Annotated in this window: 49 protein-coding genes and 1 pseudogene (2 of these 50 running past the window's edge); 31 read left to right on the forward strand and 19 right to left on the reverse strand. The window is 72.8% G+C overall.

Translation table 11 applies throughout. The features are described from left to right. Both FB470_RS26280 and FB470_RS26285 read left to right on the forward strand, forming a co-directional pair. Positions 1-195 carry the 3' portion of a cupin domain-containing protein gene (locus FB470_RS26280; protein ID WP_306995819.1) on the forward strand. Its footprint begins 546 nt before the window's first position, so the window shows 195 of its 741 coding nt (coding positions 547-741); the start codon falls outside the window, past its left edge; the stop codon is at positions 193-195. 17 nt (positions 196-212) lie between these two features. After that, entirely contained in the window at positions 213-998 is a 786-nt protein-coding gene (locus tag FB470_RS26285; protein ID WP_306995821.1) for an SDR family NAD(P)-dependent oxidoreductase, read from the forward strand. A gap of 41 nt (positions 999-1039) precedes the next feature. Here the strand turns inward: FB470_RS26285 and FB470_RS26290 are convergent, their stop codons facing one another. Further along, on the reverse strand, positions 1040-2116 hold the full coding sequence (locus tag FB470_RS26290; RefSeq protein ID WP_306995823.1) for an SDR family oxidoreductase: 1077 nt from the start codon (positions 2114-2116) through the stop codon (positions 1040-1042). Positions 2117-2375: 259 nt separating this feature from the next. Between FB470_RS26290 and FB470_RS26295 the strand changes: the two genes are divergently transcribed. The 8 genes from FB470_RS26295 (at position 2376) to FB470_RS26330 (ending at position 10647) form a co-directional block, all read left to right on the forward strand. Next, entirely contained in the window at positions 2376-3707 is a 1332-nt protein-coding gene (locus FB470_RS26295) for a sugar ABC transporter substrate-binding protein (RefSeq protein WP_306995826.1), read from the forward strand. 26 nt (positions 3708-3733) lie between these two features. Further along, entirely contained in the window at positions 3734-5263 is a 1530-nt protein-coding gene (locus FB470_RS26300) for a sugar ABC transporter ATP-binding protein (protein ID WP_306995828.1), read from the forward strand. A 17-nt stretch (positions 5264-5280) separates the two neighbouring features. After that, a complete protein-coding gene (locus tag FB470_RS26305; RefSeq protein WP_306995830.1) occupies positions 5281-6282 on the forward strand; it encodes an ABC transporter permease in 1002 nt (333 codons plus the stop codon). Positions 6283-6293: 11 nt separating this feature from the next. Next, positions 6294-7358 (forward strand): 2,3-butanediol dehydrogenase, encoded by a 1065-nt coding sequence (locus tag FB470_RS26310; RefSeq protein WP_306995832.1) that lies wholly within the window; start codon positions 6294-6296, stop codon positions 7356-7358. Positions 7359-7536: 178 nt separating this feature from the next. After that, positions 7537-8682, forward strand: a complete 1146-nt coding sequence (locus FB470_RS26315; protein WP_306995834.1) for an acyl-CoA dehydrogenase family protein — start codon at positions 7537-7539, stop codon at positions 8680-8682. Beyond that, positions 8679-9509 carry an enoyl-CoA hydratase family protein gene (locus FB470_RS26320; protein WP_306995835.1) on the forward strand — a complete coding sequence of 277 codons (831 nt, stop codon included), beginning with the start codon at positions 8679-8681 and terminating at the stop codon, positions 9507-9509. The genes FB470_RS26315 and FB470_RS26320 overlap by 4 nt, the downstream gene beginning before the upstream one ends. After that, the gene (locus FB470_RS26325) at positions 9506-10258 is read left to right on the forward strand and encodes an SDR family NAD(P)-dependent oxidoreductase (protein WP_306995837.1); all 753 of its coding nucleotides are present in this window, start codon (positions 9506-9508) and stop codon (positions 10256-10258) included. Before FB470_RS26320 ends, FB470_RS26325 begins: the two co-directional genes overlap by 4 nt. Continuing rightward, positions 10255-10647: a RidA family protein gene (locus FB470_RS26330; RefSeq protein WP_306995840.1), complete on the forward strand. Its 393-nt coding sequence runs from the start codon at positions 10255-10257 to the stop codon at positions 10645-10647. The genes FB470_RS26325 and FB470_RS26330 overlap by 4 nt, the downstream gene beginning before the upstream one ends. A gap of 439 nt (positions 10648-11086) precedes the next feature. Here FB470_RS26330 and FB470_RS26340 read toward each other — a convergent pair whose 3' ends face one another. After that, the gene (locus FB470_RS26340; protein ID WP_306995842.1) at positions 11087-11935 is read right to left on the reverse strand and encodes a PaaX family transcriptional regulator; all 849 of its coding nucleotides are present in this window, start codon (positions 11933-11935) and stop codon (positions 11087-11089) included. 95 nt (positions 11936-12030) lie between these two features. Here FB470_RS26340 and FB470_RS26345 point away from each other — a divergent pair, with 95 nt between their 5' ends. The 6 genes from FB470_RS26345 (at position 12031) to FB470_RS26370 (ending at position 21362) form a co-directional block, all read left to right on the forward strand. Beyond that, the gene (locus FB470_RS26345; RefSeq protein ID WP_306995844.1) at positions 12031-13662 is read left to right on the forward strand and encodes an AMP-binding protein; all 1632 of its coding nucleotides are present in this window, start codon (positions 12031-12033) and stop codon (positions 13660-13662) included. Positions 13663-13664: 2 nt separating this feature from the next. Further along, entirely contained in the window at positions 13665-16031 is a 2367-nt protein-coding gene (locus FB470_RS26350; RefSeq protein ID WP_306995847.1) for a bifunctional salicylyl-CoA 5-hydroxylase/oxidoreductase, read from the forward strand. A gap of 74 nt (positions 16032-16105) precedes the next feature. Next, a complete protein-coding gene (locus tag FB470_RS26355) occupies positions 16106-17044 on the forward strand; it encodes a LysR family transcriptional regulator (RefSeq protein ID WP_306995849.1) in 939 nt (312 codons plus the stop codon). A 72-nt stretch (positions 17045-17116) separates the two neighbouring features. Then, positions 17117-18475, forward strand: coding sequence for an MFS transporter (locus FB470_RS26360; protein WP_306995852.1), 1359 nt, complete (start codon positions 17117-17119; stop codon positions 18473-18475). A gap of 3 nt (positions 18476-18478) precedes the next feature. After that, complete coding sequence (locus tag FB470_RS26365) at positions 18479-20167, forward strand: acyl-CoA dehydrogenase family protein (protein ID WP_306995854.1); 1689 nt, start codon at positions 18479-18481, stop codon at positions 20165-20167. Continuing rightward, entirely contained in the window at positions 20160-21362 is a 1203-nt protein-coding gene (locus FB470_RS26370; RefSeq protein WP_306995856.1) for a CaiB/BaiF CoA transferase family protein, read from the forward strand. The genes FB470_RS26365 and FB470_RS26370 overlap by 8 nt, the downstream gene beginning before the upstream one ends. A gap of 156 nt (positions 21363-21518) precedes the next feature. On the opposite strand, the gene FB470_RS26375 is transcribed toward FB470_RS26370, so the two are convergent. The 3 genes from FB470_RS26375 to FB470_RS26385 all read right to left on the reverse strand — a co-directional run bounded on the left by FB470_RS26375 (position 21519) and on the right by FB470_RS26385 (position 23538). Continuing rightward, the gene (locus tag FB470_RS26375) at positions 21519-21857 is read right to left on the reverse strand and encodes a hypothetical protein (protein WP_306995858.1); all 339 of its coding nucleotides are present in this window, start codon (positions 21855-21857) and stop codon (positions 21519-21521) included. Between the two features lie 410 nt (positions 21858-22267). Then, complete coding sequence (locus FB470_RS26380) at positions 22268-23095, reverse strand: SDR family oxidoreductase (RefSeq protein WP_306995860.1); 828 nt, start codon at positions 23093-23095, stop codon at positions 22268-22270. Next, positions 23092-23538, reverse strand: coding sequence for an ester cyclase (locus FB470_RS26385; RefSeq protein ID WP_306995861.1), 447 nt, complete (start codon positions 23536-23538; stop codon positions 23092-23094). Before FB470_RS26385 ends, FB470_RS26380 begins: the two co-directional genes overlap by 4 nt. Before the next feature lie 119 nt (positions 23539-23657). On the opposite strand from FB470_RS26385, the gene FB470_RS26390 reads away from it, so the two are divergent. Beyond that, positions 23658-25979 carry an ATP-binding protein gene (locus FB470_RS26390; RefSeq protein ID WP_306995863.1) on the forward strand — a complete coding sequence of 774 codons (2322 nt, stop codon included), beginning with the start codon at positions 23658-23660 and terminating at the stop codon, positions 25977-25979. Positions 25980-26291: 312 nt separating this feature from the next. Here the strand turns inward: FB470_RS26390 and FB470_RS26395 are convergent, their stop codons facing one another. Next, complete coding sequence (locus FB470_RS26395) at positions 26292-27236, reverse strand: helix-turn-helix domain-containing protein (RefSeq protein ID WP_306995865.1); 945 nt, start codon at positions 27234-27236, stop codon at positions 26292-26294. Positions 27237-27337: 101 nt separating this feature from the next. Here FB470_RS26395 and FB470_RS26400 point away from each other — a divergent pair, with 101 nt between their 5' ends. Further along, on the forward strand, positions 27338-28396 hold the full coding sequence (locus FB470_RS26400) for a saccharopine dehydrogenase family protein (protein ID WP_306995867.1): 1059 nt from the start codon (positions 27338-27340) through the stop codon (positions 28394-28396). Here the strand turns inward: FB470_RS26400 and FB470_RS26405 are convergent. Then, positions 28372-28752, reverse strand: a complete 381-nt coding sequence (locus FB470_RS26405) for a cytochrome P450 (protein WP_306999488.1) — start codon at positions 28750-28752, stop codon at positions 28372-28374. The genes FB470_RS26400 and FB470_RS26405 overlap by 25 nt on opposite strands. Between FB470_RS26405 and FB470_RS26410 the strand changes: the two are divergent. The 3 genes and pseudogenes from FB470_RS26410 (at position 28708) to katG (ending at position 32518) form a co-directional block, all read left to right on the forward strand. Further along, positions 28708-29516, forward strand: a pseudogene (locus FB470_RS26410) (PaaX family transcriptional regulator). The gene FB470_RS26405 and the pseudogene FB470_RS26410 sit on opposite strands and share 45 nt — an antisense overlap. A gap of 275 nt (positions 29517-29791) precedes the next feature. After that, positions 29792-30241, forward strand: a complete 450-nt coding sequence (locus tag FB470_RS26415; RefSeq protein WP_306999489.1) for a Fur family transcriptional regulator — start codon at positions 29792-29794, stop codon at positions 30239-30241. Beyond that, positions 30242-32518, forward strand: coding sequence for a catalase/peroxidase HPI (gene katG, locus FB470_RS26420; RefSeq protein WP_306995869.1), 2277 nt, complete (start codon positions 30242-30244; stop codon positions 32516-32518). A 75-nt stretch (positions 32519-32593) separates the two neighbouring features. Here katG and FB470_RS26425 read toward each other — a convergent pair whose 3' ends face one another. Together FB470_RS26425 and FB470_RS26430 are read right to left on the reverse strand one after the other, a co-directional pair. Further along, positions 32594-33658: an LLM class flavin-dependent oxidoreductase gene (locus FB470_RS26425; protein WP_306995871.1), complete on the reverse strand. Its 1065-nt coding sequence runs from the start codon at positions 33656-33658 to the stop codon at positions 32594-32596. A gap of 235 nt (positions 33659-33893) precedes the next feature. Beyond that, positions 33894-34568 carry a TetR/AcrR family transcriptional regulator gene (locus FB470_RS26430; RefSeq protein ID WP_306995873.1) on the reverse strand — a complete coding sequence of 225 codons (675 nt, stop codon included), beginning with the start codon at positions 34566-34568 and terminating at the stop codon, positions 33894-33896. Between the two features lie 99 nt (positions 34569-34667). Between FB470_RS26430 and FB470_RS26435 the strand changes: the two genes are divergently transcribed. Both FB470_RS26435 and FB470_RS26440 read left to right on the forward strand, forming a co-directional pair. Then, entirely contained in the window at positions 34668-35543 is an 876-nt protein-coding gene (locus tag FB470_RS26435; protein WP_306999491.1) for a 3-hydroxybutyryl-CoA dehydrogenase, read from the forward strand. An 11-nt stretch (positions 35544-35554) separates the two neighbouring features. Next, on the forward strand, positions 35555-36709 hold the full coding sequence (locus FB470_RS26440) for an acyl-CoA dehydrogenase family protein (RefSeq protein WP_306995876.1): 1155 nt from the start codon (positions 35555-35557) through the stop codon (positions 36707-36709). 59 nt (positions 36710-36768) lie between these two features. Here the strand turns inward: FB470_RS26440 and FB470_RS26445 are convergent, their stop codons facing one another. The 3 genes from FB470_RS26445 to FB470_RS26455 all read right to left on the reverse strand — a co-directional run bounded on the left by FB470_RS26445 (position 36769) and on the right by FB470_RS26455 (position 38983). Next, positions 36769-37818 (reverse strand): threonine aldolase family protein, encoded by a 1050-nt coding sequence (locus tag FB470_RS26445; protein ID WP_306995878.1) that lies wholly within the window; start codon positions 37816-37818, stop codon positions 36769-36771. Further along, entirely contained in the window at positions 37815-38210 is a 396-nt protein-coding gene (locus tag FB470_RS26450; RefSeq protein ID WP_306995880.1) for an ectoine synthase, read from the reverse strand. The genes FB470_RS26445 and FB470_RS26450 overlap by 4 nt, the downstream gene beginning before the upstream one ends. Positions 38211-38383: 173 nt before the next feature. Next, entirely contained in the window at positions 38384-38983 is a 600-nt protein-coding gene (locus tag FB470_RS26455) for a dihydrofolate reductase family protein (protein ID WP_306995882.1), read from the reverse strand. 90 nt (positions 38984-39073) lie between these two features. Here FB470_RS26455 and FB470_RS26460 point away from each other — a divergent pair, with 90 nt between their 5' ends. After that, the gene (locus FB470_RS26460) at positions 39074-39526 is read left to right on the forward strand and encodes a winged helix-turn-helix transcriptional regulator (protein WP_306995884.1); all 453 of its coding nucleotides are present in this window, start codon (positions 39074-39076) and stop codon (positions 39524-39526) included. Between the two features lie 57 nt (positions 39527-39583). On the opposite strand, the gene FB470_RS26465 is transcribed toward FB470_RS26460, so the two are convergent. Further along, positions 39584-40744 carry a TetR/AcrR family transcriptional regulator gene (locus FB470_RS26465; RefSeq protein ID WP_306995886.1) on the reverse strand — a complete coding sequence of 387 codons (1161 nt, stop codon included), beginning with the start codon at positions 40742-40744 and terminating at the stop codon, positions 39584-39586. Between the two features lie 216 nt (positions 40745-40960). Here FB470_RS26465 and FB470_RS26470 point away from each other — a divergent pair, with 216 nt between their 5' ends. Then, positions 40961-42169, forward strand: a complete 1209-nt coding sequence (locus tag FB470_RS26470) for an oxygenase MpaB family protein (RefSeq protein WP_306995889.1) — start codon at positions 40961-40963, stop codon at positions 42167-42169. A gap of 35 nt (positions 42170-42204) precedes the next feature. On the opposite strand, the gene FB470_RS26475 is transcribed toward FB470_RS26470, so the two are convergent. The 4 genes from FB470_RS26475 to FB470_RS26490 all read right to left on the reverse strand — a co-directional run bounded on the left by FB470_RS26475 (position 42205) and on the right by FB470_RS26490 (position 46182). Then, positions 42205-43095 (reverse strand): MBL fold metallo-hydrolase, encoded by an 891-nt coding sequence (locus FB470_RS26475; protein ID WP_306995892.1) that lies wholly within the window; start codon positions 43093-43095, stop codon positions 42205-42207. A 16-nt stretch (positions 43096-43111) separates the two neighbouring features. After that, a complete protein-coding gene (locus tag FB470_RS26480; protein ID WP_306995895.1) occupies positions 43112-43993 on the reverse strand; it encodes an NmrA family NAD(P)-binding protein in 882 nt (293 codons plus the stop codon). A gap of 63 nt (positions 43994-44056) precedes the next feature. After that, on the reverse strand, positions 44057-44974 hold the full coding sequence (locus FB470_RS26485) for a helix-turn-helix domain-containing protein (RefSeq protein WP_306995897.1): 918 nt from the start codon (positions 44972-44974) through the stop codon (positions 44057-44059). 176 nt (positions 44975-45150) lie between these two features. After that, positions 45151-46182, reverse strand: a complete 1032-nt coding sequence (locus FB470_RS26490) for an alcohol dehydrogenase (RefSeq protein ID WP_306995900.1) — start codon at positions 46180-46182, stop codon at positions 45151-45153. Between the two features lie 187 nt (positions 46183-46369). Here FB470_RS26490 and FB470_RS26495 point away from each other — a divergent pair, with 187 nt between their 5' ends. Then, positions 46370-47740, forward strand: a complete 1371-nt coding sequence (locus FB470_RS26495) for an NAD-dependent succinate-semialdehyde dehydrogenase (protein ID WP_306995902.1) — start codon at positions 46370-46372, stop codon at positions 47738-47740. Between the two features lie 54 nt (positions 47741-47794). On the opposite strand, the gene FB470_RS26500 is transcribed toward FB470_RS26495, so the two are convergent. After that, entirely contained in the window at positions 47795-49546 is a 1752-nt protein-coding gene (locus FB470_RS26500) for a sigma-54-dependent Fis family transcriptional regulator (RefSeq protein ID WP_306995904.1), read from the reverse strand. Positions 49547-49739: 193 nt separating this feature from the next. Here FB470_RS26500 and FB470_RS26505 point away from each other — a divergent pair, with 193 nt between their 5' ends. Both FB470_RS26505 and FB470_RS26510 read left to right on the forward strand, forming a co-directional pair. After that, a complete protein-coding gene (locus FB470_RS26505; protein ID WP_306995908.1) occupies positions 49740-50669 on the forward strand; it encodes an alpha/beta hydrolase in 930 nt (309 codons plus the stop codon). A 40-nt stretch (positions 50670-50709) separates the two neighbouring features. Then, entirely contained in the window at positions 50710-52335 is a 1626-nt protein-coding gene (locus tag FB470_RS26510; protein ID WP_306995910.1) for a flavin-containing monooxygenase, read from the forward strand. Positions 52336-52440: 105 nt separating this feature from the next. On the opposite strand, the gene FB470_RS26515 is transcribed toward FB470_RS26510, so the two are convergent. After that, a complete protein-coding gene (locus tag FB470_RS26515; protein WP_306995912.1) occupies positions 52441-53922 on the reverse strand; it encodes a N,N-dimethylformamidase beta subunit family domain-containing protein in 1482 nt (493 codons plus the stop codon). A gap of 166 nt (positions 53923-54088) precedes the next feature. Between FB470_RS26515 and FB470_RS26520 the strand changes: the two genes are divergently transcribed. The 3 genes in view from FB470_RS26520 to FB470_RS26530 are tightly spaced (at most 1 nt apart) and all read left to right on the forward strand, a layout consistent with a single transcriptional unit that may run on beyond the window. Further along, a complete protein-coding gene (locus FB470_RS26520) occupies positions 54089-55576 on the forward strand; it encodes an FAD-linked oxidase C-terminal domain-containing protein (protein WP_306995913.1) in 1488 nt (495 codons plus the stop codon). Then, positions 55576-56805 carry an FAD-binding oxidoreductase gene (locus tag FB470_RS26525; protein WP_306995915.1) on the forward strand — a complete coding sequence of 410 codons (1230 nt, stop codon included), beginning with the start codon at positions 55576-55578 and terminating at the stop codon, positions 56803-56805. Before FB470_RS26520 ends, FB470_RS26525 begins: the two co-directional genes overlap by 1 nt. Before the next feature lies 1 nt (position 56806). Next, positions 56807-57671: the 5' portion of a (Fe-S)-binding protein gene (locus FB470_RS26530; protein ID WP_306995916.1), read on the forward strand. Its footprint extends 461 nt past the window's final position; 865 of the gene's 1326 nt are visible here — the first part of the coding sequence; it begins with the start codon at positions 56807-56809; the stop codon falls past the right edge of the window.

Below are 57671 nucleotides of genomic sequence, written 5' to 3' on the forward strand. Positions count from 1 at the left end.
CACAACCACACCGGCAAACCGGCCCGCGGGCTCTGGTACGTCGTCGGACGCCACACCCTGGACCACACCCGGGACCAGGTCGCCGCCCTGCTGAACCGGCCCGAACCGGCCGGAAGCGCGCGGCGCCCGGCCAACGTGGTGGAGGCCCTCGAACTCCTCGACCAGGTGAGGCAGGCGAACCAGGGCGACCGCTGAGCTTCGAAGGAGCAGCTTTGACGGACGCACGGACCACCAAGAACGGACTCGACGGGAAGGTCGCCTTCGTGACCGGGGGCGCACAGGGAATCGGGGCGGCCATCTCCGCAGCGCTGGCCGAGGCGGGCGCCACCGTGGTGATCGGCGACCTCGACGAGGAGCGGGCCGGCCGGACCGCCGGCGAGGTCGCGGCGGCCGCGGGCGGCAAGGCCGGCGCGGTCGCGGTCGACGTCACCGACCCCGTCTCGGTCGCGGCCGCCGCACGCGCGACGCTGGACCGCCACGGGCGGGTCGACGTCCTGGTCAACAACGCCGGCATCAGCAACGACCAGCCGACGTTCGAGCACGACGACGCCACCTGGGACCGCACGATCGCGGTCAACCTCAGCGGTGCGTTCTTCGCCGCCCGCGAGTTCGGCCGGCACATGCGCGAGCGCGGTGGCGCGATCGTGAACATCTCCTCGATCGCCGCGCTGGTGGCCGGCAGCCCGGAACGGCACGTCGCCTACGACGTCAGCAAGGCCGGGATCATCGCGCTGACCAGGACGCTCGGCGTGGAGTGGGCCCCGCTGGGCATCCGGGTCAACGCGGTGGCCCCGGGCTACACCGACACCGAGATCCTCCGCGCCGTGGGGTCGGCCAACCCGGAGGTCCTGGACACGTGGCTGTCGCAGGTGCCGCAACGCAGGCTGATCGATCCCGCGGAGATCGCGCGGGTGGTGACCTACCTCGCCTCCGACGGCGCCTCGGCGATCACCGGGCAGCTGATCGTCGCCGACGGCGGGTACTCGGCCTCGGCCTGACGCGACCGGTGGCCGCCGCGCCGTGCGGCGGCCACCGGTGCTCACGCGGGTATGATCCGCAGCTCCCGCAGCAGATCGAAGTGGCGGGAGAACGCGTCGAGGGTGCACACGTAGCCGGTGAACCCGGCCTTGCGGCTCTTGCTCAGGTCGGTCAGGCACTCCACGGGGCGGTTCAGGTCGCCGTCGGTGTGCCACCAGGACGCCAGCCGGCCGAGGTCGCGCTCGCGCAGCCCGTGCCGCGCGGCGAGTTCGGCCCAGACCGGCTCCATGCCCGCCATCTGCTGTTCCAGTGGTCGCGGCGCGGTGTCGTAGCCCGCGGGTTCCACGCCGAGGAGCCCGGCGATGCGCGGCCACATCCACCGCCAGCGGAAGACGTCGCCGTTGGCCACGTTGAACGCCTGGTCCCGGCCGGCATCCGTGGTCGCGGCCCAGATCATCTGGTCGGCGAGCAGGTCCGCGTCGGTCATGTCGGTCAGGCCGTGCCACTGGGCCTCCGATCCCGGGAACCGGAACGGCCGGCCGGTTTCCCGGCACAGCACGGCCTGGACCGCCAGCGTCGTCGCCATGTTCATCGCGTTGCCGATCGCGTGCCCGATCACCGTGTGCGCCCGGTGGACGCTCCAGGTGAAGCCGTGCCGGGCCGCCGCCGCGAACAGCTCGTCCTCCTGGGCGTAGTAGAAGTTCGGCGTGTCCAGCCTCGGTTCGTCCTCGTGGAACGGGGTGTCCGGCAGTGTGCCGCGGCCGTAGGCCTCGAACGGGCCCAGGTAGTGCTTGAGGCCGGTCATCAACGCCACGTGCCGCAGCCGGCCGCCGTCCGCCGCGGCGGCCACGACGTTGCGCACGATCCGGGCGTTGACCTCGATGTTCTCCGCCTCCGTCCGCTGCCGCGACCAGGCGGTGAGGAAGACGTGCGTCGGCGCGAGCGGCGTGATCGCGGCGGTGGCCGAGGCCTGGTCGGTGACGTCCGCCAGCACCGGCCGCACACCGGGGACGGGCGCCGGCTCACGCCGGGAGAGCCCGTCGACCGGCCACCCGAGTCCGGTCAGCCGGCGTGCCACCGCGCTTCCCGCGATACCCGTGGCGCCGACTACGAGGGCCGACGGGGTCGAAGCAGTCATGAGCTGTCCCTCCGTGCAGGTCTTTTCACTGTGGATGAACACTCGGCGTCGAAGCGAAGAGGACGGACGAGACGGGAGAACTCGTTGGCAAATCCCGGTTTATCTCCCGGACGAGGCGCGCCGGCCGGGTTGGGCGAGCTCGAGGTCATCCATTGGGGCTTGACACCGTGCGGTGCGTGTTCAATGCTAGCAGACAACTTCGCGGCGTCGCCGCGGTTCGCGCTACCTCTGTCACTGCCGACGAAGGAGCCTTCCGACCATGTCTCTGCCTGCCGGCCTGCACTCCCGCCGGGCCCTGCTGAAGTCCGCGATGAGCATCGGGGTGGCGGCCACGATGGCGCCCCTGCTCGCGGCCTGCAACAACGCCGGGGTGCAGGCGTCCGCCCCGCTGCCGACCCCGACCATCACGAACGCCAACGACCCACGGAACAAGCGGTTCCGGATGATCGACAGCTTCTACACGCTGGACAACGACTACTTCCAGGGCTGGGCGAAGGGATCGGCCGCCGCGGCGTCGATGTTCCTGCTGAGCCGCGACCAGGAGGTCGACAACTCCAACGTGGACACCCTCAAGAGCGTGTTCGAAAGCGCGCCGACGAAGGGGATCCAGGGCATCAGCACGCTCCCCAACACGGCCGCGGCCACCCCGGACATCATCGGCGGCGCCGAGCGAGCCGGGATCTACGTCTCCAGCAACTGGTCCAACGCGCCGTGGAGCACGCCCCTGGACATCGGCGACCACTACTTCTCCTACCAGGCGGCCAACGACGTCGCCGGTGCCCGCGAGGTCTGCAAGGTGCTGTTCCAGGCGATGGGCGGAACCGGGAAGTTCATCCACATCGAGGGGAACAAGGGCAACAGCGCGTCCGACAACCGCACCGCCGGCGTCGACCAGGCGCTCGCGGCGTTCCCCGGCATCAAGATGGTGGCGCGCCAGTCCGGCGGGTTCAGCCGGGGCGCCACCCAGCCGGTGATCGAGAACCTGCTCACCGCCAACCCCGATGTCACCGGGATCATGTGCCAGAACGACGATTCGGCCATCGCGGCGATCAACGCCGTGGAGGCGCGCGGCATGTCCGGAGTGAAGATCGTGGGCATCGACGCGATCGGCGAGTTCCTCGACGCGATGAAGCGCGGCTCCGCGCTCGCCACCTGGGCGCACCACGGCGCCTGGATCGGTGCGTACTCGACGGTCCGCGTGTTCGACGCGCTCGCCGGGTACCGGCCCACGCTGCCGGAGCGGATGGTCTACTTCGGAGGCTTCATCATCGACACGGCCGACGCCGCGCAGGAGTACCAGGACCTCATGTACTCCTCGAAGCCGTTGCCGTTCGACTACGAGCTCATGTCCCGGGCGCTGCACCCCGACGACTGGGACCCGCAGAACAGCCTGGTGCCGATCGACCCGGCGCAGTACTGGCCGCGCGACCCCAAGCCCGCCGGCTACGAGCTGCCCGCGCCCTACCGGCAGCCGCAGTTCGCCGCGGACCTGCGCACCGCCACCGACCGGTTCCGCGCGGCGTTCCGCAAGGACCCGTTCGCGTCGGTGCGCCGGAAGTGCCGCAACGGCGGCCAGGACGTCCTCGCCTGACCCCCGCACCCGGACGAAGGAAACCCATGTCCCCATCCGAAACCACGCCCCTGCTGGCGGTCGACGGCATCACCCGGACGTTCGGGCCGGTGCGCGCCCTGCGCGGGGTTTCGCTGGCCGTGCGCCGTGGCGAGATCGTCGGGCTGATCGGCGAGAACGGCGCCGGGAAGTCGACCCTGCTCAACATCGTCAGCGGCACCGACAGCCAGGACGACGGCACCGTGCTGGTGCGGGGCCGGGAAGTGTCCTTTCGCGACTACCGGCAGGCCACCCGGCACGGCGTGTTCCGGATCTTCCAGGAGCTCGCCCTGGTGCCGAACCTGACGGTGTGGGAGAACTTCTACCTCTCCCACGAACAGGAGTTCAGCCTCGGTGGCGTGATCCGCCGGGGCAGTGCGATCCGGCGGGCCCGCGCCCTGCTCGACCGCTTCGACCACGGCTGGATCGACCCGGCCCGTCCGGTCGGGGACTACCCGTTCGCCGTGCAGCAGGTCATCGAGATCCTCAAGGCGTTCGCGCTCGCCGAGCTGCTCGGCCATGAGGAGCCGATCATCCTGCTTGACGAGCCGACGGCCGCGCTGGCCTCCGACGAGATCGAGTTCCTGCACCGGCTGCTGGTGGAGATCAAGCGTGACAGCGCGGTCGTGCTGGTGTCGCACCGGCTCTCGGAGCTGCTGGAGTGGAGCGACCGGGTGGTCGTGTTCAAGGACGGTGCGACGGTCGCCGACGTCCCCGCCGCCGACCTGTCCGAAAGCGAGCTGCACTACCTGATGGTGGGTCGCGAACGCGACCAGCACTTCTACCGCGAGCACCGCCAGGGCGGCCCACGGGAGGAGGTCGTGCTCGAGCTCAGCGGGTTCGGCGACGGACAGCACTTCCACGACATCGACCTCACCGTGCGGGCGGGCGAGATCGTCGGCATCGCCGGCGTGCTCGGTTCCGGCAAGAGCGAACTGGGCCGGGCCGTGTTCGGCGCGGTACCGGCCCGCACCGGGCGGATGACCTACCGCGGCCGCGAGATGACCCGCGCCTCCGCCAGGGAGATGACCAAGGCCCGCGCGGGGTACCTGCCTCCCGAACGCAAGGACGACGGCCTGCTCGACACGTTCACCGTCGCGCAGAACATCTCCTTCGCCCGGGTGGCCGCCCAGCGCGGACCGCTGCTGAACCTGCGCCACGAGCAGCAGCAGGCCCGGCACTACATCGACACGCTGCGGGTGAAGACGCCCTCGCCGCGCGCGTCGATCCTCCACCTCAGCGGCGGCAACCAGCAGAAGGCGCTGCTGGCGCGCTGGCTCGCCCGCGGTGTCGACCTGCTCATCCTCGACAACCCCACCCGCGGCGTCGACGCCGGCGCCAAGGAGGAGATCTACGACATCATCCGCGACCTCACCGCAGACGGCGTCGCGGTCCTGCTGATCAGCGACGACCTGCTCGAGGTGATCGGGCTGTCCCACCGGGTCGCGGTGATGAAGGACGGCGTTCTCACCCACCAGGTGCCGGCGCCCCCGGAGGACAAACCCCACGAAGCCGACCTCGTCGCGGCGATGGTCTGACCCGAGAGAGAATCCCGATGACCGGTTCCCTGACCTCACCACCCGTGCCGCCGCCGGTGCGCGGCGAGCCGCCGCAACCCGGCTTCGCGCGCCGGCACTGGACCTCGATCGCGCCCGTGGTGGCGCTCGTCGCGCTGATCGTCGCGTTCTCCCTGATGGACAGCAGGTTCTTCCAGTACGAGAACGCCCTCAACATCCTGCGGCAGTCCTCGGTGCTGCTGGTGCTCGCGATGGCCTCCACCGTGGTGATCATGATGGGCAGCATCGATCTGTCCGTCGGGTCGATGTTGTCGTTCACCGCGTTCACCGGGGCGCTGATGGTGCAGAACACCGGCACCACCTCCCTGCTCCTGCTGCTCCCGGTGATCGGCATGGCGTGCGGCCTGCTCAACGGCGTGCTGGTCGCCTACGGCCGGCTGCCGTCGTTCCTCGTCACGCTGGGCACGATGTACGCCTTCGACGGGCTCGCCAAGTACATCGCCGGTGGCCGGCCGGTGTCGCTGCGCCCCGGCGGGGTCGGTGACCTGTTCAACACCACCGTGGGCGGTTTCCCGGTCGTCGTCCTGTGGGCGCTGCTGGTGCTGGTCGTCGCGGTGCTCGCGGCCCGCTACACCCGGCTCGGCCGGTACATGTACGCCATGGGCGGCAACGAGAAGGCCGCACGCCTGTCCGGGGTGCCGGCGGCGCGCTACAAGGTGTACGCGTTCCTCATCGCCGGTCTGCTGGCCGGGATCGCGGGTCTGCTGCAGCTCGCGCGGGCCCGCAGCGCGAGCCCGGACATGGGCGAGCCGTTCCTGCTGCCGGCCATCGCGGCCGTGGTCATGGGCGGTACACCGCTTTCCGGCGGCGTCGGCGGTCCCTTCCGGACGGTCACCGGTGTCCTGATCATCGCGATCCTCGGCAACGGCATGGTCATCGCCGCCGTGGATCCGTTCCTGCAGAACGTCATCCAGGGTCTGGTGGTCATCGCGGCGGTCGCGCTGACCATCGACCGCCGCAAGATGTCCTTGGTGAAGTAGGGAGAGCTCCGATGCGCGCCGCCGTTTTCCACGACCGACACGACATCCGCGTCGAGGACGTGCCGGAACCGGGCCCGCTCGGCCCCCGTGACGTCCGGCTCCGGCCGTCGCTGTGCGGGATCTGCGGGACCGACCTGCACGAGTACGCCGCCGGGCCGATCGTGATCCCCACCGAGCCGCACCCCCTCACCGGGGTTTCCGGTGCCCAGATCCTCGGGCACGAGTTCTCCGCCACCGTGCTGGAGACCGGAGCCGAGGTGTCGGGCGTCGCGCCCGGCGACCGGGTGTCGGTCATGCCGCTGCTGTACTGCGGCACCTGCTACTTCTGCCGCCGCGGCCTCAACCACCTGTGCCCGAAGATGGCGTGCACCGGGCTGAGCTGGCACGGCGGCGGCATCGCCGAGCAGGTGGTGGTGCCCGACTACCAGGTGCACCGGCTGCCGGACACGGTCACCGACGAGCAGGGCGCCCTGATCGAACCGACGGCGGTGGCCGCCTACGGCATCGACCGGACCGGGATGGTCCCCGGTGACACCGTGCTGATCACCGGTGCGGGACCGATCGGGGCGTTGTCCGCGCTCTACGCCCACGCTTCGGGGGCCGCGCAGGTCATCGTGTCCGAGCCGCACGAGGGGAGGCGCAAGCTGGCCGACGCGCTGGGCGTCGCCACCGTGCTGGACCCGGGGAGCACGGACATCGCCGAGGCGGTGCGCGACCTGACCGGCGGCGTGGGCGCCGACGTCGCCGCCGAGTGCTCCGGTTCCCAGGCGGGCCTGACCTCGGCACTGGCCGCGGTGCGCGCGCACGGCGCGGTCACGCAGGTCGGTCTGCACGTCCGGCCGGCCACGATCGACCCGATGGACCTGTCCAACCGGGACCTCAGCCTGATCGGCACCTGGTGCTACCCCGTCTACGACTGGCCGCGGATCACCGCGCTCGTCGGCAGCGGCCGCCTGCCGGTCGAGAAGGTCCTCAGCGACGTCATCGACGCCGGCGACGTGGTGGCCCGCGGGTTCGAGCGCCTGCTCTCCCCGGACACCGACGCGCAGAAGATCCTGGTCCGGGTCGAGGGGTAGGGTTCGCGACCCCGGGCCCCACGCGACCACGGAAGGCGACTCCGGCGCCGTCCGGCGGTCTGACCGTCCACGGTGGAGCTCCGCGCGGCGCTCCGGTCCCGCGGACTTCTTGCGCATCCTTGACGGGCGTTACGAATGCGCTATTCTCGGACGTGATCCGATCCGGGAAGGAGTCCGGGTGACCGCGTTCCGGTTGAGTGCGGAGCAGCAGGAGTACGTGCGGTGGGTGCGCGAGGTGGCCGGCGGCAAGCTCGCGGGCGGTCAGGCCGGCCGGGTGGACCGCGGCCTGGTCCGGACGCTGGGCGACCTCGGCCTGCTCCGGGGTCTGTTCGGCGGTGGCCCGGACGCGCCGCCCGCGGACGCCGCGGCCATGCAGCTGTGCCTGCTCCGCGAGACGATCGCCCAGATCAGCGCCGAGGCGGAGACCGCCCTCGCGCTGCAGGGGCTGGGCAGCTACCCGATCCTGCAGTCCGGGTCGCCCGAGCTGGTCGAGCGATGGATCCCCCGGGTGATCTCCGGCGAGGCCGTCGCCGCGTTCGCCCTGACCGAAGCGGGCGCCGGGTCCGACGCCGCCGCGCTGAGCCTGCGGGCCGAGCGTGACGGTGACGGGTGGCTGCTGACCGGGGAGAAACTGTGGATCTCCAACGCGCCGGACGCCGACATCTACACGGTGTTCGCCCGGACCACACCGGATGCCGGGGCGCGCGGGGTGACCGCGTTCGCGGTGCCGGGGGACAGCCCCGGGCTGTCCGGTGAACCGCTGGAGATGCTGTCGCCGCACCCCATCGGCCGCCTCGTGTTCGACGGCGTGCGGGTCGGCGCCGGTGCGGTGCTCGGCGAGGTCGACCGGGGGTTCGCGGTCGCCATGCGCACGCTCGACCTGTTCCGGCCGAGCGTCGGCGCGTTCGCCGTCGGCATGGCGCAGGCGGCGCTGGACGCCACGATCGCCCACGTGCGTGAGCGTCACGTCTACGGCGCGCCGCTGGCGGGTCAGCAGGCGGTGGCGCACCGGATCGCCGACCTGGCCACCGAGCTGGAGGCGGCCCGCCTGCTCGTCTACTCGGCGGCCGCGGCCTACGACGAGGGCGTCGAACCGGACCGGCAGCCCCGCCGCTCGGCGATGGCGAAGCTGTACGCCACCGAGGCCGCGCAGCGGATCGTCGACGGGTGCGTGCAGCTGCACGGCGCCGCGGCCCTGCAGCGTGGCCACCCGCTCGAGCACCTCTACCGCGACGTGCGGGCGCTGCGCATCTACGAAGGGGCGTCCGAGGTGCAGCGTTCCCTCATCGCCCGCAACCTGATCGGCAGGGAGTACACCCGATGACCTACCGCTTCCACGCCTCGCCGCGGCTGACCGAGGACTGGCGGCACTTCCGGTTCGCGAAGGCCGACGGTGTCGCGACCATGACCCTGGACCGCCCGGAAAAGCTCAACCCGCTGACCTTCGAAAGCTATGCCGACCTGCGGGATCTGCTGGGCGAGCTGCCGCACCACCAGGACGTGCGCGCGCTGGTGATCCGCGGCGAGGGCAAGGGGTTCTGCGGCGGCGGTGACGTCGAGGAGATCATCGGCGAGCTCATCAAGATGGAGCCGCGCGACCTGATGCGGTTCACGAAGATGACCGGCGCGGTGATCCGGGCGATGCGGGAGTGCCCGATCCCGATCATCACCGCGATCCACGGCATCGCGGCGGGCGCCGGTGCCGTCGTCGCGCTGGCCTCCGACTTCCGCGTGGTCAGCCACTCGGGCCGGTTCGCGTTCCTGTTCACCAAGGTCGGGTTGTCCGGCGGCGACATGGGCGCGGCCTACCTGCTGCCGCGCGTGGTCGGTCTCGGGCGGGCGACGGAGCTGCTGATGCTGGGCGACACCATCGACGCCGCCACCGCCGAGCGGTACGGCCTGGTGTCCCGGCTGGTCGCCGACGACGAACTGGACGCCACGGTGGCCGGGCTGGCGCGACGGCTCGCCGACGGCCCGACCCTCGCCCTCGCGCAGACGAAGTCGCTGCTCACCGCCGAGCTGGACATGTCGATGCCGGCGTCGATGGAGCTGGACGCGATGACCCAGGCGCTGCTCATGACCACCCGCGACCACGCGGAGTTCCACTCGGCGTTCACCGAGCGCCGCGCCCCGCGCTGGGAGGGCCGTTGACCGGGCGGGTCGCGCTGGTTACCGGGGCCGGGCGCGGGATCGGCCGGGCGATCGCCCAGCGGCTCAGCGGTGCCGGCTGCCGGGTCGCGCTGGTGGCCCGGGACCGCGACCAGCTCGAGGAGACCGCGGAGCGCTGCGCCGGGCCGACCACGGTGATCCCGGCCGACGTCACCGACCCGGACGCGGCCGAGCGCGTCCACGCCGGGATCGAACGGTCCTGGGGGCCGGTGGAGATCCTCGTCGCCAACGCCGGCGCCGGCCATTCGGCGAAGCTGGAGCGCACGACCGACGCCGACTGGCAGCGCATGCTGGACCTGAACCTGACCGCGCCGTTCCGGTTCGTGCGGCGTGCGGTGCCGGCGATGCGGGAGGCGGGGTGGGGGCGGATCGTCGTGATCGCCTCCACCGCGGCGCGCATCGGTGAGCCCTACATCGCGGCGTACACGGCGAGCAAGCACGGCGTGCTGGGGCTGGTCCGCTCCGCGGCGGCGGAACTCGCGCGCACCGGGGTCACGGTCAACGCGGTCTGCCCCGGCTACGTGGACACCCCGATGACCGGGCAGACCGTCGAGAACATCGTCGCCACCTCCGGGCGCAGCCCCGGCGACGCGCGGGCGGCGCTGGAGCGCAAGCAGCCCATCGGGCGGCTCATCACGCCGGACGAGGTGGCCGACGCGGTGTGGTTCTGCGTCGGCAGCGGCGCGGTGACCGGGCAGGCGATCAACGTGGACGGAGGCGCGGTGCAATGAGCGTGGAGCGGGTCAACCCGCCGGAACTGGCGGAGCCGCGCGGGTTCTCACACGCGGTGGTCGGCACCGGGACGACGATCTTCCTGGCCGGGCAGACCGCGCTCGACCCGGGCGGGCGGATCGTCGGGGCCGGGGTGGTCGAGCAGTTCGAACAGGCGCTGGCCAACCTGCTCACCGCGCTGCGTGCGGCCGGGGGCGAGCCGGGGCAGCTGGCGAGCCTGACGGTGTACGTGACCGATGTGGCGGACTACCGGGCCCACGCGCGCGAGATCGGCAAGGTGTGGCAGCGCCTGGCCGGGCGCGACTACCCGGCGATGGCCGCGGTCGGTGTGACCCGCCTCTGGGACGCCGAGGCGCTGGTGGAGGTGCAGGGCTTCGCGGTGATCTGAGCACCCGGGATGTGCGCTGCGGCGGGTGCTCGCCACGGTCGGCACGGCGGGCGAGATCGACTGGGCTGTCCCGGTCGATGACCCAGGTGTACTTGGCCATCAGGTTGGTGGCTGCCGAGTGCGTTGTGGTGGCGTTGACTGTTGTAGTGCTCGAGCCGGGGTGCAACGCCCCCGTCGGGCATCCGGCCGATCTTTTTCACGTCCCTGTGCACCAACTCGCCCGGTGCGTCACCCTCATACCACCCCGGTGGTCTTGCTGGCCCGGATCACTTGCCCGTGCCGCTGGCACGCCCAGCTGCGCCCCCAGCCGGTGCGGGCCACAGCGTGCCCGCTCCCGCAGGTCGACGATCCGCCGCTCGGTCTCGATGCTGGTGCGCCGCGGCGAGGAATGCGGGCGCGAAGACCGGTCGTGCAGGCCGGCCCAGCTCAGCAAGTACACCTAGGCGGCGCCGGACTCGGCGCGCAGCGACTCGACGTAGTCGTGCGCCGGCCCGGCGAGACGGCGCCGCAGCTCGAAGAACGTGTCCGCGGCGCGGATGCCGATCCAGTCGCGGGGGAGCACCTCGAGCGGCAGGCCCGGTTCCAGGTACGGCAGGCGGCGCCAGTCGGTGAGGGCGCTGACGTAGTCGGCGAACGCGCGGGCGCCGTCGAGCCGTCGCCGCCGCCGGTAGCCGGCCAGTACCGGGCCGTGCCGGTCGAGGAACGAGTCGTAGAGCTCGTGCAGGCGGTCCAGGTCCCACCACGCCCGCACCCGCTCGGCGGTCGCGCCGAAGCCCGCGTGGTCGGCGCGGAACAGGTCGACGTAGGACTGGAGGCCCTGCCGGGCGAGCACCTCGCGGGTCTCGTCGAGCAGGTGCGCGGGAGCGATCCACACCCCCGCCGACACCGTCCCGAACCCGAGCCAGGCCAGCCGGGACCGGAGCTGGTGGCGTTTGTCGCGTTCGGACTCCGGCACGCTGAACACCACCATCAGCCAGCCCTCGTCCGCACTCGCGCGGCGGCGCTCGAAGATGCGGCGGTCACCCTCGTCCAGGATCTCCCGCGCGGTGTCCGACAGCTCGTACCCGGCGACCCCGCCGACCTTCGCCGCGGTCAGCAGCCCGCGGCGCTTGAGCCGGAAGATCGACGAGCGGACCGAGGGCTCGTCGACGCCGCACTGCGCCAGCATCCGGACCAGCGAGGCGACGCTCATCCAGCCGCCGGCCTCCCGGGCGTAGAGGCCGTAGACGGTGACGATCAGCGCGCGCGGTTTCGGTGCGCGCCCGTTCTCCTCGGGATCGCTGGGCACGCGGGCCAGCTTAACGGGGCGCGGCGCCCGCATCCCGTCCACCCGCCGTTCTGACGATTGCTTGACTGTCGTCACAAAAAGAGAATACTTGCCCTATGACCACCCTGGACTCAGGGCTCAGTCCCTCCGCGCATGCCGACACCTTCTGCCGGGACAACCTCCCGCCGGCTCGGTCGTGGCCGGAGTTCCTGTGGGAACTGCCCGAACTGCACTACCCGCAACGGCTCAACTGCGGCGCCGAACTCCTCGACGCGGTGATCGACCGGTTCGGAGCGGACCGCCGGTGCCTGCTCACGCCCGACGGCCGGACGTGGACCTACGGCGAGCTCCGCGACCGCGTCGACCGCATCGCGCGGGTGCTGACCGGTCAGCTCGGGGTGGTTCCCGGCCACCGCGTCCTGTTGCGCGGCCCCAACACGCCGTGGCTCGCGGCCTGCTGGCTCGCGGTGATGAAGGCCGGCGCGGTCGCGGTCTCCACGATGCCCCTGCTGCGCGCGTCGGAGCTCACCACGATCGCCGCGATCAGCGCGGTCAACGTCGCGCTGTGCGACGCGCGGTTCATCGACGACCTGCGGGCCGCCGACCTGGGCGGCGCCGCGGTCGTCACCTACGGCTCGGCCGGTCCCGACGACCTCCTCGCCCGGATCGAGCAGGTTCCCGGGGACTTCGCGGCGGTCGACACCGCGGCCGACGACGTCGCGCTGCTGGCGTTCACCTCGGGCACCACGGGGCGGCCGAAGGCGACCATGCACTTCCACCGCGACGTCCTGGCGATCGCGGACACCTTCTCCCGGCACGTCCTCAAGCCGCGCCAGGACGACCTGTTCACCGGGACCCCGCCGCTGGCCTTCACGTTCGGGCTCGGCGGGCTGCTGGTGTTCCCGCTGCGGGCCGGCGCCGCCACCCTGCTCATCGAGAAGGCGACACCGGACGAACTCGCCGACGCGATCGAGGCGCACGAGGTGTCGATCTGCTTCACCGCCCCGACCGCCTACCGCTCGATGCTGCGGTCGGACCGCGTGCGGGCGTTGCGGCGGCTGCGGCGGGCGGTGTCGGCGGGGGAGCACCTGCCGGAGGCGACCTGGCGGGCCGTCCGCGACGCGACCGGCCTGGCGCTGATCGACGGCATCGGCTCGACCGAGATGCTGCACATCTTCGTCTCGGCAGCCGACGACGACATCCGGCCGGGCGCGACCGGCCGGGCCGTGCCCGGATACCGGGCCGCCATCCTCGACGACCACGGCGACCCGGTGCCACCGGGCACGCCCGGGCGTCTGGCGGTCAAGGGCCCGACGGGCTGCCGCTACCTCGCCGACGACCGGCAGGCGGTGTACGTGCACGACGGATGGAACATCACCGGCGACACCTTCGTCGAGGACGAGGACGGCTACTTCCACTACCTCGCGCGCAACGACGACATGATCGTCTCCTCCGGCTACAACATCGCCGGCCCCGAGGTGGAGGAAGCGCTGCTGGCGCACGAGGCCGTGCTCGAATGCGGCGTGGTCGGCGTGCCGGATCCCGAACGCGGGCAGATCGTGAAGGCGTTCGTCGTCCTCCAGCCGGGCGTCGCGGGGGACGCGGAGCTGACCGCCCGGCTCCAGCGGTTCGTCAAGCAGCGGATCGCGCCCTACAAGTACCCGCGCGCGGTCGAGTTCGTGGACAGCCTGCCGCGCAGTGCCACCGGGAAGCTCCAGCGGTTCAAGCTGCGGGCGCAGGAGGTGTGAGCGTGCGCATCGCGGTGATCGGCGGCGGTCCGGGCGGGCTGTACTTCGCCGCACTGGCCAAGCAGCTCAGCCCCGGGGACGAGATCGACGTGTGGGAGCGCAACGCCGCCGACGACACGTTCGGCTTCGGGGTGGTGTTCTCCGACGAGACGCTCGGCGGGATCGAGCACGCCGACGAGGTGATCTACCGGCGGATGGAGCGGGAGTTCGCCCGCTGGGACGACATCGACGTGCACTTCCGCGGCCAGGTGCTCACCAGCGGCGGGCACGGGTTCGCGGCGATGAGCCGGAAACGGCTGCTGCAGATCCTCCAGGAGCGGTGCGCCGCGCTGGGCGTCCGGCTGCGCTTCGGCACGACGGCGCCGGACGTCGGCCGGCTCGCGGCGGACTACGACCTCGTCGTCGCCGCGGACGGGGTGAACTCGGCGGTGCGTGCCCGGTTCGCCGACGTGTTCCGCCCGTCGCTCGACGTCCGGCGCTGCGCGTACATGTGGCTGGGCACGGACAAGGTGTTCGACGCGTTCAAGTTCTACATCCTGGAAACGCCCTACGGCGTGATGCAGATCCACGGCTACCCGTTCGACGCGCACGGCAGCACCTTCATCGTCGAGATGGCGGACGAGGTGTGGCAGCGCGCCGGGTTCAAGGCGTTCGCCGAGCGCGAGTTCGCGCCGGGCGAGTCCGACGAGAAGTCGATCGCGCTGGTGCGCGAACTGGTCGCCGACGTCCTCGACGGCGCCGAGCTGTTCGCGAACAACTCCAAGTGGATCCACTTCGCGACCGTGCGCAACGAGCGGTGGTGCCACGGCAACACCATCCTGCTCGGCGACGCCGCGCACACCGCGCACTTCTCCATCGGGTCCGGCACCAAGCTCGCCATGGAGGATGCGCTCGCGCTCGTGGCGTCCCTGCACGAGCAACCGGACGTGCCGCGCGCGCTGGCGGCCTACGAGGCCGAGCGGCGGCCGGTGGTCGAGTCGACCCAGCGCGCCGCGCAGGCCAGCCTCGAATGGTTCGAAAACCTCGGGCAGTACGTGCGCCAGGACCCGGTGCAGTTCGCCTTCAACATCATGACCCGCAGCCGGCGGGTCACCTACGACAACCTGCGGGTGCGGGATCCGGAGTTCGTCGAACGCGTCGACGAGTGGTTCGCCGGCCACGCGCGGCGGGGCGGCCACGGCGACGGCGGGGTGCGCCCGCCGATGTTCCAGCCGTTCCGGTTGCGCGGGCTGGAACTGAAGAACCGCGTCGTGGTGTCGCCGATGGACATGTACCGGGCGTGCGACGGGATGCCGAACGACTTCCACCTGGTGCACCTGGGCGGCAAGGCGCTCGGCGGGGCCGGACTGGTGATGACCGAGATGGTGTGCGTGTCGGACACCGGCCGGATCACGCCGGGCTGCACCGGGATCTACACCGGCGAGCAGGCGCGTGCGTGGCGGCGGATCACCGATTTCGTGCACACCGAGACCTCGGCGAAGATCGGGCTCCAGGTCGGCCATTCCGGCCGGAAGGGCTCGACGCGGCTGATGTGGGAGGGGATCGACCAGCCGTTGCCGGAGGGCAACTGGCCGGTGGTCGCGCCGTCGCCGCTGCCCTACCGCGCGGGCGTGAACCAGGTGCCGCGCGAACTGACCACCGACGATCTGCGGGTGATCCGGCAGCAGTTCGCGGACGCGGCGCGGCGCGGGCTGGACGCCGGGTTCGACCTGCTCGAACTGCATTGTGCGCACGGATATCTGCTGTCGTCGTTCATCTCGCCGCTGACGAACCACCGCACCGACGGCTACGGCGGCTCGCTGGAGGCGCGGTTGCGGTTCCCGCTCGAGGTGTTCACCGCGATGCGGGAGGTCTGGCCCGCCGACCGGCCGATGAGCGTGCGGATCTCGGCGACCGACTGGTGCGACGGCGGTGTCACGGGGGAGGACTCCGTGGCGATCGCGCGCGCGTTCGCCGAGGCGGGCGCGGACGTGGTCGACGTGTCCACCGGGCAGGTGCACCCGGACGAGAAACCGGCGTTCGGCCGGTCGTACCAGACGCCGTTCGCCGACCGGATCCGCAACGAGACGGGCATCGCGACGATGGCGGTCGGCGCGATCTCCTCCTACGACGACGTCAACTCGATCCTGCTGGCGGGACGGGCGGACCTGTGTCTGCTGGGCCGGGCGCACCTGTACGACCCGAACTGGACCCTGCACGCCGCCGCGGAGCAGGACTACAGCGGTCCCGGAGCCGAATGGCCACTGCCGTGGCGCGCCGGCGCGCGCCGCCCGCAGACCGGCCGCACCGAAGGCCCGAAGCCGCGCCTGGAGCTGATCCGCCAGGGTGAGCCGGGGACGGCGCACCAGCGCTGGCGGCCCCGGGGGTGAGGTTCCGCGGGGCGGCCCGCCGGCGCAGGTAGCCTGCGGCGACGGACCCCCCACGACCGACGGGACGGCGGCGCATGGAACTGCGGCACCTGGCGGCTTTCGTCGCCGTCGCGGAGGAGTTGCACTTCGGGCGGGCCGCCACGCGGCTGCACATGGCGCAGTCGCCGTTGAGCCGCCAGATCCGCCTCCTCGAACGCGACCTCGGGCTCGAGCTGTTCGACCGCACCACCCGCACCGTCACCCTGACGCCGGAGGGGCAGGCGTTCCTCGAACCGGCCCGGCGGACACTCGCCGAGGCCGATCGTGCCCGGCGGGCGGCCGCCGCGGCCCGGCACGGTGCCCTCGGCCGCGTGACCGTCGGGTTCGCGGGGGCGACCGGCAACGCGCTCGTGCCCGTCCTGACCCGGGCAGTCACCTCGTCCTTGCCGGGGGTCGAACTCGTCCTGCGCGGGCAGACCTACTCCGGCACCGCGCTGGACAAGGTGACCGACGGGACCCTGGACCTCAGTTTCGTCGCGCTGCCCGCGCCCAGCGACCTGGCCACCCGCGTCGTGCGCGACGAGCGGCTGCTCGTCGCGCTGCCCGACACCCATCCGCTGGCCGGGCTCGACGCGGTCCCCCTGGCCGATCTCGCCGCCGAACCGTTCGTGTCCTTCCCGTCGGGCGGCGGCTCCGCGGTCCGCGAGGCCGGGCTGCGGGCCTGCCGCGACGCGGGCATCGCGCCCCGCATCGTGCAGGAGGCCCCGGACGCCTACACCGTGCTGACCCTGGTGGGAGCCGAGGTCGGTGTGGCGATCATGGTCGAGTCCTCCCGGCGGATCCACACCGACCACACGGTGCTGCGGCCCATCCAGGGTGACGTCCCGGTGCTTCCCATCGCGCTGGCGTGGCGGCCGGACAACCCGTCCCGCGCCCTGCAGGCCGTTCTGGCCGTCGCGGAGAAGGCCCTGCCCACCCCGGACGATGCCGATAGGGTCTCAATAGCGGCAAGATCTGTCTTGGACAGGTCTTAGTCGCGCGTGTCAGAGTGCGGACGGTCCCGCCGTCCGGCTCCGGGCGGCCCCTGCGCGACAAGGGAGTCCGCGATGACGACAACCCCGCCCTCCGAGGAGGCACCCCCGCTCCGGGATCCCGCCCGCCGCCGCGAGGCGCGCAAGGCCGGGATCACCGCCTTCGTCGGCACGACCGTCGAATGGTTCGACTTCTACGTGTACGGCTCGGCCTCGGCCCTGGTGTTCGGCAAGATCTTCTTCCCCCACGTCTCGCCCGCCCTGGGCACCCTCGCCGCCTTCGGGACGTTCTGGGTCGGGTTCCTCGCGCGCCCGCTGGGCGGGCTGATCTTCGGCCACCTGGGCGACCGGCGGGGCCGCAAGAGCGCGCTGATCACGACGCTGGCGCTGATGGGCCTGGCGACCGCCGGGATCGGCGTGCTGCCGGGCTACGACTCGATCGGCCCGGCGGCCCCCGTGCTGCTCATCGTCCTGCGGATGATCCAGGGTGTCGCCGTCGGCGGCGAGTGGGGCGGCGCGGTGCTGATCGCGACCGAATACGCCCCGCCCGGACGCAAGGTCCTCTACGGCGCCTTCGCGCAGCAGGGGTCGCCGGTGGGCAACCTGCTGGCCACACTGGCGTTCCTGGCGATCGCGCAGCTGTCCGAGCCGGCGTTCACCGCGTGGGGCTGGCGGGTGCCGTTCCTGCTGTCGGTGGTGCTGGTCGTGGTCGGGCTGTTCATCCGCCTGCGGATGGACGAGACACCGGAGATGACGCGCCTGCTGGCACAGCGGCGGCCCAGCCGGCTCCCGATCAGGGACGTCCTGCGTGACCACAGTGGACTGGTCGCCCTCGGCGTGGGCGCGGGCGCCGCGGGCGTGGCCATCACCTACGTCAAGACGACGTTCGCGTTGTCCTGGGCCACCAGCGATCTCGGGTTCACCAAAGACGCGTTCCTCACCATCGTCACGATCTCGCTGGTGGTGCAGGTGGTGGTGCAGCCGTTCGGGGCGGTGCTGGCGAGCAGGCTGACCCTGACCAGGGCGGTGCTGTGGATGCTGCTGCCCGAACTCGTGCTGCTGCCGCTGATGTTCCTGCTCGTGCGGACCGGGTCGTTCCCGCTCGCGACGCTCGGCATGGCCGTCGCGACCTTCCCGCACGCCATGTTCTACGCGGCGCTGGCCGGGATCCTCTCCCAGGTCTTCCCGGTCGGCGTCCGCTACACCGCCACCTCGCTGGCCTACCAGTTGTGCACCACCGTGTTCGCCGGCACCGCACCGCTGGTGTCGCAGTTCCTGCTGACCAGCACCGGCTCGATCTGGCCGGTCGTCGCGCTCGGGCTGGCCTACGTCGCGATCTCCCTGGTCTGCGTGACGGCCCTGATCCGCCGCAGCTCCTGGTCGCGGTCCCCGGCCCCCGCCGCGGTCGCCCGTTCCCTGGAAGAGAAGAGGTAGGACATGAACTTCGCCGATCACGACCCCGCCCTGCGCCCGATGCTCGACCGGGTGCTGGCGCCGGCGGACCGCGCCCGGATCGAGCCGCTGCTCGCGGAGATGGGCCGGGTCGCGGCCACCGAGCTGGACGAGCTGGCCCGCACCGCCGACCGCAACCCACCGGTGCTGCGGCAGTACTCGCCGGCCGGCGACCGGATCGACGAGATCGACCACCACCCCGCCTACGACCGGATGGCCGACATCGCGTTCCGCCGCTTCGGGCTCGCCGCGATGTCGCACCGCCCCGGCGTCAACGGCTGGCCCGGCACCACGCCACACGTCGTCAAGTACGCGCTGTCCTACCTGTTCGTGCAGTCGGAGTTCGGCCTGGCGTGCCCGCTGTCCATGACCGATTCGGCGGCCCGGGTCCTGCGCCTGTTCAACCCCGGGCGCTTCGCGGAGGTGATCGACCGGCTCACCACGACCGACCCGGCGCGCGCGGCCACCGGCGCGATGTTCATGACCGAGATCGACGGCGGCACCGACCTCGCCCGCACCGCGACCGAGGCCACCGATCACGGTGACCACTGGACGCTGCGCGGGCGGAAGTGGTTCGCCTCCAACGTCTCCGCCGACTTCGTGCTGACGCTGGCGAAGGTGCCCGGTCAGGGCAGCGGGACCCGCGGTCTCGGCATGTTCCTGCTGCCGAGGCTGCGCCCGGACGGCACCCGCAACGCCATCCGCATCGACCGGCTCAAGGACAAGCTCGGCACCCGGTCGATGGCCAGTGGTGAGGTCACCCTCGACGGCGCGCTGGCCTGGCCGGTCGGCGACCTCACCCGCGGGGTGCCGCAGATGCTGGAGATGGTCAACGTCTCGCGCCTGTCGAACGCGATGCGCTCGGCCGCGCTGATGCGGCGTGCGGTGCGGGAGGCCGTCGAGCACACGCGCGCCCGCGTCGTCTTCGGCGCGGCGCTGTTCGACCAGCCCCTGATGCGCGCCACCCTGCTGCCGCTCCTGATCGACGCCGAAGCCGCGCTCGCCCTCGTGCTGGAGTCGGCGACGCAGCTCGACCGAGCCGACCGCGGCGACGCGGCGGCCCGGACGCTGGTGCGGGTGCTGACGCCGCTGGCGAAGTACGTCATCTGCAAGCGGGCCCGGCACGTGACCGCCGAGTCGATGGAGATCCGCGGCGGCAACGGCTACATCGAGGACTGGGTCAACGCACGGTTGCTGCGCGACGCCCACCTCGGGTCCATCTGGGAGGGCTCGTCGAACGTGATCGCACTCGACGTCCTGCGCTGCCTGCGCAAGGACAACGCGCACCACCACCTCGCCGGGGTCTACGGCGCCCGCGCCGGCGCCCTGCGCGACGGCGGCACCGCCGCGGCGGCCGAGGTGGTCGCCGAGCGCTGGCTCGGCCTGCGCGACGCGGGGGAACGGCTGCTGGCGGCACCCACCGGGGAGCAGGAAGCGGCCGCCGGCCGCTACGCCGAGGACCTGGCCCGGCTCGTGATGGCCACGCTGCTGCTCGAGCACGCCGGCACCGGTCATCGCGAGCTGCTCGTCGCGCACACCTACCTGCGGCTCCTCGACGACCCGCGCGCCACCCCCGCGGCCGCGCTGGCCCACCTGCCCGCACTCGCCGACGGCGGCCCGGTGCCCGCGGACGCCGCCGCGTCCGTCCTCGGTGGAGGTCTGACCCGTGTCTGACCCGTCCGCCCCGCGCAGCGCCCGCCCGCTGCACGGGATCAAGGTCGTCGACCTGTCCAAGATCCTCGCCGGCCCGTACGCGTCGATGACCTTCGCCGACCTCGGCGCCGAGGTGATCAAGGTCGAGCACCCCGACGGCGGCGACCCGACGCGGCAGTGGGGGCCGCCGTTCCAGGGGCCCGACGCCACCTACTACCTGGCCGCCAACCGCAACAAGCGGTCGGTGACCCTGGACCTGAAGTCCGCCGAGGGGCAGGCGGCCGCGCACCGGCTCATCGCCGGAGCCGACGTGGTCGTGGAGAACTTCCGCCCCGGCAGCAGCCTGCAGCGGGTCTTCGACCACGCCGCACTGACCGAGCGCTACCCGCGGCTGGTGGTGCTGCACATCTCCGCGTTCGGCGACCACGGCCCCCTGCGCGACGAACCCGGCTACGACATGGTCGCCCAGGCCATGTCCGGGCTGATGTCGCTGACCGGCGAACCGGACGGGCCACCGGTCAAGGCCGGGCTCGCCGCGGGCGACCTCGGCGCGGCGCTGTTCGGGGTGATCGGCGTGCTGTCGGCGCTCGTCGAACGCGACCGCACCGGCCTGGGCCAGAGCGTGTCGACCTCGCTCTACGAGACGCAGCTCGCCCTCCACATCAACTGGGCCACCGGCTACTTCGCCACCGGCGAGGTCCCGGCCCGGCTGGGGTCCGGGCACCCGAACCTGGTGCCCTACCAGGCCTATCCGGCCGCCGACGGGCATTTCGTCATCGCCGTCGGCAACAACGCGCTGTGGCAGCGGTTGTGCACGCTCATCGGGCGCCCCGAGCTGGCGGCCGACGAGCGGTTCGCCCGCAACCGCGACCGCGTCGCCCACCGCGCCGAGCTGAACGAGGAACTGGCACGGACGCTGCGCACGCGCCCGGTCGCCGAGTGGTGCGCGCTGCTCAAGGACGGCGGCGTGCCGGTCGCCCCGATCCAGACCCTCGACCAGGTCTACGACCACCCGCAGACGCGGGAGCTGGGCATCGTGCAGACCGTGACGCACCCGGTCGCGGGGCCGATCCGGCAGGTCGCCTTCCCGGTCAGCTACCAGGGCAGGCGGCCGCCGGTGCGCACCGCGCCGCCGCTGCTCGGCGAGCACACCTCCGCCGTGCTCGGCGAGCTCACGTCACCCACCACCGGTGAGGAGCACGGTGCCCCGGCCTGAGGGCCGTCCGCAGCCCGGCCGCCCGCGAGCACCGGGAGACGATCGGCGGCCGCATCAGGGCGGCGGGCGGGTCGAGGAACGCGCTCACCCGCATGAACTGCGCCGCCACCCGCGGGTCGCGCTCCGCGGTGCTCAGCACGCGCCCCAGGTAGCGGTTCAGCAGGCGTGCGGACAGCGCCGGATCAGCGGCAGGGCCACGTCGCTGCCCACCGAGGGTTTCCACGCCACGCCGATCGGTTTCGCGGTGATACGGAAGAACCGGCGGGCGAGGTCGCGGTCGCCGTGGCGGAGGCAGTCGCGCAGCGCGAGCGCTTCGAGGGCCGCCACCGACATGCCCTGGCCGTAGATCGGGTTGAAGCCGCGGATCGCGTCGCCGAACACGAGCAGCCCGGCCGGGAACCGGCGCAACCGGTCGTACCGGCGCCACCGGCTCGCCGGGGAAGGCGAACGTCGCCACCCCGACAGCGGACCGACCGCCCGCAGCGGCGCGATCATGTGCGGCCGGGCGCTCGCCGCGGACCCCGTGTTGTGCTGGCGACTGTCCGAACAGGACTTGGACGCGGGTACTGGAAGTGCTGGCGGGCTTCACGGACCTGAGCAGCGGGTGGCGCGCCGGGCGCTCCCGCGGAGCCCGAACTGGCCGGGCGGGCGGCCCGGCTGATGGGACTGCCGGGGCCGGACGTGGCGGTGCGGCGCCGCCACCGGCGACGTGGCCCCGCCCCCTGGGGATTCACGCACGACCGCGGGCCACCTCGAGCGGATCTACACCAAGACGGCGGCCGTCCTCCCGCGCGGCGGCTGCCCGCGGCTGCCCGACCTGGTCGAGCGCTACTTCGTCGGTCCGATCCGCTTCACCCCAAGCACCTGGACGCGTGGATCGGCGAGGAGCCGGCCACGACGTTCAGCTACTGAGCCGCGGCGCCCGCGGCGTCGAAGGTCATGTCGGTCGTGTCCATCAGCAGCGCGGCGGCCGCCTGACGGGCGAGCGCCGACTCGTGCAGCGCCGCGGTGGCGGCCAGGGCGCGCAGCACCGGGCGGGGCACGTGCCGCGGTGGCCGTCCCCCGGTGCCGAGCTCACCCTGGACCTCGGCCGCGAGTTCGTTCATCGTGCGGTTCGCCGCCCCCGCGACGTGCAGGATCCGCCCGCGCTGGGCGGGGTCGGTCGCGGCGGCCGTGACGGCCGCCGCGACGTCGGCGACGGGCACGAAGCCGACCGGGTTGTCCCCGCGGCCGAACACCACCGGCCGTCCGGACCGGCCCGCGGTCTGCCGCAGCAGGTCGAGGTACAGCTCGGTGAACGCGCAGGCCCGCACGATCGTCCAGGGGACGCCGCTGGAGAGCAGGTGCGCTTCGGCGGCGGCCTTCATCCGGAACAGCTCCACCGGGTGGCCGGGCGCCGCCCCGGCGATGGAGGTCAGGACGAACGCGGCGCCGGCCCGCCGGGCCGCCTCGATCAGGTTGACGTTGCCGTCCCGGTCGACCGAGGCCGGGGTGACCCGGCCCGGCCCGGCGAACCCGTGGACCGCGGAGACCACGACCGTCGCGCCGGCGGTGGCGGCGTCGAGCCCGCGGGGGTCGCGGACGTCGCCCCGCACCACCTCGGCCGGCAGCTCCGCCAGGTGCCCGGCCCGGGCGGGGTCGCGGGTGAGCACGCGGACCGGCCGGCCGGCCGCGGCCAGCCGGCGGACCACGAGCGTGCCGAGACGGCCGGTCCCTCCCGCGACGAGGATCATCGCCCGGCTCCCGCCGTTCCGGCCGGCGCGGGAGCCGCCCCGACGGCCAGCAGGAACTGCGAGATGTCGACGACGTCCCAGTGCTCGGCCAGACGGCCGTCGCGCAGCCGGTGGACGTCGACCCCGCGGGCGGTGACCGGCTTCCCGGTCGGCGGGAACCCGAACCACTCGCCGACGTGGGCGCCCTCGTTGCGCCACATCACCGCGACGGTGTCCCCTTCGGCCACCACGTGCTCGACGGTGAAGCGCGGGGCGAAGGCGGCGCGGATCATGCTCACCCGCTGCTTGAGCCCGTCCAGTCCCTGTGCCTGGCCCGGGAACGGGTAGTGCTCGACGTGGTCCGGGCACGTGATCTCGTCCAGCACCTCCAGCCTGCCCTCGTTGCCGGCCTCCTGGTAGAGCCGCAGCACCGTCCGCTTGTTCTGGTCCGTTGTCTCCGACATCGGGCTCACCTCCGGGATTCGAGCGGTCCCGACGAGCATCACCCCGGCGCCCGGCCTGGCACCATGAAACGAGGTCACCGTTCGGGTCACCGTTTCGGGCACAGCGGAAGGCGGCGATCGTGACCGACGACGAACTGGGCGCGGTGCTGCGAAGGCTGCGCGCGGCCTCCGGGCTGACCCAGGAGGAGCTGGCCGCGCGTGCCCGCGTCAGCGCCCGGACGGTCAGCGACATCGAACGCGGCCTGCGGACGCTGGTGCACCGCGACACCGCCCGGCGCCTGGCCTCGGCGCTCGCGCTCGGCGACCACGACCGGACCCGGTTCGAGGCGCTCGCCCGGCGAGCCGGACCGGTACCTGCGCCACCCGTGCTGCCGGCGCCCCCCACCGGGCTGGTCGGCCGGGAGCGGGAGCTGGCCGAGGTCACCAGCCGGCTGGCCGACCCGGCCGTGCGGTTGCTGACACTGACCGGGGCCGGGGGCATCGGCAAGACCCGGCTGGCGCTGGAAGCCGCCGCCCGGGTGGCCCCGCACTTCGGTGACGGCGTGTGCTTCGTCCCGCTCGGCGAGCTGACCGACGCCGCACTGGTCGCCTCGGAACTGGCCAAGACGATCGGCGTGGTCGAAACCGGCCCGGACCTGACCGGACGGCTCGTCGGCCACCTGGCCGGCCGGCGGACGCTGATCGTGCTGGACACCTTCGAGCACCTCGTCCCGGCCGTGCCGCTGGTCTACGCCCTGACGCGCGGCTGCGCGCGGACCACGTTCCTGGTCACCAGCCGCAGCGCGCTCAGGCTGCGTGGCGAGCGGGAATTCCCCGTGCCGCCCCTCGCCGTGCCGCCGGGCGGCGGCGCGGTCACCCCGGGCGAGGTCACCCGCTGGCCGGCGACGGCCCTGTTCTGGCAGCGCGCCCGCGCCGTCCGGCCCGACCTCGTGCTCGACGCCGAGACGGCCGCACTGGTGGCCGCCATCTGCCGGAAGCTGGACGGGCTCCCGCTGGCCGTCGAACTCGCCGCGGCGCGGGTCAAGCACCTGCCGCTCGCCGCGATCCCCGCGCAGCTGGAGCACCGGTTGCACCTGCTGGTGGGCGGGCCGCGCGACGTGCCGGGGCGGCAGCGGGCGATCCGCGACACGGTCGCCTGGAGCCACGACCTGCTCGCCCCGCGGGAGCGGACGCTGTTGCGGCGGGTGTCGGTGTTCGCGGGCGGGTGGGACCTCGACGCCACCGCGCCGGTGACCGGCTGCGGCCCCGCCGAGGCGCTTCCCGCCGTCAGCGCGCTGGTCGACCAGAGCCTGGTCGCACTCGTACCGGGCCGCCGCGAACCGCGGTACGACATGCTGGACGTGGTGCGCGAATACGCGGCGGACCGCCTCGCCGACGCGGGCGAGACGGCCGGGGTGCGACGGCGGCACGCGCTGCACTACCTGGCGGTGGCCGAGTCCGCGGAGCCGCACCTGGTGCGCACGGGCCACGAGGAGTGGTTCCGGCGCCTGGACACCGATCGCGGGAACCTCCGGCGCGGCATGGCGTGGGCCGTCGAGGCCGGCGAGACCGAACCGGCCCTGCGGTACACCGTGGCGCTCTGGCGTTACTGGCGGCAGCTCGGCGAGTTCGCCGAAGGGCGCCGCTGGGCGGAGGCCGCACTGGCGGTCCCCGGGCCGTCGCCGCCGTCCCTGCGCGCGAAGGCGCTGTGCGCGGCGTCGGCGCTGGCGTTCCCCCAGGGCGACCACGGCCGGATGGCCGAGCTCGCTGCGGAGGCCCTCGATCTGGCTCACCGCAGCGACGATCCGCTCGACCTCCGCAACGTGCTGACGATCAAGGGGATGGTCGCGATGTGGCGGGGCGACTACGCGCGGGCGCTTCCGCCCTACACGCGTTCGGTCGAGATCTGCCGCGGCCTCGGGACGAGCTGGCAGCTGGCCACCTCCCACCTGAACCTGGGCACGGCGCTCCTGCACACCGGCCGGATCGACGACGCCGCCCGCGCGTTCGAGGAGGCGCTGCGGGTGTACCGCGAGCTGGGCGACGACGTGTTCGCCGCCCGCGTGCTCAACCACGTGGCGCACGCGGCGCTCGCGCGTGACGACCTCGCCCGGGCGGACCGGCTGGCGCGCCAGGCGCTCGCGGGCGCCGTCGAGCAGGGCGAGCGGCAGGGGATGGCCGAGGCCCTGGAGACGCTGGCCGCGCTCGCGGCACGGCGCGACCAAGGCGAGCGAGCGGCCGAGCTCGCCGGCGCCGCGACCACGATCCGCGACGCCATCGCGGCGCGGGCCGCGCCGTTCGACAGCGCGATCACCGGTCCGATCATCGACGCCGCCCGGCGCCGGACCGACCCCGCAACGTGGTCCCGGGCCTGGACGCGCGGCCGCGATTCCGGCGACGACTTGGCGAGGGCCCGCGAGGAGGCGACGTCCCCGGCGGGACAGGTTCGACCGTCCACTTGAGCCGCACGGCCTGAGCGGAACCCGGTGCCCGGCGCGGCTTCGCCGGGTGCGATGCACCGCGGCGGCTGCGAGTGCCCCGCAGGGCGCGGCCGCCGAGGCGGCCTGGGCCGGGTGGTTTCGGGGGTGTCGCCGGGGTGGTCGGGCCGCTGGGTGCGGTGGCGGCCTGCCGCTCCACTGGGCTGCTGGGTCGGTCCTGGGTGGCTGCGGTACCAAGCGGCGGGCCGCTATGCAGGCCCCGCACGTGTGCGTCGTCGCGCGGCGGGCCTCAGCACGCGCCGGGTCCGGTCGGTCGCTCCGGTCCGCTCCCGACGGTCAGGCGTTGCGCGCGCGGAACGTGCGCCGGTAGGTGTCGGGCGGCACGCCGACCGTCCGGTTGAAGTGCCGGCGCAGCGTCGTCGCGGTGCCCATTCCGGTGGCGGCCGCGATGGCCTCGACGCTGTCGCCGGTCTTCTCCAGCAGTTCCTGGGCCCGCCGGATCCGCTGGGTCAGCAGCCACTGCAACGGCGTGGTGCCGGTCGCCGCCTTGAAGTGGCGGCCCAGGTGGCGTGAGCTGACCCGCGCCTGCCGCGCCAGGTCCTGCACGGTCAGCGGCTGGTCGAGCCGCGCGAGGATCCACGGGAACAGGTCCGCGAGCGGGTGGTCGCCGCGGGCGGGGACCGGGGTGGTGACGAACTGGGCCTGCCCGCCGTCCCGGTGCGGCGGCACCACGAGCCGGCGCGCGGCGGCGTTGGCGACCGATGAGCCGTGGTCGAGGCGGATCAGGTGCAGGCACAGGTCCAGCGCGGCGGCCTTCCCGGCGGAGGTGAGCACGCTGCCGTTGTCCACGTAGAGCACGTCCGGGTCGACCTCCACCCGCGGGTAGCGCTCGGCCAGGACGCCGGTGTGCGCCCAGTGCGTGGTCGCGCGCTTGCCGTCCAGCAGCCCGGCCGCGGCCAGCACGAACGCGCCGGTGCACAGCGACACCACCCGCGCGCCCGCGTCGTGGGCCTCCCGCACCGCGCCGACCAGGTCGGCGGGCGGGTCCCGGTCGACGTCGGCCCAGCCCGGGACGATCACCGTGCCGGCCCGCCGGAGCCGGTCGAGCCCGTCGTCGGGTTCCAGCCGGAACCGGCCGGCGCGCACGGCCTCCCGCCCGCACACGACGAGGTCGTACCACGGAACCGTCACGCCGGCCGGCGGGGACCCGAACACCTCGCAGGCCAGGGACAGCTCGAACTGCAGCATCCCGTCGGTGACGGCCAGCGCGACGGAACCCATGTCCGGAATTGTACGGGTCATGGCGTTCCGGACACTCGCGGCGCCGGTGCGCGCCCGGCCATGATGTCCGCAGTTGATCGGGTCGAGCGCAGGGAGAGCCCATGGGTACGGGGCAGACGGTGGCGGTGTTCGGGGCCTACGGGCACACCGGCCGGTTCGTGGTGGCCGAGCTGCGGGAGCGCGGGTTCGTCCCGGTCCTGTCCGGGCGGGACGCCGCCAAGCTGGACGCGCTCGCCGCGTCCCAGCCGGGGCTCGAGGCCCGGCCGGCGTCGGTCGGGGACCCGGATTCGCTCGACCGCGCACTGGCCGGTGCCGCGGCGGTGATCAACTGCGCCGGGCCGTTCGCCACGACGGCCGCCCCGGTGATCGAGGCGGCCCTGCGCGCCGGTATCCCGTACGTGGACGTGGCGGCCGAGATCGAGGCCAATGTGGACACGTTCACGCACTTCGCCGACCGCGCCCGCGCGGCGGGGGCGGTGATCGTGCCGGCGATGGCGTTCTTCGGCGGCCTCGGCGACCTGCTGGCCACCGCGGCGATGGGCGACTGGACGGCGGCCGACGAGGCGCACATCGCGTACGGGCTGAGCAGCTGGCACCCCACCGACGGGACGCGCGCCTCGGGCGCGGTCTCGGGGGAGCGGCGCGACGGCCGGCGCGTCCGCTACACCAACGGGCAGCTGGAGTACCGCAGCGACGAGGAGCCCGTCCTGGAGTGGACCTTCCCGGACCCGATGGGCACCCGGACGGTCATCGGCGAGTTCACCATGGCCGACGTCGTCACCCTCCCCAGTCATCTGGCGATTCCCGAGGTGTGCACCTACATGGCGGTCGAGGCGGCCCGGGACCTGGCCGCCCCCGGCACCCCGGCCCCCACGGCGGCCGACGAGCGCGGCCGGTCCGCGCAGACCTTCGTCGTCGACGTCGTCGTCCGCGCGGGCGGCCACGAACGGCGCGCGGTGGCCCGCGGCCGGGACATCTACGCCATCACCGCACCGCTCGCGGTGGAAGCCGTGCACCGCATCCTCACCGGCCGGACCAGGACGGCCGGCGTCGCCTCCGCCGGGGAGATCTTCGACGCGGCCGGCTTCCTCCGCGCACTGTCGGAGCACCTCTCGGTGGAGCTCCCCGTGCCGGTTCACGCGGACGGCGTCGCGTCCTGAGGCACGAACGCCAGGGGTACCGACCGGGTGCCCCACTCCGCACACCGTGCCATGAGGATCTCGCCCGCGACGGAGAAGTCCGCCGTCGCCGCGAGGAGTTCCTCGAGCGTGATCACCAGCATCAGGCGGGCCAGTGGTGCACCCGGGCACGCGTGGATCCCGGCGCCGAACGGGATGGCCTCGCGCAGGTTCTCCCGGTCCAGCACGAAGTTCTCGCCGTCGGGGAACACCGCCTCGTCGCCGTTGGCCGAGGTGTACGCGAGCGTCGGTGGCCAGGTGGGCGAGCATCGTGCCGATGAACACGCTCGGCGCTGATCTTCTGGGCCGCGCGCGGCCTGCTGACCGTGTCGCGCCAGGGCCGGACGACGGCCTACGGGATCCCGCCGCGTACGTCCGAGGTGATCGGAGAGCGCACCTACCGCATGCTGACGTTCGGCTCGACCGCGCCGAAGTGGACGGTCGTCGCCTTTTCCGTCCCCGAGCAGGACCGGACGTTGCGGAACAACCTGCGGTCGCGGCCGCTGCGGTTCGCGGCGCTGTACGACGGGGTGTGGGTGTCGCCGCACGACCTGGGGGAGGAGGCGCTGGGCGTGGTGCGGGAGCTGGGCATCACGACGGCGACCGTGCTGCGGTCGGCCGAGGTGCCCGGCACGCCGGCCGCGGGCACGCCGGCGGCGGCGTTCGACCTGGAGCCGCTGGCGGAGGAGTACCGCGAGTTCGCCGACCGGTACGAGCCGTTGCTGCAGAGTCTCGACGACGGGCTCATCGGGCCGAAGCAGGCCCTGCGGACGCGGACCGAGCTGCGGGTGGACTGGCGGCACTTCCCGGAGACCGACCCGGACCTGCCGGCCGAGCTGCTGCCGCGCGGCTGGGACCGGGCGCGGGCGCAGCGGGTGTTCGTGCAGATCTACGACCGGCTGGGCCCGCTCGCCGAGATCCGGTTCCGGCAGATCCTGGGTCGGTGTCGCCGGAGCTGGCCGAGCACGCCTCCCACCACGACTCCGCGACCGTCACGGAGCTCTTCGAGACGCTCGGAGAGCGCCGCGCCCACGGCGACACGCCCTTCGAGCAAGCCGCCGCGGCGCGGCGCATCGCGGAGGCCTCGCGCGGCCGCGGCTAGCCGTCACCCTCAGGGTGGCCCGTCCGGGTGAATCATCGCTGGACGCGCCGGAGGGCATCAGGCCCGACGGCGATCTGCGCGCCGCGGCGCCCACGTCATGATCGTCACCGCGTTGACCGGCGCGTGCGGCGCGAGGCCGTGACCAGGCTTGACGTGCGTCCCGGCACTCCCGCGGCCAGGCCCTCGCCACGACGGGCCCGCTCCGGACGGACCCCCGGGAACGAGCGTGTCGGAATTTGACCCATTCAAGACAAGCCTCTAGGGTCGTCCCCGTGATGTCGGACTTCGAGGCGCAGCTGCGGGCGGTCTCGTTGCGCGTGACACGGCCCCGGCTGGCCGTGCTCGCCGCGCTGCGCGACCATCCGCACGTCGACACCGAAACGGTGATCGCGCTCGTGCGGGCCGACCACCCGACCGTGTCCCACCAGGCGGTCTACGACGTCCTGCGGGCGCTCACCGAGGCCGGCCTGGTGCGGCGCATCCAGCCCGCCGGCGCGACCGCCCGCTACGAGTCCCGGGTGGGTGACAACCACCACCACGTCGTGTGCCGTTCGTGCGGTGCGATCGCCGATGTCGACTGCACCGTCGGGCACGCTCCCTGTCTCACCGCCTCGGATGACCACGGTTACGTGATCGACGAGGCGGAGGTCGTCTTTTGGGGCACCTGCCCCGACTGCTCGGCCGTCGCAGTTCCCCAGGAAACCGCCAGCTCGGAAGGCAAGTAGATGAGCGACACCCAGGACAACACCCCCTCGAGCGCGCAGGGGGTGGACAAGAAGGCGGCGGCCGGGTGCCCGGTCGCGCACGACTCGGTGACCTCGCACGGCAGCGAGAGCGAGAACCCGGCGATCGACTCGCCGACCCCGAAGACGGGCGGCCGTCCGCGCTCCAACCGCGACTGGTGGCCCAACCAGCTCGACCTGTCGGTGCTGCACGCGCACGACTCGAAGAGCAACCCGCTGGGCAAGGACTTCAGCTACGCCAAGGAGTTCGCCAAGCTCGACGTCGACGCCCTCAAGCGCGACATCGAGCAGGTGCTCACCACCTCGCAGGACTGGTGGCCCGCCGACTTCGGCCACTACGGCGGCCTGATGATCCGCATGAGCTGGCACGCCGCGGGCACCTACCGCATCCACGACGGCCGCGGCGGTGCCGGTGACGGCGCCCAGCGCTTCGCGCCGCTGAACAGCTGGCCCGACAACGCCAACCTCGACAAGGCGCGCCGCCTGCTGTGGCCGGTCAAGCAGAAGTACGGCCAGAAGATCTCCTGGGCCGACCTGCTGGTGCTGGCCGGCAACGTGGCCCTGGAGTCGATGGGCTTCAAGACCTTCGGCTTCGGCTTCGGCCGCGAGGACACCTGGGAGCCCGAGGAGGTCTACTGGGGCCCCGAGGACGACTGGCTGGGCGACGAGCGTTACGTCACCGACTCGGAGATGGTGCCCGAACTCGGCGCCACCGAGATGGGCCTGATCTACGTCAACCCCGAGGGTCCCCGCGGCAGCGCGGACTTCATGGCGGCGGCGCACTTCATCCGCGAGACGTTCGGCCGCATGGCGATGAACGACGAGGAGACCGTCGCGCTGATCGCCGGTGGCCACACCTTCGGCAAGACCCACGGCGCCGGCGTCGCCGACGACCACGTGGGCCCCGAGCCGGAGGGCGCCCCGCTGGAGGCGCAGGGCCTCGGCTGGCTGAGCACGCACGGCAGCGGCAAGGGCCCGGACACGATCACCAGTGGCCTCGAGGTGACGTGGACCGACAAGCCGACCGAGTGGAGCAACCGCTTCTTCGAGATCCTGTTCGGTTACGAGTGGGAGCTCACCACGAGCCCCGGCGGCGGCAAGCAGTACGTCGCCAAGGACGCGCCGGAGATCATCCCGGACCCGTACGACCCGAACAAGAAGCACAAGCCGACCATGCTCACCACGGACCTGGCGCTGCGTTTCGACCCGGTGTACGGGCCGATCTCGCGCCGGTTCCTGGAGAACCCGGACGAGTTCGCGCTCGCGTTCGCCAAGGCCTGGTACAAGCTGTTGCACCGCGACATGGGCCCGGTCAGCCGCTTCCTGGGCCCGTGGGTCCCGGAGCCGCAGCTGTGGCAGGACCCGGTGCCGGCCGTCGACCACGAGCTCGTCGGTGACGCCGACATCGCCGCCCTCAAGGCGAAGGTGCTCGAGTCCGGTCTGACGGTCGAGCAGCTGGTCACCACGGCGTGGGCGTCGGCCGCGAGCTTCCGGTCCACCGACAAGCGCGGTGGCGCCAACGGTGCGCGGATCCGCCTGGAGCCGCAGCGCAACTGGGAGGTCAACCAGCCGGAGAAGCTGGCGCCCGTCCTGGACAAGCTCGAGGCCATCCAGCGCGAGTTCAACGAGGCCGGTGGCGCGAAGATCTCGCTGGCCGACCTGATCGTGCTGGCCGGCTCGGCCGCCGTCGAGAAGGCCGCGCGCGACGCGGGCGTCGAGGTGACCGTGCCGTTCCACCCCGGCCGCACCGACGCCAGCCAGGAGCAGACCGACGTCGAGTCGTTCAAGGTCCTGGAGCCGCGCGCCGACGGGTTCCGCAACTACCTCAGGGCCGGCGAGAAGCTCCAGCCCGAGGTGCTGCTGGTCGACCGCGCCTACATGCTGAACCTGACCGCGCCGGAGATGACCGTCCTGGTCGGTGGCCTGCGCTCGCTCGGCGCCAACCACGGCGGCACTCGGCACGGTGTGCTGACCGACCGTCCGGGCGTGCTCACCAACGACTTCTTCGCCAACCTGCTGTCGCCGGGCACCCGGTGGAAGGCGTCGGAGTCCGAGGAGAACGTGTACGAGATCCGCGACGCGGCGACCGACGAGCTGAAGTGGACCGCCACCGCGGTCGACCTCATCTTCGGCTCGAACTCGCAGCTGCGGGCCCTCGCGGAGGTCTACGCCAGCGACGACGCGCGCGAGAAGTTCGTCGGCGACTTCGTCAAGGCCTGGACCAAGGTCATGGAGCTCGACCGGTTCGACCTCGCCTGATCCCGTTGTGCCGGAGGAGCCCGGCCGGTCCCTCGCGGACCGGCCGGGCTCGTCCCGTTGGTGGCCTTACCGCGGTCAGAACGCCTGGGGAGCGGATTCCCGGACGCGCGGGAGGACGTGTTCGGCGAAGCGGCGCATCTCCGTTTCGAAGGGCTGGAACTGCAGCATGAACGTCTCGATCCCGAGGCCGGTCCACTCCCGGATCCGGCGGGCCACGGTGTCGTAGCTGCCGACGAGCCCGGCCGCGGTGCCGCCGTTGGTGCCGATGTGCGGGTACTTCGCGAAGGTCTGGAACATGACCGCCTTCGGGTCGGCGTCGGCGACCAGCGCCTCCCAGCGGGCCTTGCCCGCCTCGGCCAGTTCCCACAGCGCGGCCAGCTCCGCTTCGGCCTCGGCGTCGGTCTCGCGGGCGACCACGAACGCCGACAGTCCGAACCGGACGCCCGGCCCGGTGCCCGGCCGGGCGGCGACGTCGGCGATGAGGCGTTCCACCTCGCGGCGCGGCTGGCCGTTGAGGAACCACACGTCGGCGGTGTCGGCGACCAGCGCGCGGGCCGGTTCCGACTCGCCGCCGACGTAGAGCGCGGGACGGGTGCGGGTCCGGGAGACCGGGCGCAGCTGGTAGTCCTCGACGTGGAAGTACTTGCCGTGGAAGGAAACCCGCTCCCCGGTGAGGAGCCCGCGTACGACGGTGATCCATTCCCGGCCGTAGGCGTAGCGTTCGTCGTGCTCGGCGAAGGGGATCCCGGCGCGGTGGAGTTCGGGTTTGAACCAGGCGTTGACCAGGTTCAGCCCGAACCGGCCACCGCTGATCTCCTCGATCTGCAGTGCCTGCTTGGCCAGGACCACGGGGTGCACGAGGTAGGGTTTGATCGCGGCGATGATCTCGATCCGGTCGGTCAGCGCCGCGAGCGCCGCCGCCGAGGTCCAGGTCTCGAGCTGGTCGAGCTCGTCGCCGAACGGGTTGACGACGTGCTGCGCGATCAGCGTCGAATCGAACCCGAGCCGGTCCGCCTCGACCACGAGCCGCTTGTTGCGTTCCCAGCTCGCGTCCACCGGGTCGTCCGGGTGGCCGAACGGACCCCACGAGCCGTAGACGACGGCCCACACCCCGAACCGCGGGCGAATTCCACCAGGCACGACAGCTCCTTGCCTCGACGCGACGATCACGGCCACTGTCCCGGCCGGGATCGGCGGCGGGCAACCGGTCCCACCGGGTGGGCACAGCCGGTGGGACCGGTTGCCCGGCGGTGGCCGGCCCGGTGTGCCGTCGAAGGCGGTGGTGCGGATCGGGACGGGTGTCGGCGGGGCGCTCGGGGCGTGCTCGCGTCGCTGCCGGCCATCCCGGCGCGGTGGGACTTCGGGTGGCCGCCGCTCACCGGTCCGCGGTGGGGTCGCCGAGCAGGCGGCGCAGTTCGGGGAGGACGGTGTCGAGGTCCTTGGTGGTCCGCACGACCACGATGCTGGTGTCCCCGGCCCCGGCGGGCGCGGCGGTGAACAGGTCGAGCACCCCGGTCATGGCGGTGTCGAACTCGGTCTCGGGGTCGCCGGTGAGGCCGCGCAGCCACCGGCGCAGGACGTGGTTGTGGGCGGTGACCACGGCGGCGGCCATGAGTTCGGCGCGCAGGGCGGTGTCCTCGCCGCCGCCGAGCCAGTTGTGCAGGAACTCGCGGAAGAGCCGTTGGTACTGCTGGGTTCCGGCGATTTCGCGGTCGCGCAGGGCGGGGACCGTGCGCGTGAGCCGGTAGCGGGCCAGCGCCTGCTCGCCTTCGGCGAGGTAGTGACGCAGCACCAGGCGGGCGGCCTCGGTGACCGCCACCAGCGCGGTCCGGTGCGTGGACCCGCGCAGGCGGGCGTCGATGGCGGCCAGGAGCACGTCGTGGTCGGGGAAGATGACGTCTTCCTTCGACCGGAACGTGCGGAAGAACGTGGTGCGGCCGACGCCGGCGCGTTCGGTGATGTCGTCGACGGTCGTGGCGTCGTAGCCGCGTTCCTCGAACAGGGCGAACGCGGCGTCGATCAGCCGGTCCTTGGCCGGTTTCTCGGGCATCGGTCTCCTTCGCGCGACTGCGGCCAGCCTAGAGGTGTGGTGCCGCTCATACCGCCTTCCCGCGCCTTCAGCTACTCCTCGGTACTCAGTACCGTCATGATGGTATCGAGTTCCGAGGAGGGTGCTGACGTGGAACGTGTCGGGGTCGTGGGATGCGGCCAGATGGGTGCGGGAATCGCCGAGGTGTGCGCCCGCGCCGGGCTGGACGTGATCGCCGTCGAGTCGAGCCCGGCGGCGGCCGAGGCGGGGCGCCGGCGGCTGGAGGCGTCGCTGGCCCGGGCCGAGCGCAAGGGCAAGGTCGCGTCGGCGGCCGAGGTGCTGGAGCGGATCCGGATCAGCGAGAGCCTGAACGATCTGGCCGACCGCAGCCTGGTGATCGAGGCGATCGTCGAGAACGAGCGGGTCAAGGCCGAGCTGTTCGCCGCGCTGGACGAGATCGTGTCCGCGCCGGACGCGATCCTGGCGTCCAACACCTCGTCGATCCCGATCATGAAGCTGGGCACGGTCACCCACCGGCCGGCGCAGGTGCTGGGGATCCACTTCTTCAACCCGGTCCCGGTGCTGCCGCTGGTCGAGCTGGTGCCGAGCCTGCTGACGGCGGAGGAGACCGTGGGGCGGGCGCGGGCGTTCGCGCAGGACGTGCTGGGCAAGCACGCGATCCGCTGCCAGGACCGGGCCGGGTTCGTGGTCAACGCGCTGCTGATCCCGTTCATCCTCGCCGCCATCCGCATGCTCGAGTCCGGCTTCGCGACCCGCGAGGACATCGACGAGGGCCTGGTCCGGGGTGCGGCGCACCCGCAGGGGCCGCTCGCGCTGGCCGATCTGATCGGGCTGGACACCACGAAGGCCGTCGCGGAGTCGCTGTACGAGGAGTTCAAGGAGCCGCTGTACGCCCCGCCGCCCCTGCTGGCCCGGATGGTCGAGGGGGGCCTGCTGGGCCGCAAGAGCGGCCGTGGCTTCTACACCTATTCCTGAGAGGACGCGAGATGTCGTTCGACCTGTTCACCACCACCGAGGACCACGAAGCGATCCGCGAGGCGGCCCGCACCCTGGCCGAGGAGCGCATCGCCCCGTACGCGGCCGAGGTCGACGAGCGGGAGGAGTTCCCGAAGGCCGCCTACGACGCGCTGGTCGCATCGGACTTCCACGCCCCGCACGTGCCCGAGGCCTACGGCGGCGCCGGTGCCGACGCGCTCGCGACCTGCATCGTCATCGAGGAGGTCGCCCGGGTCTGCGCGTCGTCGTCGTTGATCCCGGCGGTCAACAAGCTCGGCAGCCTGCCGCTGATCCTGGCCGCGGACGAGGAGGTCAAGAAGAAGTACCTGCCGCCGCTGGCGTCCGGCGAGGCGGGGTTCTCCTACGCGCTGTCCGAACGCGACGCCGGCTCGGACACCGCGTCGATGCGGTGTCGCGCCACCGCCGACGGTGACGACTGGGTCCTCAACGGACAGAAGTCGTGGATCAGCAACGCCGGGTTCTCCGAGTTCTACACGGTTCTCGCCGTGACCGATCCGGACGCGCCGCGGGGGAGGAACGTGAGCGCGTTCGTCGTGGAGAAGTCCGATCCGGGTTTCTCGTTCGGGGCCAAGGAGCGCAAGCTCGGCATCAAGGGCTCACCGACCCGGGAACTGCTGTTCGACAACGCCCGCATCCCCGGCGACCGGCTCGTCGGCAAGCCGGGGGAGGGGCTCAAGATCGCGCTGCGGACCCTGGACCACACGCGCGTGACGATCGCCGCGCAGGCCGTCGGCATCGCCCGGGGCGCGCTCGACCACGCGCTGGCGTACGTGCGCGAGCGCAAGCAGTTCGGCAAGCACATCGCGGACTTCCAGGGCATCCAGTTCATGCTCGCGGACATGGCGATGGCCGTGGAATCCGCGCGCCAGATGGTGTACGTGGCCGCGGCGAAGTCCGAACGCGACGATCCCGACCTGTCCTTCTTCGGTGCCGCCGCGAAGTGCCAGGCCTCCGACGTGGCGATGCGCGTGACGACCGACGCGGTCCAGCTCCTCGGCGGCTACGGCTACACCCGGGACTTCCCGCTGGAGCGCATGATGCGCGACGCCAAGATCACCCAGATCTACGAGGGCACCAACCAGATCCAGCGCGTCGTCATGGCACGCCACCTGCTGCGCACCTGACGCGGGAGGTGGCGCGGGTCGCCGAGGCCCGCCCCGGCCGGCCGGGGCGGGCAAGACGATCACCTGCCGACGCCGGCCGCGTCCGCACGCGTCATCTCCTCGGCGATGGCCGCCGCGAAGGTGTCCACGTCCGTTTCGGTGGTGTCGAACGAGCACATCCACCGGACCTCGCCGGTGCGCTCGTCCCAGGTGTGGAACCGGAACCGCGTCCGCAGCCGCGCGGTGACCTCCCGCGGCAGCCTCGCGAAGACGGCGTTCGCCTGCACCGGCCGGGTGATCTCGACGCCGGGTACCGCGGTGACGGCGGTCGCCAGCCGGGCCGCCATCGCGTTCGCGTGGCGGGCGTTGCGCAGCCACAGGTCGCCCTCCAGCAGCGCGACGAGCTGCGCCGAGACGAACCGCATCTTGGACGCCAGCTGGAGCGCGGCCTTGCGCAGGTACTCCACGCCCCGCACGGCGCCCGGGTCGAGCACCACGATCGCCTCGCCGAGCATCAGGCCGTTCTTGGTGCCGCCGAAGGACAGCACGTCCACCCCGGCGTCCGTGGTGAAGGTGCGCAGCGGCCGGCCGAGCGCCGCGGCCGCGTTGGCCAGCCGCGCGCCGTCCACGTGCACGAGCATCCCGCGCTCGTGCGCCGCCGTCGCGATCGCCGCGATCTCCTCGGCGGTGTAGAGGGTGCCGAACTCGGTGCTCTGCGTCAGCGACACGACCCTGGGCTGGGCGTGGTGGTGGTCGCCGAAGCCCCACGCGTGCCGGTCGAGCAGGTCCGGCGTCAGCTTGCCGTCCGGGGTGGGCACCGGGATCAGCTTCAGTCCGGCCACCTTCTCGGGCGCGCCGCACTCGTCGACGTTGATGTGCGCGGTCTCCGGGCAGACCACCGCGCTCCACCGGTCGCACATCGCCTGCAGCCCGACCACGTTGGCGCCGCTGCCGTTGAAGACCGGGTAGACCTCGGCGTGTTCGCCGAAGTGGTCCTTGATCAGCTCACCCAACCGGGCGGTGTGGACGTCCTCGCCGTAGGCCGGCTGGTGCCCTTCGTTGGCGGCGGCCAGCGCCGCCATGACCTCCGGGTGCACCGAGGCGTTGTTGTCGCTGGCGAAACCCCTCACTCGTCCTCCTCGCTCAGCAACGGGAAGACGCCGTTGTCGTCGTGGACCTCCCCACCGGTGAGCGGCGGGTTGAACACGCAGACCGCGCGGAACTCGGTGTGCGCGCGCAGGGTGTGCCGTTCGTGTCCGTCCACGAGGTACATCATGCCCGGTTCCAGGTGGTGCTTCGCCCCGGTCTCGTCGTCGACCAGCTCACCCCGGCCCTCGATGACGTAGACGGCCTCGATGTGGTTGGCGTACCACATCTTGATCTCGGCGCCCGCGTGCACGACGGTGTCGTTCACCGAAAAGCCGGCCTTCTCCCGGGCGAGCACCAGGCGGCGGCTGGTCCACGTGGGACCCCGCACCTCACGCTCGGTGCCGATGACGTCTTCCAGCGAACGGACGATCATGAACCAGGTTTCCTTTCGATGCGCAGGGACGCCTTCGATCATGACTCCCGCTGCGACACCGCGGACAGTGGCAGAAACGACCGCTGTCGCTAAAATCGTGCCACAATCACCCCGCGCGACGTGCCCACCTCGCCGAGCTGGTGGACGCCTCGGCGCCGGCGTAGCGGCTCCGGTCAGCGCAGGACCTCGTAGCGCAGGTGGGTGACGCCGGGGGTGGGGACGGCCTCGACCAGGCGGAGGCGGATGTGCGCGGGGAGTTCCCGGAAGTACGGGCGCCCCGCGCCGAGCAGGACCGGGACCTGGTGCAACACGACCTCGTCGACCAGGTCCGCCTTGAGCGCCTCGGTGACCACGCCGCCGCCCTGGAGGCCGACGTCCTTGCCGCCGGCGGCCTCCACGGCCGCCGCGATCGCGTCGGCGATCCCGGTGGTGACCAGCGTCTGGCGCGGTGACCGCTCGGCCGTCGGCGCCGGCCGGTGGCTCAGGACGACCAGCCGTGCGGCCGGGTGCGGACTGCCGCCGTCGAACTCTCCGGAGTCGTCGTAGGTGGTGCGGCCGGAGACGATCGCGCCGACGCGGCTCGCGAGGTCGTCGAAGACGCGGGCACTGGGCTCGCTGAGTGTGAACCCGTCGAAGACCCGGCTCGGCGTGTCCCCGTCGAAGTACCAGTCGAAGAGGAACCCGGCGTCGCCGAGCCCGCGCCCGGGAGCCGGGTCGCGGCCGGTGATGTAGCCGTCCACCGAGACGGCCAGTGCGCTGAAGACCTTGCTCATGTCCGCGACCCTTCGGTGGGTTCCTTCAGGAGACTCCAAGACGGTAACAGGCTGAGTTCCTTCAGGGAACCCCAATGCTAGGCTGCCGTCATGCAGCGCACGGACTTCGGCAGGATGGCGTGCTCGATCGCGCGCACGCTCGACGTCATCGGGGAGCCGTGGTCGCCGCTGGTCCTGCGCGACGTGTGGGTCGGGCTCACCCGGTTCGAGCAGCTCCAGGCCGACCTGGGGATCTCGCGCAAGGTCCTGGCCGAGCGGCTGAACCACCTCGTCGAGCACGGCGTGCTGGAGCGCCGCCCCTACGACCGGCGGCCGCGCTACGAGTACGTGCTGACGCAGAAGGGCGCCGAACTGGTCGACCTGCTCATGGTCATGGCCGGCTGGGGGGACAAATGGCTCGCGGGCGAAGCGGGCCCGCCGGTGCTCTACCGGCACCACGCGTGCGGCGAGATCAGCGGTGTCGACCTGCGCTGCACCCGCTGCGGCGAGCCGATGCACGCCTCCGACGTCGACCCGCTGCCCGGACCTGGCGCGGCCGCCTGAGCGAGGCGCCCCTCGATCTCGTCGCGATCGACGTCCTCCCGGTTCCGACCCCGGCGGTCACACGCCCAGGGCGCCCAGGACCAGGGCGGTCACGGCGGCGCGGTGCCCGGGGCTGTCCTGCCACCGCAGCCGGCGGCCGGCCTCGACCACCACGCCGAACCCGGCGTGCACCAGCACGCGGGCCTGACGCGAGTCGAGTTCGGGTCGGGCCGCTCGAAGGTGCTGCTCCCACACCGCGATGTGCTCGCGCTGCGCGGCGATCAGCGGCCGACGCAGGGCGGCCGGCAGGCCGACGACCTCGGCGTTCGCCACGGTGGTCAGCGCGTTGTGCTCGAAGCTGTACGCCACGTAGGTCGCCGTCAGCGCGGCCACGGCCTCGCGCGGGTCGGTCACCCCGCGCAGGTTGTGCTCCACCGCCTGGGCCAACAGCCCCGCCGTCTGCAGGCACGCCGCCGCCAGGATGTCGGCCTTGCCGGGGAAGTAGCGGTAGAGCGCGGAGGGGACCAGCCCCACGGCCTCGGCGATCCGGCCGTTGGTGACCGTGGCGAACCCGTCGCGTTCGAACAGCGGGATGGCGGCCGCGAGGATCTGCGAGCGCCGGGTCCGCGGGACGGGCCGGGCGGGCAGTTCGACCACGCGTGCGTTGCCGCGGGCCGTGGGGTCGGCCTGGACGGCACCGACGGCGGAGGCCTGCAACAGGTCCTCCACCCGGCGCTGCGCGATCGAGGTGTGGTGCATCGTGATGGACCCGATCGCGCCGAGGGCCGCCACGGCCCGCAGGTGCTCGCCGGGGAGGGGGTGCTCGCGCCGCACCGCCTCCGCCACCCGCTCGACGACCTGCGCGAACTTGCCCTTGAGCACGCGGCGGTCCGCGCGGTCGAGGTACCGGGCCTCCCACCGGTACACGCCGCCGGACGCGCGGTGGGCGACGGTCACGCGGGTGACCGCTGCGAGAACGTCCGCGAGGGCCGCGTGCGGGGGGACCTCGTCGAGCGCGGCGACGAGCCGGTCGGCCATGACGTTCGCGCACGCGGTGAACAGCGCGTACTTGTTCGGGAAGTGCCGGTACAGCGCGGCCGCGGTGATGCCCACGCCGGCGGCGATCTCCTCCATCGACGCCGCGTGGTACCCGCGCTCGCTGAACACCCGGCCGGCCGCCTCCACGATCAGCTGCTTGCGGTTGCGCGGCCGCACGGCCGCGCCCGGCTCGGCGGTCACCGCGGCACCCCGGCGGGCGTACGCGCGAACTGGGCCATACGCGCCAGTCAACCACGAGGCGGACCGCGCCCCGGGCCGAACCGCCACCGGACCACTTGCCACCAGCGGGTCCACCTCGATATGTTAACGAGAAATCTCCTCGTCGAACTCGTCCTCCGTTCCCGATGTCCCGGACGAAACCGCATCTCCTGCCTCTCGAGGAAGCGAGGTAAGTGAATGAGCAGTCTCAACAGAAGAAGCGCGCTGTCGCTCGGTGTCGCACTGGGTCTGGCCGGGGTGGCCGGCGCCGCCCCGGCGTGGGCGTGGTCGCCGGCGGGCTCCGTCGCCGGCACCGGCACGGGCACCGACCCGTGGTGGGTGTGGGACGACGAGGTGGACGCCCTGATGGCGGGAATCCTCGACACCGGCCAGGTTCCGGCGGTCAACACCGCGCTGCGGTCGTGGGTGGACAACGGCGACCCCCTGCCCGGCGGCCTGCCCGCCGGCCTGGCCACCTACCTCCAGCGGGTCGACCAGCTGCCGTCCTGGGCCGACCGGGCCAAGCTGCGCCGCGCCGCGGACTTCAACCGGCGCAAGGACACCTACCTGTTCATGCTCTACGGCCTGGGCAGCGGCATCATGAGCACGGTGATCCCACGGGAGGCCAGGGCGGTCTACTGGTCGGCGGGCGGCGCCGACATGAAGGACCGCGCGGCCAAGACGTTCACCTTCGGCTACGACCTGAGCGACCTCAACGCGTTCGAACCCGGTGGCCAGTTCGTGGTCAGCGCCACCAAGACGCGCCTGGTGCACGCCGCGGTGCGTCACCTGCTGCCGCAGTCGCCGCACTGGCAGGCGGCCGCCGACGAGCAGATCCCGATCAGCAACGGTGACATCCTGATCACCTTCCACAGCCTCGGCACCTTCGTGCACCGCAAGCTGATCGAGTGGAAGGTCCCCCTGTCGGCCGCGGACGAGGACGCCTTCCTGCACCTGTGGCAGGTCGCGATCCACCTGCTCGGCGTGCGCGACGAGTTCATCCCGAAGACGTGGGCCGACGCGGACGCGCAGTCCACGCAGGTGCTCACCCCGCTGCTCGCCCCGACCGCCGAGGGCAAGGAGCTGGCCGAGGACCTGCTCGGGCTGACCGCCCAGGCCGACCTGGGGGTCACCCGCGGGTTCCTCAACGAGTTCGTCCGCTACGTGCTCAGCGACGAGGTCGGCGACTGGCTCGGGCTGCGGCGCGACTACGCGGCGGCGGCCCTGATCCGCGCCGGGTGGCCGGCGTACATCGCGTTCCGGGAGGGGCTGCTGCCCGTCGCACCCGCGGGGTTCTTCATGTTCGACCAGTTCATCCGCGCGCTCGCGATGCTGTTCCTGAACAACGCGACCTCCCCGACGACCACCCCCATCACGATCCCCACCGGCAACCGGCCCGGAACCTGAACCGCCCGCGCGGTTCCCGGCCCGGGACGGCGGCGTCACACCGTCCCGAGTGGACGGTACGGCGCGGGCACCCACCGGGCCTCACCGCCACGGAACAGGATCCGCCCGAGGCCCGGGAAGGGCAGGTGCGCGGCGCCGACCGCCCAAGGTCGGGACCGGATGTCGGCCAGCAGGCGCAGCCGGGCGTCGCGAGCGCCGGGCCGGTCGCTGTCGATGTCCATGGTCACGTGCGGGGCGCGCAGCTGAACCGCGTGGCAGTGCATGGTGTCGCCCCAGAACAGCACCTCGTCGCCGGCGAGGAAGCCGCTGTGGCCGGGGGTGTGACCGTGCAGGTCGACCGCGGTCACCCCCGCCACCGGCTGCTCGCCGTAGGCGAAGGTGGACAACCGGCCCTCGGCCCGGTAGGGCGCCAGCGCTGTGCCGGCCCACGAGTGGATCTGTGCCTGCACGCCTTCGGCGCTCGCCGCGACGGCGTCGTCGAGCCAGTATCCGGCGTCCGGCTCCGACACGTGCACCGTCGCGGACGGGAACGCCGGGCTCCCGTCCGCGGTGACGAGGCCGAACACGTGGTCGGGGTGCAGGTGCGTGATCAGGACGTCGTCGACCTGCTCGGGAGTGACCCCGGCGGCCCGGAGGTTGCCGAGCAGATGACCGCTGCCCGGCCCGAGGGACGTGCCGGCCCCCGCGTCGACGAGGACGGTGCGCCCGGCGGACCGGAACAGGAAGGTGTTCACCGCCGTCTGCGGGTCGCCCTCCGGGGGGAGGAAGCCGTCGGCGAGCAGTTCGGTGATCCGCTCCGGTGACTCGTCGTGCATGTCGGCGGCGTAGATGGGCAGGGCGCCGTCGTAGACGGTCGTCACGGTGAGGGCGCCGATCTGGGTGTGCGCGAAGCCGGGGGCCTGCGCCGGTGCTGCGGGAGTGCTCATGATGTCTGCGTGATCCTCAGTGGACGGTCCGGGTGAGCCACTGCTCGAAGGTCGTCGGGGTGGCGGTCTCCGTGGTCCGCGGCTGTGTCATGGCGATGCGACGTGCGGCGACGTCGCTGGTCATCTCGGTGGTGCCGTCGGCCATGTGCGGGGAGAAGCCCGCGGCGAGCAGGCCGGCGCGCAGGGTGGCGGCGTCGATCTCCTCGTAGCGCGCGCCGGGCCGTCCGACGGCGTCGCCGATCGCGGCGGCGATCTCGGCGAGCGTGACGTCCCGGGGGCCCTGCAGTTCGAGGGTGCGGGTGGCGGCGGTGCGGCGGCCGGTGAGCAGGTCGGCGGCGACGGCGCCGATGTCGGCGGTGGCGATGGCCGGGAGCGGGAGGTCCGCCGGGATGAGCCCGTGTGCGGTGCCGGTGGCCCGGATCTCGTCGATCATCGGCAGGGTGTTCTCCATGAACCACCCGGGCCGCAGGTGGACCAGGTCGACCCCGGTGAGGGTGTCGAGTGCCCGCTCGAACGGGCGCAGCCCCCACACCGGGCCGCGGGCGCCCGCGTAGTTCGCGGCCCAGCCGCTCAGGCTCACGATCCGGGTGAGGTCGTCGAGCCCGTCGAGCGCTTCCCGGTGCGCGTCGATCACGCGGCGCTGGTGGGCGGGGAAGTCGTCGCTGCCGGGGATGATGCCGGGGGCGATCATGACGAACGCCGCGCGGGCTCCGGTGAAACCCTTGCGGAGGCTGCCGGGGTCGTCGGTGCGGACTTCCACGGCTTCGGCGCCGCGGTCGGCGAACCGCTGGAGGCGGTCGAGGCTGCGGCCGAGCACCCGGACCTGGTGCCCCGCGGCCAGGAGCGCGTCCGCGACGGCGGAACCGGTGTTGCTGGTTGCTGAGGAGACGACGAACATGGTGGAACCTCGTGCGTGCAGGGCCGCGCGACGCGCGGCCGGGGTGAACTGGTGAGGGCCCGGTCAGCCGGCGGTGGCGGAGCCGAGCAGGGCGAGCCGGTCGGCCGACGGGGTGCCGGCCTGGGCCGCGCTGATGATCAGGCGCTGCCCGGGGTCGTCGGGCAGCCGCAGGATCTCTTCGTTGAGCTCCAGCTCGCCCACGAGCGGATGCCGGTAGCGGCGCACGGTGTGCAGGCAGTCCCGCACCGGGTGGTCGCGCCACAGGCGGGCGAAGTCGGCGCTGCCGGTGGCGAGTTCGGCGACGAGCTGGTGCAGGGCCAGGTCGTCGGGCCGTTCAGCGGTGGCCACGCGCAGGTAGGACGCGAGGTCCTCGGCCTGGCGCTCCCAGTCGGCGAACAGCTCGCGGGCCGCCGGGTCGAGGAACACGCGCCGGGCCTGGTTGGGCGGCTCCGGCGTGCCGATGGCGGCGATCTCGTCGCTGGTCAGGGTCCACAGGGCGTAGCCGAGCGGGTTGCCCGCGAGGATGTCGGTCCGGCGGCCGACGAGCACGACGGCGCCCCGGCTGCCGGCGATGAGGTCCCGGATCGGCTCACGGACCCGGTCCTCGTGCCCGGTTCCCCGGACCGGCGGGAGCGCCCGCGCCAGGCGGTAGAGGTGGGCGCGCTCGTCCGGCGACAGGTTCAGCACGCGGGCGAGGGCGTCCAGGATCGCGTCCGAGACCTGGTGACTCTCGCCCCGCTCGAGACGGGTGTAGTACGTCGTGCTGACCCCGACCAGCTCGGCGAGCTCCTCCCGCCGCAGGCCCGGCACCCGGCGCCGGTCCCCGTAGGACGGGCGGATGCCCAGGTCCCGCGGCGTCACCGCGGCGCGCCGCGACCGCAGGAACTCACCGAGCTCCCCCGAGGACGACTTCCCGGACCGCACCCGACCAGGATCGCGCACCACCCGCCGGCCGGCCCACTCGGGCGAGGAAGAACTCATGAGACCAGTCTGGACGCGATCCGCGCGGCGAGCCTGTCCACGCGATGGACACCCACGCAGTGACGCCGCCGTGGTCATGCCGGCCCCGGTCGGGGTGGACCCGCTGGCGAACTGGCGGCCGAGTACGAAACCCGCGCGACGAGGGCGAATCCTTCGCGGAAGCGCTGCGCGCCGGGTCAGGCGTCCGCGGCCCGCAGCACGATCCGGCCGGGCACCCCGCCGCGCGTCAACCGATTCAGGGCGTCCTGCACCGACCGCGCGTCGAGGGGTGCGTCGATGACGGGGATGTGCGGGAGCGCCCCCCGCCGGGCCAGCGCGACGAGGGAGCGCAACTCCTCCGGCGTGCCGACGAAGCTGCCGCGGATCGTCAGCATCTTCAGCGCCATCAGCGCGGTGGGCACCGTCAGCTCGCCACCGAAGAGGCCGACCTGGACGAGCCGGCCTCCTTTGCGGAGGGCGTCGAAGGCAGCCGTGGCGGTGACCCCGCTGTTGACGAAGTCGATCACGGCCGCAACCGGCCCGTGGCACGCCTCGACGATGTCCTTGCTCACCTCGTCGCCCGTGGCGCGCACCGAGGCCGACGCTCCCAGCCCGCGCGCCACGGCCACGTTCTCCGCCGACAGGTCGACGGCACAGATGTCGTCGTGGCCCAGTGCCCGCAGCACGGCTATTGCGGTGAGACCGACACCGCCCGCGCCGATCACCACGACCGGTTCCGCCGGCCGCAACGGCAGTACCTTGTGGACGGCGCTGAAGGCGGTCAAGCCGGAACACGCCAGCGTGGCCGCCCAACTCGGGTCGAGTCCGGTGATGTCCTCCAAGTACTTCTCGTCAGGCACCAGGACGTACTCGGCGTATCCGCCGTGCCGGGCGACGCCCAGGTTGCGGCCCGCCGCGCAGTAGTTGTCCCGCTGCCCGTCGCACTCGGCACAATCCCCGCAGCCGATCCACGGGTACACCAGGCGCAGGTCGCCGGGGTGGTGCGCGCTCACCTGATCGCCCACCGCCACGACGGTGCCCACCACTTCGTGCCCCATCACCAGCGGGTAGCTCACGCCCCGGTCGACGAGCCGGAGGCTGCCGCGGGCACCGAGGTCGTAGGAACCGTGGCGCAGGTGCGTGTCGGTGTGGCACACGCCGGAACGCTCCACTTTGAGCAGTACCTCCCGCCCGGTGGGGCTGGGGGTCGGCAGTTCCACGTCGACCACGCCGGCACCTTCTCCGGGAACCGCGAACGCGTGCATGTCTTCCTACCTCGCTTCTGCCGCTTCCTGTCGGCGCACTCTTGGTACCAGCGCGGGCGCGGCAGGCCGGTGTCCCGATTCGGAACACGCCGGATCACGTGGCGGTGCGGGATGCTCGCCACCGATCCACCGCACGGAAACGAGGAAGCGCATGACCGGCTACCACACCACCAATCCGGCGACCGGTGAGCTCGTCAAGGAGTTCCCGCTCGCCTCCGACCAGGACGTGGAGCAGGCCCTGGACCGGGCCCACTCCGCCTACCGCCGATGGCGGGACGCGCCGTTGGAGCAGCGGGCCGGACTGCTGCGCCGGGTGGCCCGGCTGCACCGCGAGCGCGCCGACGAGCTCGCCGCGATCCTGACCCTGGAGATGGGGAAACCGATCACCCAGGCCAGGGGAGAGGTGGCACTGGTCGCCGCCATCTACGACTACTACGCCGACCACGCCGCGCGGTTCCTGGCCGAGGAGAAGCTGGACATCGCCGGCAGTGGTGAAGCGGTCCTGCGCACCGAACCGATCGGCGCGCTGGTCGGGATCATGCCGTGGAACTTCCCCTACTACCAGGTGGCGCGGTTCGCCGCGCCCAACCTGGTGCTCGGCAACACGATCCTGCTCAAGCACGCCCGCAACTGCCCGCAGGCGGCACTGGCGATCGAGGACCTGTTCACCGAGGCCGGGGCGCCGGAGGGGACCTACCTCAACCTGTTCGCCGACTCCGCCCAGATCGCGCGCCTGATCGGCGATCCGCGGGTGCAGGGCGTGTCGCTGACCGGGTCCGAGCGCGCCGGGTCCGCCGTCGGCGAGGTGACCGGCCGCCACATGAAGAAGTACGTGCTCGAACTCGGCGGCTCCGACCCGTTCATCGTGCTCGACGACACCGACCTCGAGGCGACCGTCGCGCAGGCCGTGCACAACCGCCTGTTCAACGCAGGTCAGGCCTGCACCGCGTCCAAGCGGTTCATCGTGCTGGCCGAGGTCCACGACGCATTCCTCGAGCGGTTCGTCCGCGCCATGCGGGAGGTCCGGCCGGCGGATCCGACCGACCCGGCCACCCGCCTGGGCCCGCTGGCCTCCCGGGACGTGGTCGACGACCTGGCAGAACAGGTCGAGGACGCGGTCGCGAAGGGGGCGATCCTGCACACCGGCGGCCGGCGCGTCCCAGGCCCGGGTAGCTTCTACGAACCCACCGTGCTCACCGGCGTCACCCCGGGGATGCGGGCCTACGCCGAGGAGCTGTTCGGCCCCGTCGCCGTCGTCCACCGGGTGGCATCCGAGCGGGAAGCCGTCGCGCTGGCCAACGAATCGCCGTTCGGCCTGGCCGCGTCGGTCTACACCGCCGACGTCGAGCGGGCCCGGGCGCTGGCCCGGGACCTCGAGTGCGGGATGGTGTGGATCAACGGCACCAGCAGGAGCGCCCCGGACCTGCCGTTCGGCGGTGTGAAGCGATCGGGCGTCGGCCGGGAGCTCGGTGAGCTCGGCATCACCGAGTTCGCGAACAAGAAGCTCGTGCGGATTCCGTGAGCCCGCGACGCGGGCCGGCCGGCCGCCGCCCGGCCGGCCGGCCCGCGCGTGCCCTCAGCTGATCCCGAACTCGCGCATCTTGCGGTAGAGCGTGTTGCGGCCGATGCCCAGCGCACGCGCGGCGCGGCTGCGGTTGCCGCCCGCGGCCTGCAGGGCTTCGACCACCGCGGCCCGCTCGGCGGACTCCAGCATGCTCAGCCCCCGCCGCGCCGTGCGGAGCTCGTCGGGCAGGTCGCCGGCTTCGACGGTGCCGCCCTCGGCCCGCCGCGCCAGCTGCACCACGGTGTTGCGGAGTTCGGCGAGGTTGCCGGGCCAGTGCCAGGACATCAGCAGATCCCACACCGGCGAGGCGAACCGGGTCGCCGACGCCGGCTCGGGCAGCTCGGCCAGCACGGCGCGGACCAGGGACGGCAGGTGCTCGCGGCACTGGGCGAGCGTGGGCAACCGCACCGTGGTGGCGACCTGCCGCACCAGCCCGAGGACCCCGTCCCCGGCGGCGTCGAGGTCGGCGGTCAGCGCGACCGGTGCTCCCGGCGCGGCCAGCAGCCGCACCTGCGCGACCGACGGAGCGGGGGTCTCGTGGACCCGGCGCAGGACCACCCCGCGCCGGTCGGCGACGGCCGCCCGCGCCTGGTCGAACCAGTCGCGCTGCAGGTGCGGTTCGACGACCAGCGGGTCCCGGGCACCCCGGCGGCGCAGCACGCGCACCGCCGTGTACAGTTTCCCGGTGCCGCTCGCTCCGGTCACGGCGACCAGCTCGCGGTGCCGGACGGCGGTCTCGAGCTGCCGGTTGACCTGGCCGTCGAAGTGCAGCACGTCACCGACGACGACCGGGAGGGCGGCGCCGCCGGTGCCGGCCGCGTCCGGGCGGCCGGGGAGCAGCCGCACGCTGTACGCGGTCGTTCCGCAGTCGCGGATCGGGGTGACCAGCGCCTCGTGCGGGCCGTCGGACAGGGGCACCCGCATCCGCTGGGCGGTGGCCGGGCCGTGTTCGTCCAGGAACCGCCACAGCAGCGGGTGCAGCTCCGGCCCCGCGTGGACGAGTCCGAGGCGGTTGGCCAGGACGGTGTCCGCGTCGACGACCAGGGTCGCGGTGCTCGCCTGGTCCACCGACAGGTACGCCTGCACGAGCCTGCGCCGCCGGTCCCCGGCCTCGTCCAGGATGCGGGCCTCGATCTGCCGCACCACGTCACCGGCCATCACCGTCATCAGCGGGTGGACGTCGCGGGTCGCGCAGGCCAGCGAGAACGTGCCGACCACGCGGCCGGTGCAGGGTTCGATGATCGGGGTCCCGGCGCACGTGAGGTCTTCGAGCAGGGCGTTGTAGTGCTCCGGGCCCCTCACGAGCACGGGGCGTCGCTCGACGAGCACCGTACCGATGCCGTTCGTGCCGACCGACGGTTCGGAGAAGTCGAACCCCTCGGCGGCGTGCGCCCGGTCCATGATCTCGAGCGTGCGGCGGACCTGGGCGTGCCGCACGACGATGCGGCCGGTGGCGTCGGAGAGCACCATCGCCACCGGGACGTCGCCCAGGCTGTCCTTGAGCCTGCTCAGCACCGGCTCGGCGGCGCGCAGCAGCGTCGTCCGGTTGTCCTCGGGTTCGCGGTAGTCGATCTCGTCGCGAACGACCGGTACCGCCTCACCCACGCACCGCCGCCAGCTCCGCTCGATGTGCCGGGGCACGCCGGCGCTCCCGGGTGGCGCCGCCAGCAAGCCACCCTTGACCAGCGCCTCGCGGCTGCTTCGGATCCGTTCCCGCTCCGCCCGCGACAACGCGGGCAGGTGCGGAGCTTCTTCTCGACGCATCGTTGCCTCGTGGTCCGTCCCGAGCTGTCCCGATCACGGTACCGCCCGCCGCGACCGGGGCGGGTGTTCCGATCTGGAACACCACGGGCCGTTCCAGATCGGAACACCCGCGAAGGTCGCGCCCTCGCCACAGTCGGTCCCACGCCACGACGGGCTGCCTGCCGGCCCGCACGCAACTTCGAGGAGGAACCAGATGACAACGGCGCCATCGACCCGGCCCCCGGGCACCTCGGTCGAATCGGACGCGCTGCGCGCGCTCTACGCCGACTGGGCCGACATCATCGCCACCACGCCGGGCCTGACCACGCGGCTGTTCCGCAGCATCTTCGACGAGTGGCACCAGCCCACCCGCGAGCCCGAGGACGTCACCTACCGCGAAGACACCGTCGGCGGCGTCCCCGGTATCTGGGCGATGCCCGTCGGCGCGGACACCTCCCAGGTGCTGCTCTACACCCACGGGGGCGGGTTCGCGGTCGGGTCGGCGGCCAGCCACCGCAAGCTGGCCGGGCACGTCGCCAAGGCGCTCGGGGTCACCGCCTTCGTGCTCGACTACCGCCGTGCGCCCGAGCACCCGCACCCGGCGCAGCTCGAGGACGGTGTCGCGGCGTTCACCGCGCTCACCGAGCAGGGCGTCGCGCCCTCCGACATCACCACGATCGGCGACTCGGCGGGCGGGAACCTGGCCATCGCCATCCCGCTGGCCCTGCGCGACCAGGGCCGGCCGGTGCCCGGACGGGTGATCGCGTTCTCGCCGTGGCTGGACATGGAGAACTCCGGCACCACACTGGTGACCAACGACGCGACCGACGCCCTGATCAACGCCCCGCTGCTCGAGGGCATGATCGCCGGGGTCCTCGCCGGCGGGAAGATCGACCCGAAGACGCCGCTGGCCAACCCGCTCTACGCCGACTTCACCGGGTTCCCCCGGCTCTACGTCAACGCCGGCTCCGTGGAGTGCCTGGTGGACAACGCCACCCGGGTCGCGGACAAGGCCCAGGCGGCGGGTGCCGACGTGACCCTGTCGATCGTCGAAGGCATGCAGCACGTCTTCCCGTTCCTCGCCGGCAACGCGCCGGAGGCCGACGCGGAGATCGCCGCGATCGCGAAGTGGTACCGCGGCTGATCCGCGCCCGTCCCGTCACCGACTCGAGTCAGGAGCACCCATGAGCACCACCCGCACCCCCGACGTCGACGCGATCGTCGTCGGCGCCGGATTCGGCGGCATCTACGCCCTGCACAAGCTGCGCAACGAACTCGGCCTGTCCGTCACGGCGTTCGAGAAGGGTGGCGGCGTCGGCGGAACCTGGTACTTCAACAAGTACCCGGGCGCCAAGTCCGACACCGAGGGCTTCGTCTACCGCTACTCGTTCGACGAGGACCTGCTGCGGGACTGGGACTGGCAGACCCGCTACCTGGACCAGCCCGACGTCCTGGCCTACCTCGAGCACGTCGTCGAGCGCTTCGACCTGGCGCGCGACATCCGGCTGAACACCGAGGTGACCGGCGCGGTCTTCGACGAGGCCGACGAGCTGTGGCGGGTCACCACGAGCACCGGCGAGACCCTCACGGCCCGGTACCTGGTCAACGCGCTCGGCCTGCTGGCCAAGAGCAACATCCCGGACATCCCCGGCCGCGAAAGCTTCGCCGGCCGCCTGGTGCACACCAACGCGTGGCCGGCGGACCTGGACATCACCGGCAAGCGCGTCGGGGTGATCGGTACCGGCTCGACCGGGACGCAGTTCATCATCGCCGCCGCGAAGATGGCGAGCCACCTCACCGTCTTCCAGCGGTCGCCGCAGTACTGCGTGCCCTCCGGCAACCGTCCGATGGACCAGGCCGAAGTGGACCGGATCAAGGAGGACTTCGACGCCATCTGGGAGCAGGTGCGCAACTCCGTCGTCGCGTTCGGGTTCGAGGAGAGCGGCGTGGCGGCGATGAGCGTGTCCGAAGAGGAACGCCGGAAGGTGTTCCAGGAGGCCTGGGACGCCGGCAACGGGTTCCGCTTCATGTTCGGCACGTTCTGCGACATCGCCACGGACCCGGAGGCGAACGCGGCCGCGGCGGCGTTCATCCGCTCGAAGATCGCCGAGATCGTCGAGGACCCGGAGACGGCCCGGAAACTCACCCCGACCGACCTCTACGCCAAGCGCCCGCTGTGCAACGAGGGCTACTACGAGACCTACAACCGCGACAACGTGGAGCTGGTCTCGATCAAGGAGAACCCCATCCGGGAGATCACCCCGGCCGGGGTGCGCACCGCGGACGGGGTGGAGCACACCCTCGACGTACTGGTGTTCGCCACCGGGTTCGACGCGGTCGACGGCAACTACCGGGCGATGGACCTGCGGGGCCGCGGCGGCAGGCACATCAGCGAGCACTGGGCCGACGGCCCGACCAGCTACCTCGGCGTGGCCAAGGCCGGCTTCCCGAACATGTTCATGATCCTCGGTCCCAACGGCCCGTTCACCAACCTGCCGCCGAGCATCGAGGCGCAGGTCGAGTGGATCGGCGAGCTGATCGGCGAGGCCGAGCGCACCGGGGTCCGGACGGTCGAGCCGACCCCGGAGGCCGAGGAGGGGTGGACGGCCACCTGCGCCGAGATCGCGGACATGACCCTGTTCCCCAAGGCCGACTCGTGGATCTTCGGGGCGAACATCCCCGGGAAGAAGAACGCCGTCATGTTCTACCTGGCCGGGCTCGGCGCCTACCGGCAGAAGCTGCGTGAGGTCGCCGACGCCGGCTACGAGGGTTTCGACCTGACTCGTGAGGCCGAACCCGCGAGCGTCTGACCGGCCGGGTGACCGGCCGCACCACCCGCGGCGACCCGACCCGCCCGGCCGGGATTCCCCCGGCCGGGCGGATCCGCGCGCACACCGCACGGCACCGGCCAGGACCTACCGGATGCCGAGCGCGGCCAGGTTGTCAGTGGCCGGGTGGGTGGTGCCCGTGGGGCCGTCGGCGAAGGCCCGCATCAGCCGGGTCGTGATCGCGGTGATCGCCGCGCCCGCGGTCGCGTCGCCGTCCGAGTGGGGGCATCCCGGGTCCAGGCCGCAGATCCAGTACTGCGTGCCCGCGGAGAACACGGCCGCGCCGGAGGCGGTCGTGTAGTACGTCGCGTCGGCGAAGTCCGGCTTTCCGCCGCACGTGACGGGGGAGTGGAACAGGACCTCGATCGGGCGGGGCGTCGGCACGGCGAGGTCCACCCGCTCGTACTCGTTGCCCACCAGGCCGCGCAGGTGCTCTCCGTTGTGGACGATGCCGGCCAGCAGCCAGTTCTCCGCGCCGGCGGCCACCAGGTCGGCGTGCACCGGGTTGCACTGGTAGAAGTTGCCGAGCAGCACGCTTTCCGGCCGCGGGTACGGCGGCGAGCGCCACTCCGGCGTGGCCTCCAGCGGATCGGTCAGGTGCGCCGGGTCCTCGGTGAACGACTTGTAGTCGATCTCCACCCGGTCCGGGCCGGTCGCCGAGGGACCGAACCGGATGTGGCGGTAGATCTCGTTGCCGCCCAGGAACGCCAGGTTCACGCCGCGGTCGCGGGCCGCGGTGGCGTTCGCGCGCATCGCGCTCGACCAGTACTCGTCGTGGCCGAGGGTGACCACGGCGCGCGCGCCGTCCAGCAGGTGCGGATCGGCGTGCAGGTCGACGTCGGTCGCGTAGCCCAGCGGCAGCCCCAGCCCCTCCGCGAACCGCACCATCGGCAGCTCGAAGAACAGGAAGTCGCCCGCGCCCTGCATGTCCCGCGCCTGGTAGGGGCGGTCGAACGAGACCGCGCGGGACCGCTGCGCCTTCTGGCCGCTCGGCGAGTCGTAGAGGCTGTAGCCGCCCCAGCGGTTGTAGGCCTGCCAGGTCGTGACCGCGTTGACCAGGACGATCCGGCCCGCGTTGGACGGGGTGCGCACGGTGAGCGGCACGAACTGCTGGGCCTGGTTGTCGCCGTCGAGGCGCAGCAGGTAGTCCCCGGGAGCCCAGCCCGCGGTCGGCACCTCCAGCGACGGCTGCCACGGCGCCACCACGGTGCTCGCCGGCGCCTGGACCACGGCGGGAGCCTGCACCCGGCCCGGCACCGGCCCGGACTGCCACGTCCGCAGCGCCGCCGAGCCGGCGTAGGACCCCATGCGGAACGCGGTCACGGTGAACCGGGCGGCCGCGGTGCTCACGAACAACCGCACGGTGTCCCCGGGCAGCACGCTCGTGCGGTCGGCGTAGCCCTCGATCGCGTGCTCCGGTCCGGGATGGGTGATCTCCCAGCCCGGCGTGCCCTGCTCCACCCCCGGTGCCGGAGCCGGCGGAGCAGGGGCGGGCGCGACCGGCGGCGTGGTGCACGCGGCCACGAGCAGCCCGAGGGCGGCGAGGGCACCGGCGGCGTTGAGCCTCATGCCCGTGATTCTGCCCGGAGGGCGGCGTCACAGGCGCGTATGTAACAACTGTTACCCGCAGTTTGACGTGGTGCGGACCGGATCCTACGGTTTCTGCAAGGACAGCGACGTCCACACGAGTCGACCGGCCGTCCGGACCCGTAGCAGGCAGGCACGGGAGGCGCGCATGACAATCGACGAGGCACCGGCCCGCCGGTCCGCGATCACCGGGCTGGCCCAGCGGCTGCGCACGGCTCTGGGCCCGGACGCCGTGATCGACGACCACCAGCGGTTGCGCACCTACGAATGCGACGGCCTGGCCCACTACAAGGTCACCCCGGCCCTGGTGGTCCTGCCCGGCGACGCCGCCGGGGTCGCGACCACCGTGCGGGCCTGCGCCGAAGCCGGCGTGCCCTTCGTCGCGCGTGGCTCCGGCACCGGGCTGTCCGGCGGCGCCCTCCCGCACGCCGACGGCGTCCTGATCGTCACCTCGCGGCTGCGCCGCATCGTCGAGATCGACCCGGCGAGCCAGCGCGCCGTCGTCGAACCCGGGGTCATCAACCTCGACATCACCACGGCGGCCGCCGCCGACGGCTACTACTACGCGCCCGACCCGTCCAGCCAGCAGATCTGCTCCATCGGCGGCAACGTCGCCGAGAACTCCGGCGGCGCGCACTGCCTGAAGTACGGGTTCACCACCAACCACGTCACCGGTGCCGAGTTCGTCGCCCCCGACGGCGAGGTCGTGCGCCTGGGCGGCAAGGCGCCCGACGCGACCGGGTACGACCTCCTCGGCGCCATCGTCGGCTCGGAGGGCACGCTCGGGGTGGTCACCGAGGTGACCGTGCGGCTGGTCCGGCTGCCCGAGGCCGTGCGCACCCTGCTGGCCGGATTCCCGGACACCGACGACGCCGGGGCCGCGACGTCGGCGATCATCGGCGCCGGCGTGGTGCCCGCGGCGATGGAGATGATGGACGCGCTGGCGATCGAGGCCGCCGAGGCCGCGGTGCGCTGCGGCTACCCCGCCGGGGCGGGCGCGGTGCTGATCGTGGAGCTGGACGGGCCCGCGGCGGAGGTGGACGCGCAGTTCGCCGAGGTCGAACGGCACTGCCGCGCGCACGGCGCGTTCGAGATCCGCATCGCGGCCGACGACGCGGAACGCGCGAGCTTCTGGCGCGGGCGCAAGTCCGCGTTCGCCGCGGTCGGGCGGATCAGCCCGGACTACATCGTGCAGGACGGTGTCATCCCGCGGACCGTGCTGGCCGAGGTCCTGCACCGCATCGCGCAACTGTCGCGGGACACCGGCATCCGGGTCGCCAACGTCTTCCACGCCGGTGACGGCAATCTGCACCCGCTGGTGCTCTTCGACGACGCCGTGCCGGGCGAGGCCGAGCGCGCCGAGGAGGTCTCCGGCGCGATCCTCGACCTGTGCATCGAGCACGGCGGCTCGATCACCGGCGAGCACGGCGTCGGCTCGGACAAGGCGAAGTTCATGCCCCGCATGTTCGACGAAGCCGACCTCGACACCATGCAGCTGCTGCGGTGCGCGTTCGACCCGGACGGGCTGGCCAACCCCGGCAAGGTCTTCCCGACACCGCGGCTGTGCGGCGAGGTGCCCGGCCGGCACCAGGGCGCGCACCCGTTGCAGCGCGCGGGAATCGCCGAGGTGTTCTGATGCGCGCGGCCGGGGACCTGGTGCTCGACGAACTGTCGGCGACGGCCGCCGCCCGGCGCGCCGGGGAGGACGACCGCGTCGACGGGGTGCCCGCGCGCGTGGTCGCCGAACCGTCCACAACGGACGAAGCGGCGGCCGTGATGCGGGTCGCCGCCGCGCGCGGGCTCGCGGTCGTGCCACGGGGCGCCGGCACGAAACTGAGCTGGGGTCACCCGCCCGAGCGCGCCGACCTCGTGCTCGGCACCGGCCGGATGGACCGGATCATCGAGCACCGGGCCGGCGACCTCGTCGTGCACGTGCAGGCCGGGGTGCGGCTGGACGCCCTGCAGGAGCACCTCGCCCCGGCGCGGCAGCGGCTGGGCATCTCGCCGGTGCTGCCACCCGGTGCCGGGCCGGGCACCGTCGGCGGGGTCCTCGCGACCGCCGCGACCGGCCCGCTGCGGCTGTCCCACGGCGCGGTGCGCGACCTCCTCATCGGCGTCACCCTCGTGCGCGCCGACGGGACGGTCGCCAAGGCTGGCGGGAAGGTCGTCAAGAACGTCGCCGGCTACGACCTCGGCAAGCTGCTCACCGGCTCGTGGGGAACGCTCGGGCTCGTCACCGAAGCCGTCTTCCGCCTGCACCCGCTGCCGCCGGCCGCCCGGTGGGTCGTCGTGCCGGTGAGGTCGGCGGCCGACGCGCACGAGAAGGTCCAGCGGGTCGTGCACTCCCAGGTGGTGGCGAGCGCGCTGGAACTCGACCGGCCCGCCGATGGCCCCGCGTCGCTGGCGGTGCTGGTGGAAGGCATCCCGCAGGGCGTCGAGGGCCGCGTGCGCACCCTGCTCGACCTGCTCGGCGACGCCGAGGTCACCGACCACGCCCCCGCGTGGTGGGGCCACGCCCCGTGGGAGTCCGGCGGTGTCGCCCTGCGGCTCACCCACGAAATCGCCGGGCTGCCGCGGCTGCTCGACGCCCTCGGCGGCGCCGCCGTGCGCGGCTCGCCCGGCGTCGGCGTCCTGCACGCCGGGGTCCCCGCGGACCCCGAAGCGGTTCCCGCGTTCGTCGAGCGGGTGCGGGGCGCCTCGGCGGGCTGGGGTGGCGACATCGTCGTGCTCGACGCGCCGGCGCCGGTCAAGGCCGCGCTCGACGTGTGGGGACCGGTCCGCGGGATCACCCTGATGCGCCGCGTCAAGGACCAGTTCGACCCGGATCGCCTGATGGCCCCCGGACGGTTCGCAGGAGGGATCTGAGATGACCGGGCCCGCGTTCGACGACCACCACCCGCCCTCGGCCGACCTCCTCGACGACTGCGTGCACTGCGGGTTCTGCCTGCCCACCTGCCCGACCTACCAGCTGTGGGGCGAGGAGATGGACTCCCCGCGCGGCCGGATCTACCTGATGGGCCTGGGCGTCGAGGGCGAGCCCATGACACCGGAGATGGTGCAGCACTTCGACGCCTGCCTCGGGTGCATGGCGTGCGTGACCGCCTGTCCCTCCGGTGTGCAGTACAACCGGCTGATCGAGGCGACCCGCGCCCAGGTCGAACGCCGCCACCCGCGCCCACGGCGCGAACGCCTGCTGCGGAACGCGATCTTCAGCGTGTTCCCGTACCCGCGGCGGCTGCACGCCCTGCGCGGACCGCTGCGGGCCTACCAGGCCAGCGGCCTGGCCGGTGTGGTGCGCCGCGTCCTCGGCCGCGCCTTCCCGCGGCTGGCCGCGCTGGAATCGCTCGCCCCGCCCCTGGGGTCATTCGAGCGGGTCCCGGACCGGATTCCGGCGCACGGCACCCGGCGCGGCACCGTCGGGATGCTGCTCGGCTGTGTGCAGCGCGAGTTCTTCCCCGGCGTCAACGCGGCCACCGCGCGCGTGCTGGCCGCGGAGGGGTTCGACGTCGTCGCGCCGCGCGTGCAGGGCTGCTGCGGCGCCCTCAGTGTCCACAACGGACGCGAGGACGAGGCGCAGTCCTTCGCGCGCAAGCTGATCGACACCTTCGACGGCTCCGGCGCCGACTGGATCGCGGTCAACGCCGCCGGGTGCGGGTCGGCGATGAAGGAGTACGGCGACCTCCTCGCCGACGACCCCGCCTACGCCGGGCGGGCGCGCGAGTTCGCCGGCC

This window comes from Amycolatopsis thermophila, assembly GCF_030814215.1.
GTDB classification, from domain to species: Bacteria; Actinomycetota; Actinomycetes; order Mycobacteriales; family Pseudonocardiaceae; genus Amycolatopsis_E; species Amycolatopsis_E thermophila.

Bases quoted from the DNA above. Each gene is read 5' to 3' on its own strand.
- FB470_RS26290 (WP_306995823.1), bottom strand. From the start codon at position 2,116: ATGACTGCTTCGACCCCGTCGGCCCTCGTAGTCGGCGCCACGGGTATC.
- FB470_RS26365 (WP_306995854.1), top strand. From the start codon at position 18,479: ATGAACTTCGCCGATCACGACCCCGCCCTGCGCCCGATGCTCGACCGG.
- FB470_RS26375 (WP_306995858.1), bottom strand. From the start codon at position 21,857: ATGATCGCGCCGCTGCGGGCGGTCGGTCCGCTGTCGGGGTGGCGACGT.
- FB470_RS26385 (WP_306995861.1), bottom strand. From the start codon at position 23,538: ATGTCGGAGACAACGGACCAGAACAAGCGGACGGTGCTGCGGCTCTAC.
- FB470_RS26440 (WP_306995876.1), top strand. From the start codon at position 35,555: ATGTCGTTCGACCTGTTCACCACCACCGAGGACCACGAAGCGATCCGC.
- FB470_RS26485 (WP_306995897.1), bottom strand. From the start codon at position 44,974: ATGAGTTCTTCCTCGCCCGAGTGGGCCGGCCGGCGGGTGGTGCGCGAT.
- FB470_RS26360 (WP_306995852.1), top strand. From the start codon at position 17,117: ATGACGACAACCCCGCCCTCCGAGGAGGCACCCCCGCTCCGGGATCCC.
- FB470_RS26510 (WP_306995910.1), top strand. From the start codon at position 50,710: ATGAGCACCACCCGCACCCCCGACGTCGACGCGATCGTCGTCGGCGCC.
- FB470_RS26525 (WP_306995915.1), top strand. From the start codon at position 55,576: ATGCGCGCGGCCGGGGACCTGGTGCTCGACGAACTGTCGGCGACGGCC.
- FB470_RS26505 (WP_306995908.1), top strand. From the start codon at position 49,740: ATGACAACGGCGCCATCGACCCGGCCCCCGGGCACCTCGGTCGAATCG.
- FB470_RS26515 (WP_306995912.1), bottom strand. From the start codon at position 53,922: ATGAGGCTCAACGCCGCCGGTGCCCTCGCCGCCCTCGGGCTGCTCGTG.
- FB470_RS26430 (WP_306995873.1), bottom strand. From the start codon at position 34,568: ATGCCCGAGAAACCGGCCAAGGACCGGCTGATCGACGCCGCGTTCGCC.
- FB470_RS26455 (WP_306995882.1), bottom strand. From the start codon at position 38,983: ATGAGCAAGGTCTTCAGCGCACTGGCCGTCTCGGTGGACGGCTACATC.
- FB470_RS26380 (WP_306995860.1), bottom strand. From the start codon at position 23,095: ATGATCCTCGTCGCGGGAGGGACCGGCCGTCTCGGCACGCTCGTGGTC.
- FB470_RS26520 (WP_306995913.1), top strand. From the start codon at position 54,089: ATGACAATCGACGAGGCACCGGCCCGCCGGTCCGCGATCACCGGGCTG.
- FB470_RS26395 (WP_306995865.1), bottom strand. From the start codon at position 27,236: ATGGGTTCCGTCGCGCTGGCCGTCACCGACGGGATGCTGCAGTTCGAG.
- FB470_RS26435 (WP_306999491.1), top strand. From the start codon at position 34,668: ATGGTATCGAGTTCCGAGGAGGGTGCTGACGTGGAACGTGTCGGGGTC.
- FB470_RS26300 (WP_306995828.1), top strand. From the start codon at position 3,734: ATGTCCCCATCCGAAACCACGCCCCTGCTGGCGGTCGACGGCATCACC.
- FB470_RS26460 (WP_306995884.1), top strand. From the start codon at position 39,074: ATGCAGCGCACGGACTTCGGCAGGATGGCGTGCTCGATCGCGCGCACG.
- FB470_RS26470 (WP_306995889.1), top strand. From the start codon at position 40,961: ATGAGCAGTCTCAACAGAAGAAGCGCGCTGTCGCTCGGTGTCGCACTG.
- FB470_RS26320 (WP_306995835.1), top strand. From the start codon at position 8,679: ATGACCTACCGCTTCCACGCCTCGCCGCGGCTGACCGAGGACTGGCGG.
- FB470_RS26355 (WP_306995849.1), top strand. From the start codon at position 16,106: ATGGAACTGCGGCACCTGGCGGCTTTCGTCGCCGTCGCGGAGGAGTTG.
- FB470_RS26475 (WP_306995892.1), bottom strand. From the start codon at position 43,095: ATGAGCACTCCCGCAGCACCGGCGCAGGCCCCCGGCTTCGCGCACACC.
- FB470_RS26345 (WP_306995844.1), top strand. From the start codon at position 12,031: ATGACCACCCTGGACTCAGGGCTCAGTCCCTCCGCGCATGCCGACACC.
- FB470_RS26495 (WP_306995902.1), top strand. From the start codon at position 46,370: ATGACCGGCTACCACACCACCAATCCGGCGACCGGTGAGCTCGTCAAG.
- FB470_RS26400 (WP_306995867.1), top strand. From the start codon at position 27,338: ATGGGTACGGGGCAGACGGTGGCGGTGTTCGGGGCCTACGGGCACACC.
- FB470_RS26310 (WP_306995832.1), top strand. From the start codon at position 6,294: ATGCGCGCCGCCGTTTTCCACGACCGACACGACATCCGCGTCGAGGAC.
- katG (WP_306995869.1), top strand. From the start codon at position 30,242: ATGAGCGACACCCAGGACAACACCCCCTCGAGCGCGCAGGGGGTGGAC.
- FB470_RS26480 (WP_306995895.1), bottom strand. From the start codon at position 43,993: ATGTTCGTCGTCTCCTCAGCAACCAGCAACACCGGTTCCGCCGTCGCG.
- FB470_RS26500 (WP_306995904.1), bottom strand. From the start codon at position 49,546: ATGCGTCGAGAAGAAGCTCCGCACCTGCCCGCGTTGTCGCGGGCGGAG.
- FB470_RS26330 (WP_306995840.1), top strand. From the start codon at position 10,255: ATGAGCGTGGAGCGGGTCAACCCGCCGGAACTGGCGGAGCCGCGCGGG.
- FB470_RS26305 (WP_306995830.1), top strand. From the start codon at position 5,281: ATGACCGGTTCCCTGACCTCACCACCCGTGCCGCCGCCGGTGCGCGGC.
- FB470_RS26295 (WP_306995826.1), top strand. From the start codon at position 2,376: ATGTCTCTGCCTGCCGGCCTGCACTCCCGCCGGGCCCTGCTGAAGTCC.
- FB470_RS26415 (WP_306999489.1), top strand. From the start codon at position 29,792: ATGTCGGACTTCGAGGCGCAGCTGCGGGCGGTCTCGTTGCGCGTGACA.
- FB470_RS26450 (WP_306995880.1), bottom strand. From the start codon at position 38,210: ATGATCGTCCGTTCGCTGGAAGACGTCATCGGCACCGAGCGTGAGGTG.